Origin of the sequence: Pinirhizobacter soli (assembly GCF_015905305.1) — a bacterium.
GTDB lineage: Bacteria > Pseudomonadota > Gammaproteobacteria > Xanthomonadales > Rhodanobacteraceae > Pinirhizobacter > Pinirhizobacter soli.
Genome location: NZ_JADZLQ010000003.1, coordinates 1 through 57,671, shown reverse-complemented (window position 1 = coordinate 57,671; position 57,671 = coordinate 1). Strand labels below are relative to the sequence as shown.

Genomic DNA, 57,671 nt, shown 5'->3' with positions numbered 1-57,671 from the left:
CCTCGGCACAGGATGCGGCCTGGCAGCAGGCAAGCGCCAAGTTTGCATCGCAGCGCAAGGTCATTCTCGATCGCGTAGCCGAAGGCGCCAGCCAAGGACCTTTCCGAAGCGACTGGACATCACTGCAGCAATACCGTTCGCCGACATGGTACGACGATGCCAAATTCGGCATCTTTATCCATTGGGGCGTTTATTCCGTCCCGGCTTTTGGCAGCGAGTGGTATTCGCGCAACATGTATCAGCAGGGGACAAAAGAGTTCGCCCATCATGTGGCGACCTATGGCCCGCAATCGACATTTGGCTACAAGGACCTGGTGCCCTTGTTCAAGGCCGAACACTTCGACCCATCTGCATGGGCGCAGCTCTTTCACGATGCAGGGGCCCGCTATGTCGTGCCGGTGGCCGAACACCATGACGGTTTCGCCATGTACGACTCCTCGCTTTCGGATTGGACAGCGGTAAAGAAGGGCCCGCATCGCGATGTCATCGGGCAACTGGAAAAGGCGGTACGAGCACAGGGCATGCGTTTTGGCGTGTCGTCCCATCGCGCGGAGCACGACTGGTTCTTCGATGGCGGCCGCCGCTTCGATTCGGACGTGAACGATCCACGCAATGCCGAGCTCTACGGGCCGGCGGTGGCTCACCTGAGCAAGCAGGATGAGAACCTGGCAGCGGATTGGACCTACGTTTCACAGGCATGGCTGGACGATTGGCTTGCGCGGACCGCGGAGCTGATCGACAACTATCATCCGGACATCATCTACTTCGACTGGTGGATCGGCCACCCGACATTCCGCAATACCTTGCCAACCCTGCTTTCGTATTACTACAACGAAGGATCCAGGCGCGATGGCGTGGTGGTCAACTACAAGCTTGGCGACTTTCCGGAAGGCGCGGGTACGCTTGATATCGAGCGTGGTCAGCTGTCGGGTATCCATCCGACCCATTGGCAGACCGATACATCCATCAGCAATGAGTCGTGGGGCTATATCGATCACGACACCTACAAGTCGCCGACGTTCATCGTTCATCTGTTGGTCGATGTAGTCAGCAAGAACGGTAACTTGATGCTCAATGTCGGGCCGCGTGCGGACGGTACGATCCCGCAGGCCGCGCAGGATACGCTCAAGAACATCGGGCGCTGGCTGAAGCTCAACGGCGAGGCCATCTACGGCAGCAAGCCATGGCGGACCTACGGTGAAGGTCCGACCGAAGTCGTGGGCGGATCGTTCCAGGACGTCAAGACCAAGCCCTATACACCGCAGGATTTTCGCTTCACGACGGACAACGGGAAGCTTTATGCGATCGAGTTGGGTTGGCCGGCAACGGCGACCACGACGATCCATTCGATCAAGCCGGCTGATGCTGTGTCGCGTGTCGAGCTGCTAGGTGGCGGCATCGTTCCCTTCACCCAGGACGCGAAAGGCCTGCATCTGCGTCTTCCCGCTCACCCTGTCGGTACGGATGCATACGTTTATCGCATCACGCTGTCCCCACCGACCTCGTCCAAGGCGGCCCCATGAAATTTCGGTCATTGGTTTTGATTGCGTGTTTTGGCATGTTGCCGTTGAGCGTGCTTGCCAAAACGCCAAGTGCGCTGTTCTACATGATGGAAACGCAGAAATCGATCAACTCGTTCGAAGCGCATATCGACAAGATCGACCTGCTCGTTCCGACCTGGTTCGGTGTCGACGAAAACGGCCTGGTTTCCGGCGCACCCAATACCTATGTTCTGGACCTTGCCAAGGCGCATCGGTTGCCGGTAATGCCGATCATCTCGGCGGGCGGCGATCGCAAGAAGTTCCATGACCTGATGGCCAGCGAAAAAGCCAAGAAGGCCATGATCGACGGCATGATCGTACAGGCGAAGCGGTACGGCTTTGTCGGGTTCCAGTTCGACTTCGAGAATATCGCCTGGACTGATCGCGACGCTTTGACGCTGCTGACCAGGCAAACGGCCGAGGCGTTGCACAAGAACGGCCTGAAACTCTCGATGGCGGTGGTGCCCAACGCGCCTGGCTATGCGGGCCGGGGACCATTCGGTAAATGGATGTGGGAATACTGGCGTGGCGCGTACGACCTCAAGGCGCTCGGCCAGGTGCTCGACCTGGTCTGCCTGATGACCTATGACCAGCACACCCGGTGGACCACCCCAGGCCCGGTGGCAGGCATGCCATGGGTCATGGAAAACCTGGAGTACGCGCTCAAGGTGGTGCCCAAGGAAAAACTTTCGCTAGGCATCGGCCTCTACGGCTACCACTGGTTTACCGGCAATCCTGTGCGCGAGGACGGTAAGGAAAGCTCGAATATTTCGGCCGACTACATCGACGCCGACGAATCCTTTCCATTGGCCAAGCAGTTCAACGTCACCATGCAATGGGACCCGGTCGAGCATGAATCGTGGTTCTACTTCTATCGCGACCAGATGCGCGAGTGGGTATTTCTGCCGGATGCACGAGCGTTTCGCGATCGCTACGACGTAGCGAAGCAGTATGACCTGCAAGGGTTCTGCGCCTGGGTGCTAGGTGCGGAAGATCCAAAAGTCTGGGAAACATTGCCCGATGCAGTCAGGTAGACCCGGCAGGTCGTAGCCTCGTAGGGAGACAGGCACGGCGGCTGGTGCGAAAGCAATACAAAAAAGCAGTCACACATTAATGCTTCCCGGGGAGGGTTAATCATGAATAAGGTCTGTTTACGGCGCCGCGTACTCACCAGTTCCTTGGCGCTGGCGCTTTTCACGCCACATGTTTTCGCACAGCAGGCGTCATCGGACGCGCAGTCATCCAGCAAGCCGGACAAGGCGGTGGAACTGAAAGGGGTCACGGTTACCGGTTCGATGATCCCGCGCGTGGAAGTGGAGGGACCGGCTCCCGTGGTCAGCATCACCGGCGAGCAGATCAAGCAGCAAGGCTTCACCACGCTGTGGGAATTCCTCGATTCGTTGCCGCAGGTGGGCCAGCAGATTCAGGACTCGGCGGCCTGGGGTTCCAGCTCGGTCAATGCGCGCTCAGTCAACCTGCGCGGATTGGGGCCTGGCTTCAGCCTGCTGATGATCGACGGCCATCGCGTGGTGGATTACCCGCAGCCGTTGAGCAAGCAGAGCAACTTCCAGAACTACAACAACATCCCCACCGGCATGATCGACCATATCGAGATCCTGGCGTCCGGCGCCTCGTCGATCTACGGTTCGGACGCAGTGGCGGGTGTAGTCAACGTGATCCTGAAGAAGAACTACCAGGGTGACGAACTGCAGGTGACCGGTGGCGGCGCCACGCGCGGTGGCCGCGCGTATGGCGACATCAACTTCTTCGGTGGCAAGTCCGGCGACAACTGGCACATCCTCTACAACCTGGAGAAGTCCAACCGAACGGCGTTGTGGGGCATGGACCGTCCGTACCAGGACTCGGTATCCGATGCAGGCTATGGCGCCTGGGGCCCGGCTGCGCGCATGTTCGGCTACCAGTACGACGCGGCCGGCGCCGTCGCTCTTTCGGCGATGAACGGCAATGGCCAGTACCTTACGCCGCCGGCGGGCACCTGCGGGAAGTTCACCAACTCGCAGCTGAGCCAGTCGCATACCGTCACCACCAATGGCACGCAGATCAGTGGCGTGACCAACAATGGTTACTACTGTTCGCAGCCAGCCTTGTTCCAGAACTGGGTGCTGACACCCGGCAGCCGCAGCAACAATGGTTACCTGGCCGGCGAGTACGACTTCTCCAACGGCTTGCAGCTCTATGGCTCGGCGGCCCTGTACGACACGGTGGGCATCTCCAACACCCAGTTGAACGCCTTCGGCACCGGGGAGTTCTACGACCAGAGCACGGGGCAGGTGATCCACCAGGCCATCCGCCAGTTGACCGCGCAGGAAATGGGCACCTCGGCCAATACCCACGATCGTGAGCAGAACTGGAACCTGCAGGCCGGCGTGCGGGGCACCATATTCGACGGCAAGTTCAACTGGGATTTGAACCTCAATAGCCAGAAGTACATCGTGCGCGAGGATTACACCGCGTATAACGCCCAGGGCATGAACGACTTCTTCCTTGGCAAGCAGCAGGGCACCACTGCCGACGGCTTGCCCATTTACGCCATGAACTGGCAGCAGTGGTGGAACCCGATCACGCCAGCGCAATACAGCCAGTTTGCGGTCAATGGCGAGAACACGTCGTCGTCGTGGCTGGACCAGGCACAGTTCCGCCTCAATGGCGACTTGTTCAAGTTCCCGTGGGTGGACGAGTCGGTGGGCTGGGCGGCCGTGGTGGAAGCTGCGCACAACGGTTTCAAGCTCTCGCCCGACGTGCGCGGGCTCGACCCGAGCACGTTCCAGAACCCATTCGGGGCGTACCTCACCGGTGGCGGCACCCGCCAGCGATATTCGGTGGGCTCCGAATTCCGTGTACCGGTGCTCGATTCGGTGACCTGGACCATTTCCGGCCGCCTGGACAAGTACAACGATGCCAGCAGCGCCGACGTCGCCCGCACCTGGGGCTCGGCCCTGGAATGGCGTCCGCTCGACAGTCTGCTGCTTCGTGGCAGCTACGGCACCAACTTCAAGGCGCCGGACATGCAGGCCATCTACCTGACCGGCTCCACCTCGCCGGTCGGCGATTACATCGATCCCTTGCAGTGCATCAACGCCATCAAGGCTGGCCAGAGCAACAACACCTGGTGCAACCAGGTGCAGAGGCCGACCTCGCAGTATTACACCTTGTACACCAATGGCAGCCGCCTGCTGTTGCCGCAGACGGGCCGCTCATGGACCTATGGTTTCGTCTGGCAGGTTCCGGGCGTGCAGGGCCTGTCCGTGTCCGCCGACTATTGGCACATGGGCGTGGACAACGCCATCCAGTACCTCGACCAGAACACCGTGCTGAACGACGAGGCCGGCTGCCTTACCGGCTTCAAGCCGAACGGCACATCCGGTTTGTCGCCCTATACGGCGCATGTGCAGGGTTCGGCGTATTGCCAGATGGTGACCCAGATGGTTCAGCGCAATGCGGCCGGCCAGGTCGTTACCGTACATTCGGGCCCGATCAACGAGGCCTCGCTGTACGTGAGCGGCGTGGATGCCTCGCTGGACTACAAGATGCACACCGACGGTTACGGTGACTTCCGTGCCGGTATCAACTACACCAATAATCTCTCGTACAAGCAGCGTGTACTGGCTTCCGATGAGTTGCAGAACACCCGCTACCAGAACGTGGCGAGCCGGGTCACCTGGATCGGCGACTGGAACAAGGGTGACTGGAACGTGTCGATCTCCGGCGTGCGCGACGGCAGCATGCGCGCTCCCAACTATGGCGGCTGCACCGTGCTGCCCAATGGCATCCAGCCGGGCATGGTGACGGTGCCCAATGGCGGCCAGGCGGTTAGTACCGGCATATGCCAGGTAACGCTCGATGGCAATCCAGTGACCGTCAGCGACTCCACCACGTACCAGGGCCGGACGCCGGTGTGGATCACCTGGAACACCTCAGTTGGCTGGCAGATGAACCCGGACACCAAGTTGAAGCTTACCGTGTCCAACATCTTCAACAAGGTCGGCTCGATTCCATACTATGCCGGTGGCTTCGAGTTCGTTACGACAGGGCAGACCGCTAGTGAGTACAACGGTCGCGAAATATTCCTGACGTTCGACTACAAGCTTGATTGAAGCTGGCTTGACTGAGTCCTTACCCATCCAGCGGCCTTCTGACGGAGGCCGCTAACCATCCGCCCGGTCTTTTTGTCCTTCTGCTGATGGCTAATGGATCACCGCGATTGCTCGGCGAACTCATGCTCGTTGCGAGCCTGATCGCCTTTGGCGATATGGCGACCGTCCTTCGATACGCTGGGAAGAAGGGCGCCGCCCTGGGTATTCATGGGTTTACGGGACTGGTCATCGTCGCAACGGGTGCATGCCTCATCTTCGGTGCCAAGTAAAAACTGATCTAACTTGGCGAACCGTCCACGGCCAAGCCAACAGTCTGCAGGTAGCGCTCCAGCACTTCGATATCGCCGGAGGCAACGATCGCACCGACGTAGCCGTCGGGACGTATCAGCATCCAATCTCCGGACGCTGGGGCGTAGGCCTCGCGGAAGTGGCCGCCGTGATCGAAAAGATCGCCGTGCGCACCGAACGTGTGGATGTGCAAGCCTGAGCGTGGTGTCACGGCATCACGAAGAACTTCACAGCCCAGCAGCGTCCAGTGCGCACCTTTAAACAGTTCGAACAGTCGCGTCCGCTGGCCGGCAGCGCCCATGATCGGTGCGTCCGGCGCGCGGTCGCCCGCGAGCAGGCCGCTGATGCGTTCGGGCTGTTCCAGCGCGAGCGGCGATTCGGGGTACCCAATGTCGAGTTGGTGGACCTCGCGTCCGCGCCGCGTATCACCACGCTTCGCGGCGTCCAGCAGCTTCGTGGCAAGACCGAGCATGTCCGCCGCCACCGGTCGGCGCTCCTCCTCGTAGCTGTCGAGCAAGGTCTCGGGTGCACCGCCGACCACCGCCGCCAATTTCCAGCCCAGGTTGTAGGCGTCCTGGACACTGGTGTTGAGGCCCTGGCCGCCGGTCGGCGGATGCACATGCGCAGCGTCGCCGATCAGAAACGAGCGACCAACACGATAGCGATCAGCCAACCGCGCGTTCATGCTGAAAGCTGATGCCCACGAGACCGAACGGATGCGAATGTCGTCGCGGCCGGTGCGCTGGGCCACCATGGCGGACAATCCTTCGGCGGAAAGATCGATATCTCCTTCCCGGGGAATTGGCGCCTGCAACTGGAACAGATCGGTTCCGGCGAGCGGGCAAAGGGACATCTGCGCATCCATCGCGCCCTCGTTGAAACGATGCCACACCTCGCGCCCCAATCCGGTCAGGGCGACGTCTGCTACCACGGCGCGCACACCCAATGTCTTGCCCGGAAAGTCGATGCCCAGTGCGTGGCGTACGAAACTGCGGCCGCCATCGGCGCCAACCAGATAGCGCACGCGCACAACCTCTTCGCCCGTTGGGCTGGCCAGCCGCACCGCCACGCCGTGCTCGTCCTGCGCGAAGCCGACCAGCTCGCATCCAAACGTCGGTCGATGCCCCAGTTCGACCAGCCGCTCGCGCATCACGCCCTCGGTCAGGAACTGCGGCACCAGCAGGGGAAGATGATAGGGCTCCGCAGTTGTCGGGGCCTCGTGCTCCATGACGAGCGAGTCGGTGTAGCTGCCATCGGCGCGGTATTCCCGCTGGGGCGGATACAAGCCGCCGGCCGCGACGACCCGGTCGACGATGCCCAGATCCTCGAAGACTTCCTGCGTTCGCGGCTGGATACCCTTGCCGCGCGAGCCACGGAAAGGGCCTTCCATCTTCTCGATAAGGCGGAAGGACACGCCCCGCCGTGCCAGGTCGATCGCGAGCGTGAGGCCGGCGGCGCCGGCCCCGCAGATCAATACGTCGGCGGAAAAATGCTGTGTCATGGCGGGCTCCAATATGTGTAATATGCACCTAACTGGAGCCGATGCTATGCCTTCAAAGAAAAATGTGCAAGATACACATATATCCCTGCAACTGCGGGCCTTGCATGGCGCGCTGATCAGTATTGTCGGCGTCATGAACCGCCCGCAGCGCGACGAGGCAATGGTGCGGGAAGCCGGTATTTCGCTGGATCGTGCCTTGTTTCCGCTGCTGGTAGGCATCGAGCGGCTAGGGCCTATCGGTGTGGTCGATCTTGCCGACCGCGTCGGGCGCGACTACACCACCGTCAGTCGACAGGTCGCAAAACTGGAGAGCCTAGGTTTGGTGCAACGCCAGGAAGGCGTTGAAGACCGCCGCGTGCGGGAGGCCATGGTGACGCCGAAGGGCAAAGTCATGACCGATGCCGTGGACGCCGCGCGGGAACGGATGGGGCGAGCGATATTTGCGAAGTGGAAGGAACGAGATTTCGAGGAGCTGGTAAGGCTTTTGCAGAAATTTGCGAAAGACATCGAGGGTGAAACTCCCGGCGATCGGTAAGCGCCGGCCAGTCGCTTTGAGCGACCAGTCTCAGGGATTAGAGAACGGCCTTTAGATAAGCCCCGGTACGGCTCCCTGCGTGCCTCGCGAGCTTCGCCGGCACCCCCGCGAACACGATCGATCCGCCCTCATCCCCCGCGCCCGGCCCGACGTCGATCACATAGTCGCTCGCGGCCACCACGCGCATGTCGTGCTCCACCGCGATCACCGTATGGCCGGCATCCACCAGCGTGTTGAGCTGCCGCATCAGCCGGTCGACATCGGCCGGGTGCAGGCCTGTGGTGGGTTCGTCGAGCACGTAAAGCGTATGGCTGCGGTTGGCGCGTTGCAGTTCGGTGGCGAGCTTGATGCGCTGGGCCTCGCCGCCGGAGAGTTCGGTCGCCGGCTGGCCGAGCCGCAGGTAGCCAAGCCCCACATCGCGCAGCACGGTGAGCGAACGCAGCACGGGTGCATCGTCGGCAAAAAAGTCGCAGGCATCGGCCACCGTCAACCCGAGCACCTCGGCGATGTTCCTGCCGCGGTAGGCAATTTCGAGGGTCTTGGCGTTATAGCGTGCGCCATGGCAGGTGGGGCAGGGCGAATACACGCTCGGCATGAAGAGCAGTTCGACACATACGAAGCCCTCGCCCGCGCAAGTCTCGCAGCGCCCCTTGGCCACGTTGAACGAGAACCGACCGGCATCGTACTTGCGCGACCGCGCGGCGCGCGTCGCCGCGAACAGCTTGCGTACGTGGTCGAACAGCCCGGTGTACGTCGCCAGGTTCGAACGCGGCGTGCGGCCGATCGGCTTCTGGTCCACGCGCACCAGCCGTCGGACGATATCGCCACCGGCCACGATGCGGCCACCGCTGGCGACAACCTCGGCGCGTTCGAGGATGTCGCCCTCGGCATCCTCGGGTTCCACGTCCTGCCCCAGCTGCGTAGCCACCAGCTCTACCAGGGCCTGCGTCACCAGGCTCGATTTTCCCGAGCCCGAGACACCGGTGACCGAGGTGAAGGCACCGAGCGGGAAGGCAACGTCCACGCCGTCGAGGTTGTTGCGCGTGACGCCTTCGAGCCGGAGCCACGTGTCCAGCGGCCGCGGCACATGCTTGACCGGCGCGGCCGCGCCAAGCACGTAGCGCCGCGTCTGCGACGCCGTGACCTTCGCCAGGCCCTTCGGCGGCCCACTGTAGAGGATCTCGCCGCCCTGCTCGCCCGCCAGCGGGCCCACGTCCACCAGCCAGTCGGCGTGCTCGATCACGTCGATCTCGTGCTCGACGACGAACAGCGAATTTCCCGCCGCTTTCAGCTGGTCCATCGCGCGCAACAGGGCCTGGGTATCGGCCGGATGCAGGCCGGCAGAGGGCTCGTCCAGCACGTAGACCACGCCGAACAGGTTGGAGCGTATCTGCGTACCCAGCCGCAGGCGCTGCAACTCGCCCGGTGACAATGTCGGCGTGCTGCGCTCGAGTGTGAGGTAGCCAAGGCCAAGGTCGACGAGGATCGACACCCGCGCGAGCAGGTCCTCGGCGATGCGTTGGGCCACCACCGCCTGCTCAGGATGCGTCTTGGCGAGCTTGCGCTGCGCTGGCGCGCTGTTGTCCGCCGTGGGACGCATGGCGTCGGCGAGGCGTTTCAACGGCAGCCGTGAAAGCTCCGCGATGTCGAGCCCGGCGAATGTCACCGACAGCGCCGCGCGCTGCAGCCGCTTGCCATCGCACGTGGGGCACTGCGCACTGCCCATGTAGCGCGATACGCGATTCTTCAGCATCTCGCTCTGCGTATTGGCGAACGTGTGCAACACGTAGCGCCGCGCGCCGGTAAACGTGCCGTTGTACGCCGGCTCCTGCTTCTGGCGAATCGCCCGCTTCACCTGCTCGACGGTGAACCCCGGATACACCGGCACCACCGGCTGCTCCTCGGTGAAGAGTATCCATTCGCGCGTCTTCTTCGGCAGCGACTTCCATGGAACGTCGATGTCATGGCCCATGGTGGTGAGGATGTCGCGCTGGTTCTGGCCGTGCCAGGCCGGCGGCCACGAGGCGATCGCGCCATCGCGGATCGTCTTCGTCGGGTCGGGCACCATCAACGCCTCGGTGACCTCGTAAACGCGGCCCAGGCCGTGGCAGGTGGGGCAGGCACCCGCGGGCGTGTTCGGCGAGAAGGCATCGGAATACAGGATGGGCTGCCCGGCAGGATATTGCCCGGCACGCGAATAGAGCATGCGCAGGGAATTGGAAATCGTGGTGACGCTGCCGACCGACGAGCGCGAGGTGGTCGCACCGCGATGCTGTTGCAGGGCCACGGCAGGTGGCAGCCCCTCGATGGAATCCACGGCCGGCACGCCGACCTGATCGAGCAGGCGCCGTGCATAGGGCGACACCGAATCGAAATAGCGGCGTTGCGCCTCGGCATACAAGGTACCGAACGCGAGAGAGGATTTTCCCGAACCGGAGATGCCAGTGAAGACGACCAGCGCATCGCGCGGGATGTCCAGGTCGACGTTCTTGAGGTTGTGCTCGCGCGCGCCGCGGACGTGGACGAAGGTGTCGTGCTGCGCCGGTTTGGGCGGGGTCATGGCGGATCCGTTAGCTCGACTCGGTTGTCGCACAAAGCGCGTCGATACCCCGTGCACTCGTGCAACCCGTCATCACCCTACTTCGGCTTCTTGCCCGCGAGGAGAGGCTTGGTGGCAGCCTGGCTTATCCAAGACATCAACTGCTTCTCGTCAAGATCCTTTCCAGACGTCAATTCAACGCCCCGCGTCGATTTGCCCATGCCGGTCGGCGTTACAGGTGGTTCTGGATGGATCTCGGTGCCGCGGATGAACATCAGCTTCACGTGGCCGACGAAAGCGCCGGAGGAGAAACACCAGCCATCACTAACTCCGTAATACGCCATGCCCCACTTTACGCCGCGCTTCAGGCCGGGCACGGCTCTCTCCGCCAACGCATCGACCCGTTCTGCGATCCCGCGCTGGGGCTGCGGCAGGCTAGCAATATAGGCGAACACGGGGTCGTCGCCGTCCGCGGCTTTTGCAGAACTCGCCTTGCCAGTCATGGCGACAAGAAGCTCTTCCGCTCCGACTTTGCTCGCAGGCTTGTTCACCGACTTTTTCGTCATGGGTACCCCCTCTGTCGCATGGCTTCGCCTACATCGCTGGCATCGACACGGCTGTGCCATCCGACCACGTACTGGTGGCGACCAAATACACGGAGAGGGGCGGCAGTGTTGCGGCTTCAGCCTCGTGGCCTGGTGTCAGGAACCAGTAATTGCCGCCGATGACGGGCGAGCCGGGCAAATTTGCTCCCCAATTCTTGCCGTCCGCGAATGGCACATAGAACATGACGTGAGCCATGTTGTGACTGCCATAGGCCGACAGATAGGAATGCTTCGACATCATGTAGCACATGGCGCCCGCTTCCAGGGCTGGAATTTCCTTGGTGCGAAGGGCGGTCTTGATGCGATCCATGATCTGGGCATCGGTGTGCCCGGTAAGGGTCATCGCCGTTCGCATCGTAAGGAGCGGTGTGAATGAACGCACTGCCGGAGGGTTGTCGCATGCGGCTGCGCGAATTTTCGGGTTCCAGCGCTCGGGCCAGTCAGGCGCGCCGCCGATGCCGCGTCCCACATAGCAGACGAAACCGTTCGTTCCCTTGACCGCCGTTTCGTAGCCCGTGCGGGTCAAGACCAGGACGGTCGCGTCCTTGGCGATGGAATCCGGCGCCGCGCTTTTCGCCAGTGCGATCTCCTGGGTCCGGTCCATGAGATAGGCTTCCACCGGCGCCATGCGGGTAAGTTCATCCGCGTGTGCTGCGGCGCCGCACAACCCAGCCAGCGCCAGTGCGGTAACCGGCAATCTTCGGGCAAGGCACCCGGCTGAAAACTTCGTCACGGCATTCGTGAAAATCGAATCGGACATTGCGCTCCCCACCGTGTCTCATTCGTATGGCCTGTTGTACAGAAACAAGCCGTGTGGCGCCAGCGTGCGGCCACCTAAAAGGTGGTGGTGGCAGAAGCTGGGTGAGGCGCTGATGCTGCCGTTCGAGTCGCAGCTATGAGTCGGTTTCTTAAACGGATCAGGCGAATGAACGCCCCGACATTTACACCCTAGCTGATCTTCCGCCACTGGAATAACGGTCAACCAAGCTGCTCCATGTCGCCGAGTACGTCATTCGCCACCGTGGCTCGTCGCCCCGTCCCGTTTGAAAGAGTAAGGGTGGCGGGCGAGCCAGGGTCGAAAGTCCGCACAAGCACGGTCGGGCATACGCCCGCCTGATCGCCCGCCATAAGGCGGTAGAACCACGTGCCCCGCAGGCTGACTGCGGGACCCGGGGCTTGCAGCGGGCTTTCGACACCCGGTTACCAGGCTCTCCCGGCAACCCGCGCATGATCCCGATTTCCGTATGGGCACTCCATACGAATATTCTCAAAGTTGCTGTGAGCATCCCATCGAACGATCCTCAATCATGCGCGAACGCCATCCACGAGAAGCGAGCATGACTAGCAAGGTTCGGCGGCAAACTATTCACAAACCTTTGCTTTGCGGCACCGGCGGAGATGCGGCCGTGCAGTCGCCGGGCTCGACGACCTGACACGCTTTCCCGGTTATTTCATCGTAAACAACCATGAAAGGCCTGTTTGGTCTCTGCGTAAATCGCATCAACCAGGGGATGTTGTCCGCGCTGTCAGGCCGGGACGTCGCCCCATAGAGCATTACGCGCGGCACTTCCTTCGGTCCCGCGTCGCTCAAACGATAAGCGCTCATTGCGTTCAACCATGGCGGCGGCTCCGCCATCGCGGGTACGGCGAAAGTCATGACTAGCAGGCAAGCCATTCGGCGCTTGTCCAGGAAATACAGCATGCATGACTTGGGCACGAGCCTAGCGCTCCCTTGCTGCGGGCCCTCAAGGCCATGGCGCCGAGCTTATGCCGGGCACGTACTGCCGTCGAGGGTGAGCGCCTGGTCCAAGTTGGCGAAACTTACCGCTTAAGTCAATGACGCGTTGAGGCACCGCAATCACGTCAAGGTTGTCAGCGATTTGTGACAACGGAACCCAAGACTCGGGGCCGGAAGCATCGAGCGCATAAAGCCAGCGCCTTGCCTTGTCCGCCCAAGAGGTCATAGCGGACGCGATCCGAATTGCGTTATCACGAGCTCGGAGTAAGGACGCCTGCTCCCTGAGCCTCGTTTCGTGAGCGCGCTGTCCACTAGCAAGGCGGCCCGCCGCAACGATAGCAAGGACACTGAAAATCGCTTGACCAACCGACGCCATTGCGGAAACCCACGCCGCAGTGAGCTGGCCCTTCGTTATCTCGAGTATCGGATCCAGCAGCAACATGGTGGGCATTTTCCTATGAACCTATCTAGGAAAAAGCCAGAGGCTTTGGCGTTAACCCACCCTCAGTGCCATTTTGAAGTCGCCTAGAGCAAAAGGTAGCGTAAGGACGGCTGCCAACGCTGCGCACATTCTAATAGGCGATACTTCACTTTGCGCCTAATCCTTCCTCTAGATGCTGCTGAATCCTATTGGTTCCTGGGGGCTCATTCTGATAGCCAGGACGGCCACCTCACCGTGTCCCGATACAGCCACAGTGAGGCTGAAATTCTGCTTTGGAACATCCAGAAGTGGGTGGGTACTTACTTGATCTCGACAACGACCTTTCCCTTTGCGCGGCCTGTTTCGACGTAGGCCAAGGCCTGGTTGGTCTGGTCGAATGAGAAGACTTTGTCGATCACGGGACGGATGGCTCCGTTCTCAACGAGCTTGGTCAGTTCACGCAGTTGCTGTCCACTGGCTCGCATAAAAAGGAACGTATATTTCAGATCGCGGCGGATCGCCTCCTTCCTGACCTTGGCACTGAGCAGACGGACGATGAGGCGAACGAACCAAGGTGCTCTGATGCCTTTGGCGAACGTGGGATCCGGCGGGCCGGATATGGAGATGAGCATTCCGCCGGGCCGCAATACGCGCAGGGATTTCTCCAACGCCGCCGCATCCTGGCTATGCAGGACCACGTCGTAGTTTTGCAGCACTTTCTCGAAGTCGTCCTTCCTGTAGTCGATGACGACATCCGCACCGAGACCTTTCACCAAGTCGAGGTTGGCATGGCTCGTGGTGGTGGCTACCGTGGCCCCGAGATGCTTGGCCAACTGGATGGCAATGGTGCCGACGCCGCCGGAGCCAGCCTGGATGAGGACCTTTTGGCCCTTTCGCAAGCCGGCTCGTTCAACCAGAGCCTGCCATGCCGTCAAGCCGACCAGGGGGAGCGATGCCGCTTCTTCCATCGTGAGATTGGAGGGTTTCGGCGCGACGTCGTTTTCGTTCAAGGCGATGAACTGTGCGAACGTGCCGATATGATGGTCGGCCGCCCGCGCATAGACTTCATCACCGACTTTGAACTGCCGGACTTGCGAACCTGCGCGGGTTACGACACCGGCCACGTCGTGGCCCAAGATGACCGGCAAGCGATAGGGCAGGACGAGCTTGAACTCCCCGTTCCGGATTTTGGCGTCCAGAAGGTTCACACCTGCCGCATGGACCTCAACCAACACTTCATCCTCGCGCAGTTCTGGCTCGGGAAGTTCGCCTTCGCGCAGACTACCTTTTTTTCCATAGCGTTCGAGGATGAAGGCTTTCATCAGGCTTTGACTCCGTCCAGTTGCAGATCCTTTCGAAGCACCGTGTCCACCAGCCCCACCGGGGCAAATCGGCGGAGCCATTGCAGGCGCCTTGCAAGTCCGCCCGCGGGGTAACGAAGTTTCGGGCGAGCGGCGATAGCGGCCTTTAGCACCACCTCGGCCACGACCCGGGGGTCGGTGGCTGTTGTCATGACCTCTTGCACCCGCCTGCTCACTGCCTCGCGCACTTCGCGGTACACGTCGAGTTTGGAGTCGGGTTCGAGAAAATTCGCGTCGAATGGCGTCTTCGTGTAAGCCGGTTCGATGACCGAGACCCGGATGCCGTGCGTACGCAACTCGTGGTCAAGCGATTCGGAATATCCCTCGATCGCATGCTTCGTTGCAGCGTACAGCGCCCCGTACGGCATGGGCAGGAACCCGAGGACTGAACCCATGTTGAGGATGCGGCCGCTTCCCTGGCGCCGCATATGAGGCACGACGGCGCGCGTCACCCGGACCACCCCAAAGAAGTTGGTGTCGAAGATCGCTTGCGCCTGCTCGATGGAGCTTTCTTCTGCACCGCCCGGTGCCACCCCGAACCCAGCGTTATTGACGAGCAGGTCGATGCGGCCGACCTGCTGAATGACGTCTTTTACGAGTGCCTCAACCGATTCGTCCCGGTTGACGTCCAGGGACAGCATCTCAAACGGTCGCCTTCCTGCTGGGGCAGCGCGTCTGCTGGTGCCGAAAACCGTATAGCCAGCCTTGGTCAGCCGCTCCGCCGTGGCCTCGCCGATGCCTGAAGATGCCCCCGTGATCAGGGCGATACGGTTCTTGCTCATGGTTTCGAAGCTCCCAATGGGTGGCGCGTTACGGATAGTCACTATCGATTCGAAATCGACTATACTATCGATTCGAGAGTAAGTCACTATCAAAATGATATGAACTATAAAAATAGCTGTAACGAACCCTGTGCGATCGCGCGCAGCTTGGCGGTGGCGGGTGACGCCTGGAGCATCCTGGTCCTGCGGGACGCCCATGCCGGTCTCACGCGCTTTGACCAATTCCGAAAGAGCTTGGGTATCGCCCCGACCATACTTACCCGGCGGCTGGCTAGCCTGACCGAGGAGGGATTGTTGGAGAAAAACCGCTACTCAGAGCACCCGCCGCGTGAGGAATATCTGCTGACGCCTGCCGGCCGCGATTTCCTGCCGGTGCTCTTCATGATCGGCGCATGGGGACGCCAGTACCGTGGTGGCGGTGAGCTGACACGCTTCCTCGACGAGGAAACAGGTACGGAGATCAAACCCGTGGCCATCGATGAGGTCACTGGAGCAAAGATCGGGACGCGGCCGATACGCGTCGTTACACCGGATGAGAGCGCACCTTAGATTTGGGCTTGGGGTATTTCAAGGGAAAATAGTTACTTCCCAATCCCCTTCAAAATCCCTACATTGGTGCAATGCACGCACCACCAGCGACCGAAATTGCCACCCTCATCAGCACCGGCTTGGCGGTCGTCGACCCCAGCCTTACCGTCCGCTGGCTCAACCCCGCCATGGGCGAATGGCTAGGCGTAGGCACCCGTAGCGCCCAGGGCCAGAAATTCGACGCCCTCGTCCGCGAGCCGGCTCTGGCCCCACTGGCCGAACGAGCCCTCGCCGAACGCCAGGTCCTGCAACTGCGCGGCGCCCACGTCGTACTGGCCCGCGGCCGCCCCGTCACCGCCGACATCGCCCTTCAGCCCCTGGCAGACGGCGCCGTCCTGATCGAGGTCCATCCCCTGATCGGCGACATCGCTGAGCCCACGCCTCTATCAGCCACCCTGCGTGGCTTCGCCCATGAGGTAAAGAACCCCCTGGCAGGGTTGCGAGGCGCAGCGCAGCTTTTGCAGCGTCGCGTCGCCGAGGCAGACTTGAAGGACCTCGCTTCCCTGGTGATCGCCGAAGCCGACCGCCTATCAGCTCTGGCCGACCGCCTCCTTCGCCACGGCGGGGCGGCCCGCGTCGCACCGGTAAACATCCATGAACTGCTCGAGCGCCTCGAGGTGCTGGTGGCCTCCGAGCCGTCCGCACCACGCATCCGCCGCGACTACGATCCGAGCCTGCCCGATTCCTCCGGCGATTCGGACCGCCTGCTTCAGGTGTTATTGAACCTGGCGCGCAATGCAGTGGAAGCGGGTGCCACCACGCTTGTATTCCGTACACGCGTGGAGCACGGCGTGCGCCTGGGCGAGCCGCATGCGCGCAGTGCCTTGCGCATCGACGTGATCGACGACGGCCGCGGCGTGCCCGATGCGCTTCGCGACAACCTGTTCCAGCCGCTGGTATCCGGTCGCCCCGAAGGCACGGGCCTGGGCTTGGCGCTGTCGCGCGAGATCGCCCGCGAACACGGCGGCGAGTTGCGCTTTGTCAGTGAGCCAGGCGAAACCGTGTTTTCCCTTTTTCTTCCGATGGAGAAGCCGCATGGCTGATGTATGGATCGCCGATGACGACCGCGGCGTCCGTTTCGTGCTGGCCGAGGCCCTGCGCGATGCCGGCCATGCGGTGCGCGAGTTCGGGGATGCCAGCGCCTTGCGCGACGCACTCGCCGACGGCAAGCCCGCGCTCATCCTTACCGATGTACGCATGCCCGGCGAAGACGGTCTTAGCCTGCTGGCGGATCTTCACGCTCGCGCCGTGGCACCGGTGATCGTAATGAGCGCCTTTACCGATGTCGCCACCACCGCCGCGGCCTACCGCGCAGGTGCAGCCGATTACATCGCCAAGCCGTTCGACCTGGACCAGGCCGTGGAGGCAGTCGAGCGTGCCTTGGCTGCGGCCAGCCCAAGTGAAGCGGTGGCGCCCACGACCGTAGCGGCCCATGCGCTGCTGGGCGAGAGCGTAGCGATGCGCGAGGTGTTCCGCCTGATCGGCCGCATCGCCGCCAGCGACCTCAACGTGTTGATCACCGGCGAAACCGGTACTGGCAAGGAATTGGTGGCGCGTGCGCTGCACGATGAAAGCGCGCGCCGCAACAAGGCGTTCGTTGCGCTGAACACCGCGGCCATTCCTTCGGAGTTGCTTGAAAGCGAACTCTTCGGTCACGAGGCAGGCGCCTTCACCGGCGCGGCGCGGCGCCATAACGGCCGCTTCGAACAGGCCGAAGGCGGCACGCTGTTCCTGGACGAAATCGGCGACATGCCGCTGGCCCTGCAGACGCGCCTGCTGCGCGTGCTGGCGGGCGGCGAGTTCTATCGCGTGGGCGGCCGTGAACTGATCCGTGGCAATGTGCGCATCGTTGCGGCTACGCACCAGGACCTGGATGCTCGCGTAACCTCTGGGCATTTCCGCGCCGACCTCAAGCACCGCCTGGACGTGGTGCGCATCGAACTTCCCGCGCTGCGCCAGCGCCGTGCGGATATTCCCCTGCTGGCGAAGCATTTCCTCGGCACCGCGGCCAACGAGTTCAAGCTGCCGCCCAAGCGGCTGTCCCGCGCGGCGCAGAAGATCATGGAGCAGCGCGATTTCCCGGGTAACGTGCGGGAGCTTGAAAACCTCTGCCGCCGACTGGCCGTGGTGGCGCCGGGAAGCGAGATTCTTCCCGCGGACCTGGGCGCCGCCGGCGATCGCAATGCTTCGCCCAGCGATTGGACCGATGCCTTGCGCCGCTGGGCAGAGGCAGCGCTGCTTCATAACGAAACGGACATCCACGCCCGCGCCCGCGCCGCATTGGACAAGACACTGTTGCAGGCCGCCCTGGTAAGCAACGGCGGCCATCGCCAGCAGGCTGCGGCCTCGCTCGGCGTGGGCCGCAACACCCTCACCCGCAAACTCGGCGCGTCCCGTGCGCGCCGCCCGAAGGACGACGCATCATGAGCATTACCATCCGCCCCGCCACCCCTGCGGACATCGACCATCTGGTGAAGTGGAACGCCGCGATGGCCTGGGAGACCGAGCACAAGCACCTGGACGAAGCCGTGCTTCGTCGCGGCACCGAAGCCGTATTCGCCGACCCGCGTCGCGGCACCTACCTGGTGGCCGAACTCGATGGCGTCCCGGCTGGCAGCCTGCTGATCACTTACGAGTGGAGCGACTGGCGCAACGGCGACTTCTGGTGGGTACAGAGTGTTTATGTGGCGGAAGAGGCGCGGCGCCGCGGCGTATTTCGCGCTCTGTACCAGGCGGTCAAAGAGCGGGCGAAAGAAGCCGGCGCAGTCGGCACGCGCCTTTACGTTGAAACCGAGAACACCCGCGCCCAGTCCACCTACGCGAGCCTCGGCATGGCACGCTGCGACTACGCGATGCTGGAGCAAATCTTCAGCTAGAAATACTCGTCCATGCTGTCGTCGGCGGCGGCGAGTAGTTCGGCGAATTCGGCGGGGGGCATGGGCATGCCGTAGAGGAAGCCCTGCATGATGGGGCAGCCGGCGGCCAGCAGGTATTGGGCCTGGTCGGTGGTTTCCACGCCTTCGGCCACCACGCTCTTGTCCAGGCTGTGGGCCAGGGCGACGATGGCGCCGGTGATGGTGGTGCTCTGGTGGTCGGCGCCGATGTCGCGGATGAAGGCGCGATCGATCTTCAAGGTGTCGATGGGGAAGTGCTTCAGGTACGACAAACTGCAATAGCCGGTGCCGAAGTCGTCCAGTGACAGCTTCACGCCCAGCTTCTTGATCCGCTGCAGGAGGTCCGGCACGTGGCCGTGGCCGGACATCACCATGCGCTCGGTCAGTTCCAGTTCCAGCAGCGCCGGCGGCAGGCCGGTGTCGTCCAGCACGGATGTGAGGGTTTCGAAGAAGCGCGTGTGCTGGAACTGCACGGCCGACACGTTCACCGATATGGGCACGCGCTTGTACACCGCGCGCCATTTCTCCGCCTGCTCGCAGGCCCGGCGCAGCACCCATTCACCGATCATCACGATCAGCCCGGCTTCTTCGGCAATGGGGATGAATTCCTCGGGGGAATACACTTCCTCGCCGTCCACGATCCAGCGCAGCAAGGCCTCGGCGCCCACGATCCAGCCGGTGCGCACGTCCACCTTGGGCTGGTATTGCACCGATAGCTCATTGCGCACCAGCGCCTTGCGCAGCGCCACTTCGATCGCCGCATGCGCCGCGCCGCGGTGGCGCATGTTGGTGCTGAACATGCGATACCCGTTGCGGCCTTGCTGCTTGGCCTCGTACATCGCCGTGTCGGCGTTGTGGATCAGGTTTTCAGCGTCCGTGGCATCGTCCGGGCACAGGCTGATGCCGATGGAGAAGTTCACCGAGAGGTCTGCCGATTCGGTGGATACTGCCTCGTTCACGCGCTCAAGCAACCGCTCGGCCACGCCCACCGCGTGGGCGGCATTGTCCACGTGCGGCAGCATCACCACGAATTCGTCGCCGCCCAGCCGCGACACCATATCGTCGTCGCCGATCTCGCTGCGGATCAGTTGCGCCACGGCCTTGAGCAGGCGATCGCCGGCCTTGTGGCCCAGCACATCGTTGACCTGCTTGAAATGATCGATGTCGATGAACAGCGCCGCCACGCGCCGGTGCCTGGGCAGGGCGGCGGCGATGGCCTGCTCCATCCGTGCATGCAGCACGTTTCGGTTGGGCAGGCCCGTGAGCGTGTCGTGGCTGGCCAGGTGCGCCATCTTCATGGCCAGCGCGCGTGTTTCGCTCACATCGTGGAACACCAGCACGCCGCCGATCACGCGCCCGCTGTTGTCGTGGATGGGCGCGGCGGAATCCTCGATCGGGCTGTCGAAGCCGTTCAAGTGGATCAGCGCGGTGTCGCTGGCCAGCCCCACGATCACGTTGCCCTTGATCGCCGCCCGCAACGGATTGTCGGCAGCCTCGCCCGTGTCGACGTCGCGGATGCGGAATACGTCGTCCATCGGTTTGCCTAGCGCATCGGCATGGGTCCAGCCGGTCATGGCCTCGGCGATGGGGTTGAGCGAGGTGATGCGAAGCTCAAGATCGGTGGTGATCACGGCGTCGCCGATGGATTTGAGCGTTACCTGGGCCAGTTCGCGCTCGTGGAACAGCGCCGCTTCCGCCGCCTTGCGCTCGCTGATGTCCTGGATCTGCGAGACGAAATACATCGGGTCGCCCTCGACATCGCGCACCAGCGACACGCTCAGCATCGTGTGCACCGTGTGCCCATCGCGATGGAAGTAGCGTTTTTCCATCTGGTAGCTTTCGCGCTCGCCCGCAATGAGCTCACCCAGGAGTTGCAGGTCGGCGGCCAGGTCGTCCGGATGGGTGATCTCCTGGAAGGTCTTGGTCACCAGGATGGCGGCGGTGTGGCCGAGCATGCGGCCCAGCACGCCGTTCACCTGCATGAAGCCACCGTCCGGCCGCACCAGCGCCATGCCGATGGAGGCATGTTCGAAGGCCCCCTCGAAGCGCGACTGGCTTTCCTTCAACTGCAGTTCGAGCTCGTGGCGCTCGGTGATGTCCACCACCATCACGATCACCCCGCGCACGCTGCCGTCGGGGGCATGGTCGGGGGTGTAGCTGCCGCTGACGTAGCGCTCGTGGTCGTCGAAGGGGATGTAACGCTCGAAATGGGACTCCGTGCCGGCAAAGGCTTTGTCCATGTCTTCTTCGACCATGGCGTAGCGCTCGGCGCCCAGCACGTCGGCCACGGTGCGGCCGATCATGTCTTCAGGTTCGGCCACCATCCAGCGTTGGTACGACGGATTGGCGTACAGATAGCGGCGTTCGGGATCGAGATAGGCCACCAGGCCTGGCAGCACCGACAGCACCTGGGCCGTCAGGTCACTTGCGGTCCACGCGAGTTGGTCGTTCCCGTCCCGGGGTGGAAGCCGGCCCATGGTCTGTTTTTCACCTGCCCTTGAGGTATTTGCAGCGTAGCTGCTTTGGGCAGGCCCGGCTAATGGACGGACGCTGCCGGAACGGCCAGGCGCCGCCCCGGTGCAAGGAACAACGTGCCCAGGTCCGTGATGGTTTCGTCCGCGTTATAGCGGGCGTGCAGCGCCTGCAACATGGTTTCCATGGCGTCGCCGGCCAGCGGGAAGCCGTGGGCGAGGATCCTGGGTTCGGCCGAACCTTGTGTTTGCGCCACCGTCACTGCCACCACGCCCAGGCCCCGGGCCTGGTGGGCAAACAGCCTGGGTTTGCCGAAGGTGGGATTGGGATCGTTCACCGCTTCCATCGCGTAACCGACGGTGGGCGCCGTGCCCTCGAATCCGAAGGCGATGCCATGGGCATTGAGCACGGCTGAATATTGCCGAAGTTCAAAGAGGATGCCTGCCAGTTGATGGGCGGCATCGTCGTCGCCATGGCCGGCAGTTTCAGCAAACCAGGTGGCCAGGGGCGGCGCGGATACCCGTCCGGCCCCGTAGCGGAGGGGCAGGCCGCGCAGGGTGAGAGTGGATTCTTCTTTATAAGGAGTAAGCAGCGCCGCCTCGAGCAGGGTCCACAGCGGGGCCAGGTTGACGTGCTCGTATTGCACGCACGTCATGGCCATCACGTCGTTGCGGCTCAAGTACCGCGCGTGCTCGAAGCGCACGCCCAGGGTGCGCATGAGGAAATCGGACGTGCGCGCGCCGGCTTCACCGCGGCCCACCAGTTCGGTTTCGATCCGCGCGGCGAGGTCTTCGGCCAAGGCTTCGTCGGCCAGTAGTGTCCAGGGCAGCAGGCGCATCGGGCCGCCGGCATAGGTGGGGTCCGGGACCAGCGGTTGCGCCGGCATCTGGCCCTGGTTGCTGCCGAAGGCGACCACGGCGGCCTCGCCGGTGACACGAGGGATGCGCCGGGCGAGCTCATCGAGCGTGGCGTGCACGGGAAAGCCCGGGCGCAGCAACTCCACCGCATCGAACAACGCGCCGGCCACCGCCAGGCGCGAAGTTTCCACGCCCGGCAGCAGGTTTCGCAGGTCTTCGGCCACCAGGCCTGCCAGTTCCTGGGCTTCTTCACGGGTGAGCATCAGGCGCGACGGCGTCTCGCCCGGAGCCAGCTCCAGGGCCAGCACAGCCGGGCAGGCAACTACATCATTCACCGGAGGAATCCCAACGGAAGTAAACCGCGATTCTACCATTGGGCGTTTTAAGCCTTTCCCGCAGAGCTTGCCCGCGTTAGCCTTGGAATCCCCGTCGAACAGCTGTTCGACCCCAAGGTGGCCGGATCGTCTTGAGCATGGAAAAACCGCAAACGCGCGTGGGTGTCGTCGGTGGCGTCCGCATTCCCTTCTGTCGCAACAACACCGCCTACGCCGATGTCGGCAATTTCGGCATGTCCGTCAAGGTGTTGGGTGCCCTGGTCGAACGCTTCGGCCTGCATGGGGTGGAGCTGGGCGAAGTGGCGATGGGCGCGGTGATCCGCCATCCATCGGAATGGAACCTCGCCCGCGAGGCGCTGCTGTCATCGGGCTTGGCCCCGACCACACCGGGCATCACCACCGCCCGCGCCTGCGGCACCTCGCTCGACAACGCCATCATCGTTGCCAACAAGATCGCCACCGGGCAGATCCAGGCGGGTATCGCCGGCGGCTCGGACACCACCAGCGACGTACCCATCGTCTATGGCACCCGGCTGCGCAAGCGCCTGTTGTCGGTCAACCGCGCCAAGACCTTCAAGGAAAAATTCCGGGCGGCCACGCGTGGCTTCTCGCTGAAGGAACTGAAGCCCTCTTTCCCCGGCGTGGCCGAGCCGCGTACGGGCAAATCCATGGGCGACCATTGCGAGCTGATGGCCCGTGAATGGCACATCGAGCGCCAGGCGCAGGATCGTCTGGCCATGCAGAGCCATCAAAAGCTCGCCGCCGCCTACGATGCCGGCTTCTTCAACGACCTGCTGGTGCCCTTCCGCGGCTTGAAGCGCGATGGCTTCCTGCGGCCGGATACCTCGCTGGAGAAACTCGCCACGCTCAAGCCCGCCTTCGACAAGACCACGGGCCAGGGCACGCTTACCGCGGGCAACTCCACCGGGCTTTCCGACGGCGCCGCCGCGGTGCTGCTGGCCAGCGATGCGTGGGCGGCCGAGCGTGGCCTGAAAATCCAGGCCTACATCACCCATAGCGAAGTGGCGGCGGTTGATTTCGTCCATGGCGAAGGCCTGCTGATGGCGCCCACCGTGGCCGTGCCGCGCATGCTCGACCGCGCCGGCCTTACCCTGCAGGATTTCGACTTCTACGAAATCCACGAGGCCTTCGCCGCCCAGGTGCTGTGCACCTTGCGCGCGTGGGAATCGGAAGACTACTGCCAGCGCCGCCTGGGCCGCCCGGCCTTGGGTTCGATCGACCCAGCGAAGATGAACGTGAATGGCTCGAGCCTTGCCGCCGGCCATCCGTTCGCCGCCACCGGCGCGCGCATCGTGGCAACCCTGGCAAAGCTTCTGGAACAGAAGGGTTCGGGCCGTGGCCTGATCTCGATCTGCACGGCCGGCGGCATGGGCGTGACCGCCATCCTCGAACGTCCGTAAGCGGTGACTTCAACGGTACCGCGCTTGCGTTTTACCCTCGGCTTCAGCCTGCTGGTGCTGATGCTGGGGGTTACGGCTACCGCCTGGCTCACCGAGCTCACCTACGGACCACCCCAGGTGGAGCGGCGCCGCATGTCGTTGCGTTCACCCGTGGCGAGCCGCGCGGCCGTGCCGAAGCGCCTCTACCCCGTGCGGCGCACCATCGATCGCTAAAGAATGCCGGCGGATGGCGAGCCGAACGCAGTGAGCAGCCGCGTGTAGATCATCTTCAGCGACAGGTTCACTTCCGGGAAGTCGCCCACCGCGTGGTAGCACTGGAAGAACTGTGCATCGTTCGGCCGCTTGGGCATGCAGCCGGGGTTGAGGTCGTAGTTGGTGGTGTAGCGGAACGGCCAGAGGTCGAACAGGGGCAGTTTCTCCGATATATCCCCCAGCGCCTCGCTGATCTGCCCCAGCACCGGGATGGTGGGCTTGCGCGGCGCGACCACCCAGGCGTTCTCAGGCCGGGTGTCGCTCATGATCGATGCGCGCAGTGCATGGGCAAACGAGGGGTCGTACACCACCACGCCCGATTCGGTGTTGTAGTGGTCCGAGCGGGGATCGAAATTGTGCGTGCCGACCATGGCGAAGCTGTCGTCCACCACGATGGATTTGGCATGCAGGCCGATGCGCATGCCGGCGGTGCGTAGCGGCGCGGGACGGTTGCGGCGGCCGCGACCGTTGCGGCTGCCGAAGAAGCCCGGCTCCTCGCTGGGCGAGGCTCGCGGGCGATCCCCCGAGGCTGTGCGGAACACGTCGTAGCGGGGAGGTTGCGTTTGAGCGGGGTCAGAATATTCATCCTGACCCCCAACCGGTACCGCCGAACGCCCCTCTCCCTGCCCACCACTGGCCTGGCTCCCCGAGAACTGCCCTCCCAGCGGATGGCCGTCGTCGCCATCTTCCTGGCCGCCCACCTGCGGCTTCATCTCGTAGATCTCGAAGCCATACTTGGTGAAGTACGTCTTCCGGTGTTTGTACGAGATGGCATACACCGCGAACGCATCGGTGGAGGCCAGCGAATTGGTTGACACCACGACCCGGGGTGCGTCCTCGCGCTTGTGCAGTGCGCGGAAGAGCTTCTTGGCGCGGTCGCTCAACACAAGGTAAGGGGTTTGCAGCACCACCTCGCGGCGCGCGTTGCTGAGCATGCCCATGATGCGCCGGGTGAGTTCACGGTCGTCGCGCTCGGCCGGCTTCTCGGTTTTGCCGGGCAGGTCCGAGAGGTAGTCCACGCGGCCGACGGCGAGGGAATTGGCCACCAGGTGTTCCTGCATCCACCGCGGATCGCCGGCTTCGGCCAGGGCGTCGTTCACGCGGTCGGGCCGCGAGTACGCCGGTTCCACCCAGCGCGGCGCCTCGGGCCCGTCGCTGCGGATCTGCCGGTTCACGTCGCGTAGGTGGGTCAGCGGCACGCTGCGCTTGTGGTTCCAGAAGGTGTCGAAGCTTGCCGCCATGGTCCGCGCCACCGGTCCACCCACGATAACGTCGCGATCGCGGTAGTCGAATTCGTCGTTCCAGTCGAAGTAACGGTCTTCGTAGTTGCGTCCGCCGGTAATGCCGATGGCGTCATCCACCACCAGCAACTTGTTGTGCATGCGCTGGTTGAAGCGCAGGAAACAGCACACGATGCTGGCGGCGAACTCCAGCGGCGGCGTATGCGCCTTACGGAAGGTGGGGTTGTACAGGCGTATCTCGAAATTAGCGCGGGTGCGCGCCAGGGTGGCCAGCAGTTTTGCGTCGCCGAAGGCGAACAGCTGGTCGGCCAGGATGCGTACCTTCACGCCGCGCGCGGCGGCTTCCACCAGCTGGTCAAGGATCAGCTTGCCGGCGTCGTCCTGCTGCCAGATATAGGTCTGCACGTCGATGCTGTGGCGGGCGCCGCGAATCAGGTTCAGCCGGGCCACCATGGCCGATTCACCATCCTCGAGCAGGCCGATGGCGTGGTGGGGAGCGTCAGCGGTGGAGGACGCAAGCTCGGCGTTGGCCTGGTCCAGCAGGGCGGAGGGTGCCGCGCAGTTGTCCGGCTGGCTGCAGGTGGGCACCGGGTCCTGCGCCTGCATCACGATCGCATCGGCCTTGCGGATATTGGCGTGCGACAGCGTGCACCCCTGCACAAACGCAGCGGTGGCCAGCAGAAGGGCGAGAGCGATGCGGCGCATGGGCGCCATCATAGCCGGGCCGTATGCGCTTGCCGTGTCTACGGGCCGATGGTGATCGACAGGCCCAGTTCGACCTTGTCGGCCAGGGCGCCGCGGCGCCCGCGCATGTCGAAATCGGTGCGGTCGATCGTACCCAGGGCCTGCAGGGTGCAACCGTTCAGGTGGTTGGCCGTGCAGTCCGACCGCAGGATGGTGAAGTGCACCGGCTGGGTCACCCCGCGCATGGTCAGCCGGCCGTCGAGTTCATCGCCGTCGCCCAGGGCATCAAGGGGAATGCGGGCGGAGACGAAACCGATCGAGGGGTAGCGCGCGGCGTCGAAGAACTCAGGCGCCAGCACCCAGTTGCGAAAGCGGGCGGAGTCCATTTTCAGGCTCTGGGCATCGATGGTCGCCTGTACCACCGCACGGCCGTCGTCGGGGTCGATGTCGATGGTGCCGCGGATGCGCTCGAACACGCCGGTCACCTTCGATACCCACAGTAGCCGCACGCCGAACTCCGCGCGCGAGTGCGCGTCGTCGATGTGGAGCGGGCCTTCGATGGGAGCCGCGGACGCGACGCCGGAAAGCAGCAGGGCCGCGAGCGGCCCCGCGAGGTATTTCATGGCGACCAGAAGGCCTCCAGGGTGGCCGACCCCGGTTCCAGTGGGCCGGGGGCCACGCGCAGGCGGGCCAGGGCGCCGGGCGGCATGCCGCGGTAGTCTTCCGAACGGCCTTCCACCAGCAGCGCAACGAGTTGCTCGATGCCCGGGTTGTGGCCCACGACAACCAGGGTGGTGGCGTCCTGGTGCTGGTCGATCAGGGTGAACAGGGTGCCTGGGGTGGCGTCGTAGATCTCCGAGGCATCGGTGATAGCAAGGCCGGGCAGAGCCAGTTCGGCCGTCTGCTTGGTACGTCTGGCCGGGGAGCAAAGCACGCGGTCGATGCTGAGTTTGTGGTCGGCCAGCCATCGGCCCGTGGCGATGGCCTCGGCCTGGCCTCGTTCGGTGAGTCGTCGGTCGCGGTCGCTTTCGCCAGCGCAGAGCTCTTCGGCTTCCGCGTGGCGCAGGAGGATCAGTTCACGCATGGTGTTTTCCTTCTGGTTCGTCTTGCGTGGGAGCGTAGTGCCTTAACTGCTGCGCTTGATCCATCGCAACAGCTTGCTCCAGTCGTCCTGGTGGCCACGGACATTCTCGGAGTGGTAATCGAAGATGCCTTTGCCCAGCGCCGTAAGCAGCACGTAGGCCTGACTATCGCGCAGTTGCGCGACCACCGGGAAGGGGGATGCCTCGGCCAGCTGCACCATGGCGTCCTGGCTGGCGTTGGTCCATGGCTTCAGGCGGTTGCCCACCAGGGCCACCGGCAGCTTGCCACGACGTACGCGCGGTATACCGTGCAGCAGTTTGAGGAAATCGGTGGTGGCGTCCAGGTCGAAGCTCGACGGCAACACCGGCACCACCAGCACGTTGGCCTGCTCCAGGTAAGGCTCGAGTTCTTTCTCGGTGACACCGGCGGGCGTGTCGACGATGGCAACGTCTGTGTCTTCGGGGAGCTTGTCCAGCGCCCTGCGGCCGCCGTCCACCGCCAGCACGCCGGGGACGTTCTCCGGCCTTCGGGCGGCCCAGCGGTAACTGGATTGCTGCCGGTCGGCGTCGACGATGGCCACGCGCTTGTTGGCCTGCGCGTAGTGGGACGCCGCCTGGGTAACAACCGTGGTCTTGCCGCAACCGCCTTTACTGCTTGCTACCAGCATCGTCAGCATCGTCAGAGACCTTGCCTGGGAGGGTACCTCCAAGCCTACCGGGTTCGACGCGGCGCTAGAAGAATTTCCCCCTCGCACGGGGCATCGCCACGATGATCAGGGTGGCGATGGGGCCGAGGATCAGCGACAGCAGGAACCAGAGCACACCGCTGCGGTTCTTGCCCTGGGCCAGCCCTGCATTGATGAGGGCGAGGGTGCCCAAACCGACAAACCAGGGCGCTGGCGTCGACGTGAAGGCGGTAAAGGGTTCCATGGAACGCTCCTGTTCTGGGGCAGGATTCGTGGGGCAGGCGGCGGGCACGGATGGATGGAGGCGGCCCACATCGCCTGGAGCGAAACCCGATAGTAGCAAGGGTTTTCTTCACATATGCGATACCCCGCTGGGCCCACCGTTCAGAAATGACCCGTATCCTTGCGGTTTTGCCCCTGGAGTTGAGCCATGCGCGGACTGCGCCCCCTTGCCCTGGCCCTTGCCTTTGCCACCGCGGCGCTGCCCCTGGCCGCCACCGCGGCGAAGCCGCCTGCGCCGAAGGATCGCCAGGCCGCACTGCTTAAATTCCAGGAAGACCTGGCCAGCGTGCTGGCCCTGCGCACCGAGGCCCAGCCGCTGCTGGGCGCTGCCCTGCTGGCCCGGCCGCTGGTCCGGCCGCCTGAAACCCTGACCTATCACACCTTGCTGGAGCGGGCCGCCCGCGGTGATGGCGCAGGCCCCTCGGTGACCTGGGCCCAGCTGGCCGATTGCGATGGCAAGGCGGGCACCTGCCCGAATGCCGATGCCATGGCCAGCCTGAAGCAGCAGGCGCCGGACAACGCCGCGGTGTGGATGCTGGCGCTGGGCCGCGATCTTGCCGCCGCCAAGGATGCCGACGTTCGGGACGACCTCACCCGCGCTGCGCAGGCAAAAACCTACGACGACTACCTCGGCAGCAGCCTGCAGGCGCTGGCCCGTACGGTAAGCCAGCTGCCGCCGCCGCCGGAAACCTACGACCCGCTGTCCGCGGCCGGCAGTGCCGGCGTGCAGCTGACCATCGTCTATGGTCTGGGCGCCACCCAGCCGTTGCCGGCTTTCCCGGCCACGGCGCGATATTGCGAATCGCACAAGGACGACGAAGGCATCCGCAACGACTGCCTGGCCTTAAGCAAGGTACTGGAGTGGGGTTCGAGCCCGCTGGGGCGGTCGCTGGGCCTGCATCTGCGCGAGGTACTGTCGCCCGATGACGCCCAGCAGGTCGATGCCCGCCGGGCCAGGGTGAACCTGGTGTGGCAGATGCAGAACTTCGCCCAGCTCAATGTGCGGGCGCAGGGTGAGAAGCCGGTGGCGCAGAAGCTATTGATGCTGGCGCGCAATGGCGGCACCGAGATGAGCGTGATACTGGCCGCCCTCAACGCCTATGGCATTCCGGCCGAGGCGCCGGCGGGTTACCAGCCGGCGCGTCCGAAAAGCTGAAGGGTTAGTCCCCCAGCGCTTCGCGCATGAATTCCGGCTGGGCCAGCGCGCCCTTGTGGGTTTCGGCGTTGTAGTACTTCGTGGCGAAGTTCTTCGAGATCGCGCCGCGCTCGCGGAAACCGCCCAGGTCCGCGCCCTTGCGGGCCATGGTGCAGCTCCACCAGCCGGTGGGGTAGCACGGCTGCGGGAAGGGCAGGGTACGCACGGCGCCGAAGCCCGAGGTGCGCATGGCCGAGCGCATGGCCTTGATCAGCTCGATATGCGCCAACGGCGATTCGGACTGCTGGACCAGGATGCCGCCGTGGCGCAGCGCCTTGTAGCAGGTCGTATAGAAGGACGCGTTGAACAGGCCCTCGGCCGGGCCGACAGGGTCGGTGGAGTCAACGATGATCAGGTCGAGCGATTCAGGCTCGGCCTCGGCCATGTACTTGATGCCGTCGATGAACAGGAGCTGCGCGCGCGGGTCGTTGTTGCTGTCGCACAACTCCGGGAAATATTCCTCGGCCAGGCGGGTGACGCGCTCGTCGATCTCTACCTGTACCGCCGATTCCACTTCCTCGTGCTTGAGCACTTCACGCAGGGTGCCGCAGTCGCCACCACCGATGATCACCACGCGCTTGGCGCGGGCGTGGGTGAATAGCGCCGGGTGGGTCATCATTTCGTGGTACAGGAAGTTGTCGCGGCTGGTGAGCATCACGCAGCCATCGATCACCATCAGGTTGCCCCAGTCGGTGGTCTGGTAGATCTCGATCGTCTGGAAGGGCGTCTTTTCTGCATGAAGCAGGCGCTCGACACGAAAACCGATGGAGGAACCGGAGGCCTGGTGGGCTTCGGTGAACCAGCTGAGCTGCGACATGACGCGATCCCGGGGCAGGAGGGGGAAAACGCCCATTGTAGCGGCTAATGAAGCCCCTGCTGCCTGTCGAAATCGGCTTAACCAGGCCAGTAGTCCCATTCCGTTGTCATCCTGCGTCGTTACAATAGGCGGCCCGGGCCTGCAGCCTGGGTGCATCCTGGACGGCCCCGCGGCGTGCGAGGCTCCCGGTCGCCAGGCATGTTTCGTCTAGGCTCGCCGCTGCGACGCTATAAATTTCCGGCCCAAGGCACGCCGGGAATCCGATAACGACGAGGAGAGAGGGCCGATGGCTACTTCCTGGGACATCGACCGCGCGCGGCAGACCTACGCCGTGCCGTACTGGAGCGACGGCTACGTCGACGTAGACCGTGCCGGGCACCTGGTCATGCAGCCGCATGGTCCCGGCGGCCCGAAGCTGGACCTGCCGGCCATCGTGGACGCCGCGCGCGCCCAAGGCCTGCGCCTGCCGCTGTTGATCCGCTTCCCGGACATCCTGGCCGATCGCCTGGCCCGCCTGCAGGCGGCTTTCGGCAAGGCCATCGCCAGCACGAACTATCCAGCCGCCTATACGGCCGTCTACCCGATCAAGGTGAACCAGCAGCGCGGCGTGGTGAGCGAGCTGGTGGCCGCGGGCGAACACGGCTTCGGCCTGGAGGCCGGTTCCAAGCCTGAGCTGATGGCGGTGCTTGCGATGGCACGCCCGGGGAGCCTGGTGGTCTGCAACGGCTACAAGGACCGCGAATACATCCGCCTGGCCCTGATCGGCCGCAAACTTGGGCTTTCCATCCATATCGTGATCGAGAAGCTTTCCGAGCTCGAGCACGTGCTGGCGGAGTCGAAGTCCCTGGGCGTGGAGCCCCTCCTGGGCGTGCGCGTGCGCCTGGCCTCGATCGGGGCCGGCAAATGGCAGAACACCGGTGGCGACAAGGGCAAGTTCGGGCTTTCGCCCGGCCAGGTGCTGGAGCTGATCGAACGCCTGGACGCCGAAGGCCTCACCCATACCCTGCGGCTGCAGCATTTCCACATGGGCTCGCAGATCTCCAACGTGCGTGACATCTCCGCCGGCATGCGCGAGGCAGTGCGTTACTTCGTGGAGCTGCGCGCGGCCGGCGCGCCGATCGACATCGTCGACGTGGGTGGCGGCCTGGGCGTGGACTACGACGGCACGCGTTCGCGCAGCTACAACTCGATGAACTACAACATCGAGCAATACGCCGACAGCATCGTCACCCCGCTGGCCGAAGCCGTGGAGCGCCTGGGGCTGCCCGCGCCGCGCATCGTTACCGAAAGTGGCCGCGCCATGACGGCGCATCACGCGGTGATGGTGGTGAACGTCACTGAAGTTGAAGCCGTGCCGACGGGCATGGTGGCCGACCCTCGCGAGGGTGAGCCGGCGGTGCTGCGCCACCTGCGTGAAACCTGGGCCGAGCTCGGCCAGCGCCCGCCGCTGGAATTGTTCCACGAAGCCCAGCATCACCACGCCGAAGGCCTTTCGCTGTATGCCGAAGGCCACCTGGGCCTACGCGACCGCGCGCAGCTGGACGACATGTATTACGCCATCGCCAGCGCCGTGCGTCCGCGCCTGCTGCCCACCGAGCGTGCGCACCGCCAGGCGCTGGACGAACTGGACGAAAAACTCGTCGACAAGTACTTCGTGAATTTCTCGGTGTTTGAATCCATTCCCGACGTCTGGGCGATCGACCAGATATTCCCCATCGTGCCGCTGGCGCGCCTGGATGAAGAACCCACGCGCCGCGGCGTGATCGCCGACCTCACCTGCGATTCGGACGGCCGCATCGACAACTACGTCGATGCCGAGGGCGTGGATGTGAGCCTTCCGCTGCACAGCCTGCGCGATGGCGAATCGTATTGCCTGGGCATCTTCATGGTGGGCGCGTACCAGGAAACCTTAGGGGACATCCACAACCTGTTCGGCGATACCGATGCCGTGAACGTGCGCGCCGGCGCCGACGGCTTCGAATTCGCCCACGTGCGCCATGGCGACACCACCGACCTGATGCTCGACTACGTCGGCTACGACCTGTCGGCATTGCGCCAGGCCTATCGCGACCGCCTGGCCGCCGCCGGGGTCACCGATCCTGGCCTTTTCGACGAACTCAACGCCGGCCTTACCGGTTACACCTATCTTGCCGAGGACATCCGCTCATGACCCTGCGTGCTTCTTTCATCGGCCTGGGCGCCATGGGCGCGTCGATGGCGCGTCACCTGCACGGCAAGGGCCTGCTGGTGGCAGTGGGAAACCGTACGCAGCAAAAGGCCTACGACCTCGCCGGCGAACTTGGCGTGGACGCGCCGTCGATCGAGGCCATCGCCTCCATGAGCGACGTGGTAGCGCTGTGCGTCACGGCCGACCAGGACGTGCTGGACAACGTCGCGGCGCTGCTGCCGCACCTGCGCGAAGGATCGGTGGTGGTCGACCACTCCACCGTCGCGCCCGCCACCGCGCAGCGCGCGGCACAGATGCTGGCGGAAAAAGGCATTGCCTTCCTGGATGCGCCGGTATCCGGCGGCGTGGAAGGCGCGCGCAACGGCAAGTTGTCCGTGATGGTCGGCGGCGACGCGGCGGCACTGGAAAAAGCACGGCCGGTGCTCGAAGCGTATGCGGCGAAGGTGACCCACATGGGCGGCGTCGGTGCCGGTCAGTCGACCAAGGCGGTGAACCAGGTGATCGTGGCCGGCATCGCGCAGGCCGTGACCGAAGGGCTGGCGCTGGGCGAAGCACTGGGACTGGACGCGGAAGCTTTATTGCCCACGCTCGGTGCCGGCGCGGCCGGCAACTGGTTCCTCGAGAAGCGCGGCGCCACCATGCTGCGCAACGAGTTCTCCGTCGGCTTCAAGCTGGCCCTGTTGCACAAGGATCTTGGCATCGTGCGCGGCGTGGCGGTAGACGCGGGCACCGATCGTTCCATCATCGAGAAGTCGCTTGCCGACTTCGCCCAGTTGATGAGCGAAGGTTACGGCGACGACGATATTTCCGGGCTGATCCGGATCAAGCGGGGCGAACGCAAGGCCTGAAGCCTTAGCTGCCTTCCTTCAGGGCGATGGCATTGATGCCCGCCTGCTGCAGACGCTGCTTGGTCGATTCCAGTTCCGTGGCGGACTTGAACGGCCCCAGGCGCACGCGGTTGTAGTTCTGCCCGCCCACCTTCACCGTCTGCACGTTGGCGACGAAACCCTGCAGGGCGAGCTTGGCTTTGAGCGATTCCGCATCGCTTGCGCTGGGGAACGCACCCACCTGCAGCAGGTAACCGCCGCTGGAAGATGTCGGCGGCGGAGCCGGGGCAGCCGGCACGGCGGCGACGGTTTCCGTCTTCACGGCAGGCAGGTTGGCAGGCGGCGGCGGGGCGGTGCCCGCCTGTTGCTGGGCCGCGGCCGCCTTCTGCTGGGCCTGCTGCTGCGCGGCCGCCTGCTGGCGGGCCTTGGCTTCGGCCTGGGCCTGCGCGCTGATCTCCGCATCGGGAATACGTACTTCTTTTTCCGATAGCACGGAATAGAAGTCGTAGGTGGGCTTCTTCGGCTTGTCCGCTTCCGGTGCGGATTCGGCCACGCCAGGATCGGAGGCCCTCTGCGCCGTAGCCTGCGGGTTGGGCGCGGGGCCGTTGGGCCGCTGCAGTGGCAGGAAAGAGCCCTTCAGCACCACGGCCATCAGCACGGCACCGGCCAGGATGCCGATGATCGCCCAGCCCCAGCCGGGCATGCCGCCGCTGCTGTTGCGTACGGCCTGCTTGCCGCGGCCCTTGGTCTTGCGTGCTGCCATTACATTTTCTCCGGTGCGCTGATGCCCAGCAGGTCAAGCCCGTTGCGAAGGACCTGCCGCGTGGCCAGCGCCAGCGTAACGCGGGCGTTGCGAAGGCCCGTGTCGTCAACGATCCACTTGTGCTCGTGATAATAGCTGTGCAGCGCGCCGGCGAGCTCGCGCAAATATTGCGCAACTAGGTGCGGTTCAAGATTCGTGGCTGCGGTTTCCACCACCTCGGGGTAGCGGGCCAGTTCCACCATCACGGCGGTTTCGTGTTCGCTTTGGAGCTCGCCGAACGCCGCCATGCCGGCTTCGCGGTCATAGGTGAAGCCGCGTTCGCCCAGTTCTTCCAGGACGCGGCACACCCGGGCGTGCGCGTACTGGATGTAATACACCGGGTTGTCGTTGCTCTGCGAACGCGCAAGGTCGATGTCGAACACCAGCTGGGAGTCCGATTTCCGCGCGATCAGGAAATAACGCGTGGCGTCGCGCCCCGCCTCGTCGATCAGGTCGCGCAAGGTAAGGTAGGAACCGGCGCGCTTGGAGATCTTCACCTCCTCGCCGCCGCGCATCACCGTGATCATCTGGTACAGCACGTAGTGCGGGTAATCCTTGGGGATGCCCTGGTCCAGCGCCTGCAGGCCGGCCTTCACGCGCATCAGGGTGCCGTGGTGGTCCGAGCCGAGCACGGTCACCGCGTCCTGGTAGCCGCGCTGCCACTTGCTCAGGTGGTACGCCACGTCCGGCACGAAATAGGTATAGGTGCCGTCGGACTTGCGCATCACGCGGTCCTTGTCGTCACCGTAGTCGGTGCTGCGCAGCCAAAGGGCGCCGCCTTCTTCGTAGGTATGGCCGTGCTTGACCAGCTCGCGGACGGTTTCTTCCACCTTGCCGCCGGAGTAGAGCGACGATTCCAGGAAGTACACGTCCATTTCGACGCCGAAGGCTGCAAGATCCAGATCTTGCTCGTGGCGCAGGGCGGCCACCGCGAACTCGCGGATAGCATCGAGGTTCTCCACGTCCTTCGCGCCGGTGACGGTGCGGCCGTCGGCCTGAACCGATTCGCCGGACAGGTAGGCCCGGGCGACGTCGGCGATGTAGTCACCGCGGTAGCCGGCTTCCGGCCAGCCGTCGGCGCCCGGCTCGATGCCCCGGGCTCGCGCCTGTACGGAAATGGCCAGGTTTTGGATCTGCACGCCGGCATCGTTGTAGTAGAACTCGCGGCGCACGTCGTGGCCGGTGGCGCCGAGCAGGCGCGCCAGGCAGTCGCCCAGCACGGCGTTGCGGCCGTGGCCTACATGCAAAGGGCCGGTGGGATTGGCCGAGACGTACTCCACGCCCACCATCCGGCCCTGGCCTGTGGTGTTGCGGCCAAAATCATTGCCCTGGGTAAAAACCTCCGAAAGGAGGTTCTTGTAGGCATCCCGGCCCAGGAAAAAGTTGATGAAGCCGGGCCCGGCGATCTCCACGCGGTCGATCAACCCGCCTTTGGGCAGGGCGGCAACCAGCGTCTCGGCCACCTCGCGCGGCTTCCGGCCTGCTGCTTTTGTAAGCAACATGGCCACATTGGTCGCAAAATCACCATGCTCCCGGCTTCGGGTGCGCTCGACCACGAAGGCTGGCACGGTGGCGTCGGCGGGCAGGAAGCCTGCCGAAGTCAGGCTGTCGATGGCCTTGAGCACGAGGTTCCGAAGCTGGTCTTTCACGGCGGGCGCTGGTAGCTGGGGGAACCGGCAATCCTAGCAGACCGTGTCGCCAAAGCCCGGCCACGAAAGCCTTTTTCGAAACGGCTCCTGCCTGTGGATAACTCTGTGGGCAAGAAACGCGCCGGATGTCATGTCTTGCCGCAGCGCCGCAAGGAAATGCGAACGTCACACAACCGGTCGTGAAAAATCAATAAGTTGCAAGCTTATGATGTGGCCTGGCTCGAAATAAGTCCGCCAACCTCGGGAAATCGACTTTGTGCATAACTTGCAAAAGGGCATTCGCCACGGGGTAGAAAGCCCGCCGTCATGGCGATGTCATCGGTTGCCCGCACAATTGCTTTGTCCGACGCACCTCCCCTGCCAAGGACACCGCCGACTCATCGGATTCTCCCCTCACGATGACGGCACCCACGGCGCGGTGCGGCAACCGCGCCGTTTTTTTGGACCGGGCCTAGACCAGGCCGCGCTGGGCCATCGACACCGGCTCGCCGTCACCGATTACCAGGTGATCGAGGACCCTAACCTCCACCAGTTCCAGGGCCCGGCTCAATGCCCGGGTGATGGCCACGTCCGCCTGGCTGGGGTCGGCCACGCCCGACGGGTGGTTATGGGCAAGAATCACCGCCGAGGCGTTATGCGCCAGGCACGCCCGGACCACTTCGCGGGGGTAGACCGAGGCGGCATCCACGGTGCCACGGAACAGTTCCTCGAAGGCCAGCACGCGGTGGCGACTGTCCAGGAACAGGCAGGCAAACACTTCGTAGGGCAGGTGGACCAGCCGCGACTTCAGGAAGATGGCGCTGGCTTTCGGGTCCCGCAGCGGCGTTCGGTCCATCACGCCTCCATCAATTACCCGCCGGGCGATCAAAAAACGGCTAGTCGATGGGGTGGCCCTACACAACCCAATGTGATCTGATGATGATCGTTGGTTTTTTGCAGCGCGCGGAGTGAAGCCCCTGCGATAGCCGCGATGGAAAGACGGCGACGCATCCGTCGACTTCCCGCGTAGGTAGTCATAGATTTTCAGATACAACAAAAGCTGGGGGGCTTGCGTGCATCTTCATTCGTACCGCGTGCGGAATTTTCGGCGCCTAAAAGACGCGCATATCGAGCTAGCAGACGACATCTCGATATTCGTGGGATCGAATAACAGCGGGAAGACTTCGGCGACTCAGGCTGTCCACTCGTTCATCTCCGGTGGGAAAGACCGCTTTAGCCTATATGACTTTAGCGCCTCATCTTGGAAGGTCTTCGATGACGCGGGCGACACCGATTTGGCCGCGCCGATACAAGACGATTTTGCACTGCCAAGCATTGATCTTGACCTCTGGTTCGAGGTGGCCGCGCCCGACCTCTACCTCGTCATTCCCCTGCTACCGAGCACTGCGTGGGAAGGCACAAAGGTTGGCATACGAGTTTCTCTAACGGCTCGGAGCGCCTTGGATGTTGTCCGGAATTACCAGACTGCCAAGACAAGGGGCGCAGAACAGGCCGCCGAACTGCCGCCTGGGTCTCAATATGTGCCTTGGCCACGATCTCTTACGGATTACCTTCAGCGGGAGTTGAAGAACGAATACGACCTTCGCTACTTTATCCTAGACCGTGCGCGTTTCGACGACAGTTTCCGGGAGATTGGTGACTACGTTCCCGACCAGTTGGAGGGAGAGCCGGGCGGCGGGACAATACTGAAGTCTCTCATTCAGATCGATAACCTTGGCGCACAGAGGCACCTATCCGACCCCAGCGCTGAAGCAGGAGGCGGTAGGTCTGAGGATTTGTCCAAGCGACTGAGCCGCTTCTATAAGCGAAACCTCAAGCAGAGGCAGGACGACCACGTAGCCCTGAAGGCGCTCTTCGATTCCGAGCAAGCGTTGAACGTTCACTTGGACGGCGTTTTCAAGCCGATGCTCAATCGGCTCGCCGAGCTCGGTTACCCCGGCGTCAACAACCCTCAGCTGAAGATCATGTCAGCGCTGGATCCGGCTCATGTCATGAGCCAGGACGCCCGAGTTCATTACCAAATCGGGGGTGACGACGGTGCTGCCACTTTGCCCGACACCTACAATGGTCTTGGGTTCAAAAACCTCATCTACATGGTCGTGGAAATACTGGATGCCCAGGCCAGATGGGCGACGATGGATAATCGCCCACCGCTGCATCTAATCTTCGTTGAAGAGCCAGAGGCCCACTTACACGCCCAGCTCCAACAGGTTTTTATCCGCAATGTTCTGGACCTCCTGAAAATTGAAGGGGATGACGGCAGCATTTTTGCCAGCCAGATGGTCATCACAACCCATTCGCCACACATTCTCTACGAGCGCGGCTTCAAACCGATCCGGTTTTTCCGGCGCAAGAAGGACGGTTCGGAACAGCTGACGACAGTCCTAAATCTCTCGGCCTTCTATCAAGCTCAACCTGACGATCGAGATTTTCTCGAGAGATACCTGAAGCTCACCCATTGTGATCTGTTCTTCTCGGACGCTGCCATCCTTGTCGAAGGCAACGTCGAGCGCCTTCTCCTGCCGGTAATGATCCAGCAGGTAGCAAGAACCCTCCGCTCGGCCTGTCTCTGCATTCTTGAGGTTGGTGGTGCCTTTGGACACCGATTCCGGTCGCTTATCGAGTTCCTCGGCTTGACGACCTTGATAATCACCGATATCGACAGTGTTGCCCTCGTGGCTGCTCCGGCTGGGGCTGATGCAGAGGAAGGCGACGAAGTCGAGGAATTCGACGTTCCGGCCGAGGGTGCTGAGGGCGAGGGCGCGGCTCAAGAGGAGCGGGGTGGCGAGGCGCTGGGCGTAGTCGCAGATGGACAACACCCAACGCCCGTCAGAAAGAAATACGGGAAGGCCTGTTTGCCAAGCGAACCTGGAGCCGCAACGTCAAACCAGACGCTAATTAAGTGGCTCCCAGGAAAGCTGACGATTGGGGAGCTCCGCGAGGCTTCCCAGGCCGACAAAACCCACGACCTCGATGACGGTGCAAAGGTCCGCGTGGCTTACCAAACTGAGCGCGCCGTCACGTGGAACGGAGCCACCGAGATTCTATGCGGCCGAACGTTAGAGGAAGACTTCGGCCTCGAAAACCCTGAATGGTCGCAAGCTCCAGAACGGAAGCAACTGGGGCTAGTCGTAAAAGGCGCCGTTGCCGATCCAGCGGCTCTGGCCAAGGGGCTTCATGAGAAGGTGTCGCGTAAGAGTTTCGATAAGACCAAATTCGCTCTTGCTGTCCTAACGGAGGAAACGGGTTCGTGGCACGTGCCTGCGTACATTCGCGACGGGCTCATTTGGTTGAAGGAAGAGGTTAGGATCGAGCTGGAGCCCTCCCTCCCTCAAGCTGCCCTTGACGCGGAAGACATTGCTGTGGAGGCAAGGGCGTGAGCAGCCGGGCAAATAAGCCGGACACTCAGGCTGACATCGATCTGCGGACCTGTGTCAGTGAAACCCCTCCTCGTAGCTTTATCATGAAAGCCGGGGCCGGTTCTGGTAAGACGACGTCTCTCATTAAGGGGCTTTCGTCGGTCATACAGCTCCACGGAGAACGATTGAGAAAATCGCGGCAACGGGTCGCTTGCATCACGTACACAGAGGTTGCCGCCGGGGAGATTTGGAGAGATGTCGGAAACGACCCGCTTGTCCATGTCTCCACGATTCACAGCTTTATGTGGATGCTCGCCAAGCCTTTTCAAAATGACATTCGCGCTTGGGTTTCGACGCGGATCGCTGAAAAAACAGCGGCGCTCGAAGAGAAGCGCGCGAACTATGGTCCCCGCGTCCAGCAGCGGACGAAGGACAAAGATGCTCGTGATCTGGATCGCTTTACCCGCCATTTAGGGCTGATATCTGGGGTCAAAGGATTTCGCTACGGCACGGGCAGCGACTACCCGAAAGGTGTTTTGGGTCACGATGACATCCTAAAACTCGTACCCTTCCTTATCGCTGAGCGGCCCCTCTTTCGAACCCTTCTGGCCCGGCAGTTCCCTTTCGTTTTCGTGGATGAAAGCCAAGACACGACGGCCGAAGTCATTGAAGCTCTAAAGACCGTTGAACAGGAACCAAGCGCAACGCTTTGCCTCGGTTTCTTCGGTGACCCCATGCAGCGCATCTACGCGACGGGTTCGGGACTAGTCGAGCCCGAGCCCGCCTGGGCGGACATTCCGAAGCCGGAGAATTTTCGCTGCTCGACCAAAGTTCTGAACCTGGCAAATGCCATTCGTCGCGATGGGGACGACCTTGTCCAGGTCGCTGGCACACGGCTGGGCCCGGACGGTGTCATCCCAACGCCCGAAGGTACTGCGCATCTTTTCATTCTTCCAGCTAACAATACGCGAGACGCCAACCTAATCCGAGTTCGCGACTGGATGGCCGCACAGACGGATGACGAGGCCTGGCGGCACGGTGTGGATGACCAAGACCGGGTAAAGCTACTCGTTATTGTCCACCAGATGGCTGCGAAGAGATTGGGTTTCGGAGACCTCTATGCGGCGCTAAACACCAAAGCGCCTGAAGTATTCAAGAACGGCTTCTTGGACGGAACCGCGTGGCCAATTTCACCGTGTGTTGGATTTCTGATTCCAGTCGCGGTGGCAGCCGCTTCGGGCCGCGAGTTCGAAGTGATGCAACTCCTCCGGAGATATTCGCCCTTGCTAGAGAAGGACTCGCTGGTCGGCGTCGACGTTTCCACACGGCTGCGAAAGATGGGGGAGTCTGTCGCTCAAGTCTCGGCCGCAATCGCGGGTAACTCCGGCGCGACCATCGGCGAGATTCTGAAGTTGGCCCACTCGTCTGGGCTGCTGATCTTCGATCCTAGGCTCGTGTCCTATCTCGAGCCTGAGGCAGCCGCGCTCGTTGATCAGCCCGTCGCCGGTGAAGACTCGGCAGATGATGACGAGGAGGAAGACGATGAGGCGGACAAGGAGCTGGCTTCAATGGACGCCTTCCTGGCTTGTCCCGCAAGTCAACTTCTAGCGTACCAAACCTATATCTCGGAACGATCACCCTTTTGGACTCAGCAGGGGATCAAAGGCGCCGAATTTGCAAGAGTGCTAGTCGTTCTCGATGACGCCGAAAGCACCCATTTTCAGTTTTCCTACGATAAGTATTTAGGGCTTAGGGAGCTCTCGGATAATGATCGCAGACACATCGATGCGGGTGAAGAGACTACCGTGGATCGGACGCGTCGCCTTTTCTATGTTAGCTGCACAAGGGCGTTGAAGGATTTGGCTGTCGTGCTTTTCACAGCCGATCCTGTCGCTGCCCAGGCGCATGTTCGCCAACTAAATCTCTTCGAGGGCCAAGCCATCCATACTCAGGATGTTTTCGACGCAGCATAGCGCTGACATGCGTCCCTGAACTAGCGACTAAGTATTGACTCATGGAGAGCACCCGGTCCGCGACCCAACCCCCGGTGCTGTTCGTCAGGGGTGACGGGGATCCATCCACGCCGATGGAATTACTCTGGCCATGCCGCCACCCGACGCTGCCGCGCCCGTCTGCTAGTGATCAAGCCGCGTCATCCATCACTCTATAAGCCGATGGCTCCGTAGGTTCATCGACTTCACAAGCTCCCGGAAAGCGCCTACGAAATGACGCGCCGGCGCTGATGTAACGATCGGAGTGGTAGATGGGACGCTAGCTGTCGCGACGGGCCGTATAAAACAAAGCTTCTGTCGGCTCTCAATCGCAGCGTCTTGATTCATTACCCGACAAAGGGCGAGCTGTAGGATCAAGCTATCACTGGAATTGATGATGAAGGAGCGCATGGATGCTAACGGTAGAAGATGTGATCGCGGCGCTAAGGAATCCTCGAGGTCTTGAAGATGCCCTCATCCTCGCTCACGTAGTCGCCCATAAGGTAGAAAACAAGGCGATGGAATCTTGGGTCGACGCGGAACTCACCGGGTACGGGGACGCGTCACCACCCTCCTACAGGAGGATCGCACTATCCGTGTACGGTGATGTAGTCGAGCACGGTCGGCGGTATCCAAACGAGCAGCTTTGCCTATCTGGGCTTAGCGAAGAAACGAGAATTGCGATAACCACACGTGTGGCGACCGAAAGCATAAGCGTTGTCGAGGACTGGATAGTGAAGGAGCGCAACGGGCCTGGGTTGCGAACAGTATTGAGACCGGAACAGTGCCAGGAGATTGCCACAACGTCCTATCGCGGAGAATGCCAGATTGAGCGGGCATGGGGGATCCCCGTCGCTGGAGCCATCCTCCAGGTGAGAGCTGACATACGGTCGAAGCTACTAAGATTCATCATTGGGATTCTAGACGACGTAAAACTAGCCAGAACTCCCGAAGATGCCGAGAGAACTTCGAATCGCCTAGTAAAGGATCTTTGCAAGGGAATAGTTGTAGGTGATAACGCCACCATTCTCATTGGTGATCGAAAAACGCAACATTCAATCTCGTGCTCTGTGTCGTGCCGTAACTTTGTCACGCTAAAGAGAGCGCTGGAGGATTGCGGAATAGCCAAGAGTGACGTAGACGATTTGCGGCGCGCGGTCGAACTCGACGACGATCGATCAGACCGCGGAAAGACAGAGTTTGGCCCCCTTGTACGGGAGTGGATACGAATCATGGTTGGGAAAGCCGGAACGGAGGCTTGGCGAGCGGCCACTACGAGCGGACTAACCACGCTCTATACCGCACTGAAGGCCTACTACGGGACCTAATTGGACGTATTAACGGATCGGGCGAACAAACAGCGCGGTTCATTTCGTCAACGAAAACTGTGTTTTGCACGCCACAGTCGGGCACATAACTTTCACCCTGAACTACGCACATTTGTCCGCCCTAGCAGGACCTGAGGGCCTTGCGCCAACCATCACTGCTGACGCAAAGATGATCATAGCTCTGCCACAAGTCGAAGAGTTGCGCCACCCGATGTCGATGCACCATCGCCTGAGAAAACAGACTAAGCCGCCAACGACATTCTGAAATCCTCTCCTAGAATGTGAATCCGGTTGCCAATTGCTCGGCAACCAAGAAATTCTCCAAGAATTTAATGGCCAGGTCTATCGTATTCGTCGTAGATTTGATTCATCGTGCTGAGACTCATCGCGTTCAAAGGTGCTTGTCACTTAAGGGTCCAGTGTGTTCGTCACTGCAAGGATAGGAAGAAATGTGAGTGTGCTCGCCTCCGAGCGGGTGTAGGCTCAGAAGCCCCTTTCCGCATGACGCTGGCCCTATGCGCGGTTGGCAACCAGAAGTATCGGACCAACACCCCCGTGAAAGGCGTGCGGCGGTGTATATGCGCGTGTCAACGGATCATCAGCGCTACAGTCTCGGCAATCAGATTCAGGCGCTAGCTGCGTACGCCGTCAAGAACCAGCTTATGGTCGTCGAAGCCTATGCCGACGAAGGCAAGAGCGGACTGGATTTGAGGGGAAGGCCGGCACTTCAGTCAGTCTTGGAGGCGGTGAAAAACGGAACCCAGGCCTTTGGTGTTTTGCTCGTCCTCGACGTCAGCCGATGGGGTCGGTTTCAGAACACGGACGAGCCCGCCCATTACGAGTTTCTTTGCTTACTCGCCGGCGTGCGGGTCGTCTATACCGCCGAGCCGTTTGAGAACGACGGAAGCCCTATGTCAGCCATGCTCAAAAACATGAAGCGTGTCATGGCAGGTGAGTTTAGCCGGGAGCTTTCAAGGCGTGTCTTGTCAACGTTGAGTCGGATGGCCGCACAGGGTTACCACGTAGGGGGACCTCCGGTGTATGGCATGCGACGGGTCGCAGTCGATGACCAGGGCAACGTGCGTAGTGTTTTGGCGAACGGGGAGCACAAGAGTTTCGGGTCCGATCACGTCGAACTGGCTCCTGGGCCAGCCTTCGAACTGAAAGTGGTTCGGCGCATTTTCCGAGAGTTTGTCAGGGACAATGGGCGAGAGGGACACCTTTGTGCTCGCCTCAACGCAGCCGGCATTGCCGGCGCGAATGGGCGGCGTTGGACCACTCACGCGATTCGTCACATGCTCGACAATCCGGTCTACATCGGTAAGGCCGTTTACAACCGGGTGACCGTGGGTTTTCGCACGCCCATGCGGAGAAATCCTAAGCAGGTGTGGATAGAACGATCCAGCAGATTTCCGCCGGTCGTGCGAAAGAAGCTCTACGACGCAGCGCAAGCTATCCTCAAGGCTCGGGTAACCCGGGCGGACGACGAGAGCTTTCTTCAACCGCTTCGCGAGCTGTTTGCCCGGACCGGAAGGCTCTCGGCCCGACTCATCAACAGAACCCCCGGCGTTCCCAGCTCCTGGGTGATTCAAACCCGGTTTGGCACTCTGCTTCGAGCGTATGAACTCGCAGGATTGCCGCCATGCCGGGACTTTTACTATCAGGATATTAATCGCCAGTTGGGTAGTGCGCGGGGAAGGTATATCGACGATGTGCGCGGGGCGTTGGAGCAGGCGGGCCACACCGTCGAGATGGTCGACGATGATTTAACGCTCCGGGTGGACAATACGTGGGGCCTGTCAGTCAAACTCAGCCGAGCGATATCGAAGGCGCCTTACGGGCGACGGTGGCGATTGGCGTTTCATCCGCCACCGACCGCTGACCTTTGCTTGGTTTTCCGGATGACCTTGAACGGCCAGAAGATAGTCGACTACTACTTGTTGCCGACGACGGCGATGACCGAGCGCATGGTGGTTCTAGGCGACCGAAACAATGTGGCTACCGACCTCTTCCGTTCCGACGATCTCAGCCAGGCGATTGGGTTAATTGAGCGGGTGCGAAGTGGCGACATTCCCTTGCCGGCGTTTCGCCTCGGACGAACTCCCTTCACGCGAGCTAATGCGCGACGACGGGTCAAGCTTGAAGGAGGGTGAAATCGTGGATCACAAGGTTCTTCTCCTCGACACCGTTGCCTTGGTGGAAGCCGTCAGGGTCAGGGATTTCGACGAGGCACGGTTTCGCTGTCAGCTAGTCGGCGACGGCGCCTGGTCGGAAGCCGAATCGAAGGTCGGGAATGCGGCTATTGGTCTTGAGGTCGCCCTTCGTAGTGCAGAGCGTGCAACCCCAGCGGTCTGGGAACTGGCTCTTGAAGCACTGACCCGGGAGGTCGATGCCTTCTTACAGCCCCGCCGAGGCGGGTTGTTGTCGGCCGTGCATCAGCCGGGTGGCGGTTAACTCACAGATGGCACTCGACCCTTTGACCAGAGCCAAGGCCGACATTTCATGGCTCATCAGTACGGTAGGGTTCTCTGCCCTAGTATTTATCGGTGCGCATGCGCACAGCCCTTTGTGGGCCATCATCGGGCAAGCCCCCCCAGCCTGGGCGTGCGTGCTGGTCTGCCTTGCGGCATCAGCATTCTTTCGGATCTATTTCCTGCGTCGGCGCTGGCGTTAAAACGGACAACAGCCGGATCAAGCATTCAGTTAGATTCAGTCAATTGTGGAGCGAAATCGAAGGAGTTCTGGCGCCTACTCAGCCACGCTTCGCATGTTTGGTCGGTAATCTGAGTCCCCCATACGCTTGGGCTAAGCTATGCCCCTCACCGTCACCGGCCTAAGCGTCATGTCCCATCCCCCGCGCCGCGTCCTCGTCGGAGTCACCGGCGGCATCGCCGCTTACAAGACCTGCGAACTCATTCGTCGCCTGCGCGATCACGACATCGAAGTCCGCGTGGTGATGACCGAAAACGCCACGCGTTTCGTCACGCCCACCACCTTCCAGGCGCTCTCCGGCCAGCCGGTGCGGGTAAGCCTGTGGGATGAAGCGGGCGAGGCCGCCATGGGGCATATCGAGCTGGCCCGCTGGGCGCAGCGGGTGATCGTGGCGCCGGCGTCGGCGGATTTCATCGCCCGCCTGGCGCAGGGCATGGCCAACGACCTGCTCACCACCACCATCCTTGCCACCGCGGCGCCCGTGTACGTGGCGCCGGCGATGAACCAGCAGATGTGGGCCAATGCCGCCGTGCAGGAAAATGTGAAGACCATCACATCCCGCGGCGTGCGCATGTTGGGCCCGGATGCCGGCGACCAGGCCTGCGGCGACATCGGCTCCGGCCGCATGCTCGAGCCCCATGAACTTCGCGACGCGCTGCTGGCGTCCTTCAGTGAAGGCGACCTCACCGGCAAGCACGTGGTGGTGAGTGCCGGACCCACGTACGAAGACATCGATCCAGTCCGCTTCATCGGTAACCGCAGTTCCGGCCGCATGGGCTTTGCCGTTGCCGCGGCGGCTCGTGAGGCCGGCGCACGTGTAACCCTGGTTGCCGGGCCCGTTGGATTGGGTACCCCGTGGGGTGTGGATCGGGTGGACGTGCGCAGCGCGCGCCAGATGCACGAGGCGGTGCTGGCCGCCGCCAAGGGCGCCGACATCTATATAGGAGCCGCCGCCGTGGGCGACTACCGCCCGGTGGAAGCGGCCACGCAGAAGATCAAGAAACAGGAAGGCAAGCCGCTGGCGCTGAACCTTACCGAGAACGCCGATATCATCGCCGACCTCGCCAGCCGTCCCGATCGTCCCTTCCTGGTAGCCTTCGCCGCCGAAACCCAGGAACTTGCCGGATACGCGCAGGCCAAGCTCGCCCGCAAGGGCGTGGACATGGTGGCTGCCAACGAGGTGGGCGGCGGCCGCGGCTTCGAGGCGGCGGACAATGCCCTGAACGTCTATTGGCCCGGCGGCAGCCAGGCCTTGCCGCGGGCGCCGAAGACGGAGTTGGCCCGTGACCTGATGGCCCTGGTGGCCGAGCACTATAAGAAGAAGGGATCCGCCGCTTGATCGACATTGAACTGAAGGTGCTGGACCCGCGCGTGGGTGATGTCATTCCGCTGCCCACGCCCGCTACCGATGGCAGCGCCGGCATGGATCTTCGGGCCGCCGTGGACGGTCCGCTGGAGTTGGCTCCCGGCGCTTCGGCCCTGGTGCCCAGCGGCTTTGCCATCCACATCGGCGATCCCAACTGGTGCGCCCTGATCGTCCCGCGCTCGGGCCTGGGCCACAAACACGGGCTGGTCATGGGCAACCTGGTAGGTGTGATCGATGCCGACTACCAGGGCCCGCTGATGATCTCCTGCTGGAATAGATCGGCGATTGCGTACACCATCCACCCCGGAGACCGCATTGCCCAGCTGCTGCTGGTACCAGTGGGCCGCGCATCATTGCGTGTCGTGGACTCCTTTGCGCCATCGCTGCGGGGCGAGGGCGGTTTTGGATCCACGGGCGTCGGGTAACGGCGGGATTGGGTTTGCGCGAGGGGAGGGGTGATGGCCAAGGCGAAGGGGAATAATGCGGGTGGCGGTGGCGTGCTGCGCCTGCTGGTGGTGGCGGCGGCAACACTGCTGTTCCTCGGTGCCGGCTTTTCTGCCTGGCAGGGCTGGCTGATCGCCAGTGAAGGCAGCGCCGCCGAAACCGTGCTTTCGGCCCAGGCGTCGGCGGCCGAGGCGGTGACCCGCGCCGTGGCCACCCAGCGCGAACAGGTGATGCAGGTGTTGCGCGACCCGCAACTGATCGCGGTCATCGACGACCATGCGACCGCGGCGGCATCGATCCAGGCCCGCCTGTCCGGCGCCAGCCATGTGGGCGTGTTCGCCGGCAACCAGGACGATGTCCTGCACGCGAACTACCGGGAATTCGGCTACGGCAAGGCTGCGCAGCTGATGGCGGCCTTGTCGGCAGGCGATATCGCGCCAGTGCAGACGGCGAACCCCGATGGCACCCATCGCCAGGTGACCATGGTGGCCGCCGTGCGCGATGCCGACCGCGTGCGCGCCTGGGTGTGGCTTGAGCTGCCGTTCGACGGCATCACGCAGGCTTTCGAATCGGTTGAACCGGGTTCCGGGCGCATCGAGCTTCGCCAGGGTCCGGATGGTCCCGACCTGATGCTGCTGGCCGCAGGTTCCACCGGCTCGGCGTCTGCCGGTCCTCCCGTGCGCATTCGTGGCAGCGCGTTCTGGATTGCCGCGAACATGCCGCGTGCCTACATCGTGCTGCCTCACCTGTGGCCGTTCGCCATGGTGCTGGCCTTGTTGTGCCTGGGCGCGGGCGTAGCCTTGCTGTGGGTCCGCCCTCGCCGCGGCAGCGCCCCGACCAAGGCGGAGCTTGCCGAGCCCACCCTGGCCGAGGCCATGCGCGACCTTCCGCCTGAAGATGCCCCGAAGACGCCGCCGCGTCGTGCCATTGCAGCTGCCGCTGCCGCACCGTCGGCATCGGCCGATGTCGCCATCGATCGCGATGTATTCCGCGCGTACGACATCCGTGGCGTGGTCGGCAAAGGCTTGTCGGCGGATTTCGCCCGCCTGCTCGGCCGTGCCATTGGCAGCAGCATGCGCGAGCAGGGGCTGCATGAAATCGTCATCGGCCGCGATGGCCGTTTGTCGGGCCCGGAATTGGCCGGTGCGCTGGCCGAAGGCCTGCGCGCGGCCGGCGTGGACGTGATCGACGTCGGTGCCGTGCCGACGCCGGTGATCTATTACGCCGCCTTCCGCTTCAATACCGGTTGCTGTGTTTCGGTCACCGGCAGCCACAACCCGCCCGACTACAACGGTTTCAAGATCGTCGTCGGCGGTGAAACACTGGCCGAAGAGGCCATCGTGGCCTTGCACGACCGCATGGTGGCCAAGCAATTCTCCGATGCCGGTGGCGGCAACCTGCGCCAGATGGATATCTCCGACGACTACGTCGACCGCATCACCTCCGACGTGCAGGCCGAGCGTCGCCTGAAGGTGGTGGTGGACTGCGGCAACGGCATTGCCGGCAACCTCGCCCCGCGCGTGCTGGAAGGCATCGGTTGCGACGTGGTGCCGCTGTACTGCGAAGTGGACGGCACCTTCCCCAGCCACCATCCCGATCCGTCGGAGCCGAAGAACCTGGAGGATCTCAAGCTGGTCGTCGAGAAATACCAGGCTGATCTGGGCGTGGCCTTCGATGGCGATGGCGACCGCCTTGGCGTGGTCACGGCCCAGGGCGAGATCATCTATCCCGACCGCCTATTGATGCTGTTCGCCCAGGACGTGCTGCAGCGACATCCGGGCGCCACCATCGTCTATGACGTCAAATGCACCGGTCACCTGCGCAAGGTGATCCAGGAAGCCGCCGGCGTGCCGTTGATGTGGCGTACCGGCCACTCACTGATGAAGGCCAAGATGCGCGAGACCGAAGCCCAGCTGGGCGGCGAGATGAGCGGTCATTTCTTCTTCGCCGAACGCTGGTACGGCTTCGACGACGGCATCTACGCCGCGGCACGCCTGCTGGAGATCCTGGCCAGCGACCTGGAGGGCCGCACGGCAAGCCAGGTGTTCGCCACCTTGCCCAACAGCGTGTCGACGCCGGAGTTGAAGCTGCCGATGGCCGAAGGCGCCCATCACCGCTTCGTCGAGGCCTTCCGCGAGAAAGCCGACTTCGGCGCCGATGCGCGACTGACCACCATCGATGGCGTGCGCGTCGACTGGAGCGACGGCTGGGGCCTGGTGCGGGCGTCCAACACCACGCCGGCGCTGGTGCTGCGTTTCGACGCTGACAACGCCGTGGCGCTTGAGCGCATCCAGGCGGTGTTCCGTACGGAGCTCAAGAAGGTTGATTCGAAGCTGGTGCTGCCGTTCTAGGCACCGATACCCCAGCCTATTGCCCGGCGGAGTTTTGATCCTGCTGGGCCTTGCGCAGTTCGCGGTAGTGGCGCACCTGGCCTTCCATCTTCAGCTGCGCGTTGGCGCGGTTGGCCTGCTGGCGCTCAAGCGTGCTGCGGATGGCTGACACCGTGGTGCGCTGTCCGGCGATGCTGTCGCTCAGGAACTTCGGCACCGGCTGGTTGGCGCGTTCCAGGTCGCCGGCGCGCTGCAGGAGGTCGGTCAGGGCCTTTTCCTGGCTGGCAAGGTTGCCCTGCGTGGTGTGGATGGTCTGGTCGAGCGAATCCATTTCCGCCTGCTTGGCCTGGGTGAACGAGGCTTCGTCGGGATAGGCGGCGAGCATCTGCACATCCGCCTGCCGCTGGGCCTGGGCATTGGCATCTTGCACTAACTTGGCATCAGCCGCGCGCTTGGCGGCGGCAAGTTCCTCAGGCGTGAGCTGGCGGTCGACATGCTGCACTACCATGCCGGCGTCGTTCACCACGTCGTAGCCGTATTTCATGGCATCGGTGGTGAGCACGTCGCTGTAGTGGGCCTGGCCGGCGCCGTCTTTCCACTTGAAGCGGAACGAGGGGCCCTTCTGGGCAAATGCCATCGTGGCCGCCGCGCAAAGCGCGAGCGACAGGGCAAAACGAAACGATCGGCGCATGAATTCCCTCCTGCGGGCGAGTATAGCCGCCAGGAAGCGTCACACCACCCCGTATTGCCGGCGGTATTCCTCCAGCCCGGAACGGTGGGCGGCGAGCTCCGGCCGCTCGCCGGCCAGGGCCATGACGTCGGCGAGGCTGGCGATGGCGATCACCGGGATGCCGTGGTCGGCGGCTACTTCCTGTGCGGCGGAGCGTTCGCCCTTGCCGCGTTCCTGGCGATCCATGGCGATCAACACGCCAGCCGGGATGGCGCCCTGGTCGCGGATCAGGTCCAGCGATTCACGCACGGCGGTGCCGGCGGTCATCACGTCGTCCACGATCAACACCCGCCCTTGAAGCTTTGCCCCCACCAGCAGGCCACCTTCACCGTGGTCCTTGGCTTCCTTGCGGTTATAAGCCCAGGGCAGGTCGCGGCCGTGGTCGTTGGCAAGCGCCATGGCGGTGGCCGCGGCCAGGGCGATGCCCTTATAGGCCGGCCCGAACAACATGTCGAAGCCGACCCCGGCGCGCAACGCCGCCGCCGCATAGGCCGACCCCAGGCGGGCGAGGGCAGCGCCTGAATCGATGCGCCCCATGTTGAAGAAATACGGACTGATGCGCCCGGACTTCAGTTGGAAGCTCCCGAAGCGCAGCACCTCGCGCTCGAGGGTGAGGTCGAGGAAATCGCGCTGGTAGGCTTCCATCTCGGTTCTCGCATGCGGCAAAGAACCCCATGCTATCGCGGGGCCTGAGGTCCCGGCCAGCCGGTTGCTATGATGGGCGCAGGTCATACCGGATCAATCCATTGCGCATCATTTCCCTGAACGCCAACGGCATCCGCTCGGCCGCCACCAAGGGCGTGTTCGACTGGTTGCGTTCGCAAAATGCGGATGTCGTCTGCCTGCAGGAGACCAAGGCCCAGGAAGCCCAGCTCTCCGACCCGATGTTCCGTCCCGACGGGCATCATTGCTTCTACCACGACGCTCGCAGCAAGAAGGGCTACAGCGGCGTGGCCATCTATTCCAAGCGCGAGCCCGACGCCGTGCTTACCAGCCTGGGCCGGGAAGACTTCGATTGCGAAGGGCGCTATATAGAGGCGCGCTACGGCAACCTGAGCGTGGTGTCGTTCTATATCCCGTCCGGTTCCTCCGGCGACTTGCGCCAGGGCTACAAGTTCGGCGTGATGGACTGGCTGCTGCCGATCCTCGACGAATGGCTGGCCTCCGGCCGCGACTACGTGCTGTGCGGTGACTGGAACATCGTGCACACCAAGAACGACATCAAGAACTGGAGTTCGAACCAGAAGAACTCCGGCTGCCTGCCCGCAGAACGCGCATGGCTGGATACCCTGTTCCATGACCGAGGCTGGGTCGACAGCTTCCGTGCGCTCAAGCCCGATGCCGTGGAATACACCTGGTGGTCCAACCGCGGCGCGGCCCGGGCCAACAATGTGGGGTGGCGCATCGACTACCAGGTGGTGACGCCCTCGCTGCGCGCCGCCTTGCGCGATTGCTCGATCTACCGCGAGCAGCGATTCTCCGACCACGCGCCCTATATCGTGGACTACAACGTAAAGTGACCAGCCGCGGTTACAAAGGCCTTGCCGGCATTCGCGAGGCCTTCGCCCAGCCGGGCGCGATCACCATGCTGTTCTTCGGCTTTGCCTCGGGCATTCCGTTTTTGCTGGTGGGCAACAGCCTGTCGGCGTGGCTGAAGGAATCGCGCATCGATTACGGCGCGATCGGCCTGGCGAGCTTCGTCACCTTTACCTATAACTTCAAATTCCTCTGGGCGCCGCTGGTGGACCGCTTGCGCCTGCCGCTGTTCTGCCGGTTGGGCCAGCGGCGAGGATGGCTGTTGTTCGCGCTGGTGCTGCTGGCGGGCGGTTTCATCGGCATGGCCTGCATGCCGCCGGACATGTCGCTGCCGCGCTTCATGGCGGTCACCCTGCTGGCGGCCTTCGCCGGCGCCACCATCGATACCGTGGTCGATGCCTACCGCGTGGAGATCGCCCCGCGCGAGGCGCAAGGCGCGCTGGCCGCCACCTACACGCTGGGTTATCGCGGCGGCCTGATCGCCGGTGGCGCGGGCATCCTGTTGCTGGCCGACAACATCGGCTGGCAGAAGGGCTATGCCGTGATTGCGCTGGTGTTGCTGGTGCCGTTGGTCACCGTGCTGGTGGTGCCCGAACCCGAACACCGCGTGCGCGAACGGCAGGACATCGTCACCGCGGTGCGCGAGGGTTTCATCGGGCCCTTCCGGGATTTTTTCCGGCGCTACGGCCTGGGCCTGGCCTTCTGCCTGCTGGTGTTCGTCGGCCTGTTCCGGTTGCCGGACCAGATGCTGGGCGTCATGGCGTACCCGTTCTACCTCGATGCCGGTTTCACCAAGACGCAGATCGCCGAGGTGTCGAAGGTCTATGGCGTGATCGTGGGCATCGTCGGTGCGCTCCTGGGCGGCTATGCGGTGACGCGCATGGATATCCGCAAGCTGCTGGTGATCGCGGCGATCGGCGTGTCGGTGTCGAACCTGCTTTACCTGCTGATGGCGTCGTACCCGGGCCAGACCTGGAGTTTCGTGGCTACGCTGTCGGGCGATAATTTTGCGCAAGGTTTTGCCGGGCCGGTGCTCGTGGCTTTCATGTCCGGGCTGGTCAACCGCAGCTTCACCGCTACGCAGTACGCCTTGCTCAGTTCGCTTGCCAACCTTCCCGGGAAAGTGATCGGCGGCTTTTCCGGTTTCCTGGTGCGCGATTCCGGTTACCCGGCCCTGTTCGTGCTTAGCACGGTGTCGATCGTGCCGACCTTGCTGGTGCTGGCATGGCTCTGGAAAAAGTTGCCCGGGCTTGCCGTCGTCGACGATCCGGCGGCCGACCAGGGGCAGGCAAGCTCCTCTTCCTGACCGGAAATAGCCCGGACACCCCAGACTTTCCGGCGGGTTGGACACAGGCCGGTTCTTGACGCAGAATCGGCATCACAGGGGGCATGGGCCGGAGAAACCGCACGTGCCGGATATCGTAGTAAGACATATCGACGACGCCACCGCCGAGCGGATCAAATCGCTTGCGCGCGAACGCCGCTGGTCGATCAACGAAGTGATCCTGCATGCCCTCCGTTATGGCCTGGGCATGAGTCCGGGTGACACCTTCAACGACATGCTGGTCGTCCCCGGTGACATCGCCCGGTTGGCCGGCACCTGGGATGCCAGCGAGCAAGCCGCCTTCGACGAAGCCCTGTGTGCCCTGGCCGCAGCTTCCCGCGAAGAACTCTGCCGTGCAGCCATGCTCGAAGAAAGGAAAGTCGCCGTCGGCGGCGGTTGATCAGTTGCGCGGTGCCCGGTGCAGCGCGCCCAGTACCCGCGGGCCGCGGGCCCCTGTCACTGCGGGCAGGTTCCCCGGCAACCGAAGTTCATAACGACGCGCGAGCCAGGCGAAAGCCATGGCTTCGACGAAATCCGGATCGATGCCCGCCTCGCCGCTGCTGGCGACCTTCCGCGTGGGCATCAGCTGCGCCAGGCGCTGCATCAGCACCGCGTTGTGGACGCCGCCGCCACAGGCGGTCACCTGCGTTGCCGCTGGCGCATCGCGGTCGATGGCTAGGGCGATGCTGCGCGCGGTGAGTTCGAGCAGGGTGGCTTGCACGTCCGCTGCGGCCTGGGCGCCAAGCTGCGGATCGAGCCATGTCAGGTGGAAATATTCGCGCCCGGTACTTTTTGGCGCGGGAAGGTCGAAGTAGGGGTCGCTCAGCAGCCGGCCCAGCAGGGCCTCATCCACCTTGCCACTGGCGGCAAAGGCACCGCCGGCATCGTAGGCGCCGCCATGGTGGCGCCGGAACCAGGCGTCCATCAGCGCGCTGGCAGGGCCGGTGTCGAAGCCTACGACGCTTCCATCGGGGCCCAGCACGGTGATGTTGGCGATGCCGCCCAGGTTAAGTACCACGTGGGTTTCGCCAGGCTTGCCCAGCACCACCGCATGCAGCGCCGGCACCAGTGGCGCGCCCTGGCCGCCGGCGGCGACGTCGGCGCGGCGGAAATCGGCCACGGTGTCGATACCGGTGTGGGCGGCGATCACCGTGGGGTCGCCCAGTTGCAGGGTGAACGGGTAGTCCCCGCCGGGGCGGTGGCGCAATGTCTGGCCGTGCGAACCGATGGCTTTTACCTGCGACGCCTGAGTGCCCGAGGCTGCCAGCACGGCGTTCGCGGCGTCCGCGAAGCAACGGCCGATGGCCACGTCCAGCCGGCCGAAGGCATCCAGGTCAAGGTGTTTCTCGCCTTGCGAGAGTGCCAGCACGCTGGCGCGTACATCGTCGGGCCACGGATGGGTGATGCCATGCACCAGTGACGGCGCGTCGCCGTCGAAGGCGACCAGCGCGGCATCGATGCCATCGGCGCTGGTGCCGGAAATCAGGCCAAGGTAAAGCTCGCCGGCACCGCCCACGGTTAGTCCCTTATTCGACGTTGCCGCGTGCGCCGGTGTGCTCGGCGCTGGCCATCTTCACGTTGCTGGTGATCGCGTTGATGCGGGCCAGTTGCGGCGCCACTACTTCGCTGCGGAACTTCGCCAGCTGGGCGCCCGGCAGCGGCTCGGGCTTGGGCAGGGTGACCGTCTGCGGGTCGCGCTGCACGTTGTTGACGCGGAATTCGTAATGAAGGTGCGGGCCGGTGGCAAGGCCGGTCATGCCGACGAAGCCGATCGTGCTGCCCTGCTGCACGCGCTGGCCCACCTTGATGTTGCCGATGCGCGACATGTGGCCGTAGGCGGTGCTGATGGTGCCGTTGTGCTGGATCACCACGAAGTTGCCGTAGCCATTCATCCACCCCTTGAACTTCACCACGCCGTCGCCCGCGGCGTGGATCGGCGTGCCGGTCGGGGCTGCGTAGTCCACGCCCTTGTGCGCGCGCATGGTGCCCAGGATCGGATGCAGGCGGCCGGCGCTGAACTGCGAGGAGATGCGGGTGAAGTCCACCGGGATGCGCAGGAACGAGCCCTGCAGCGGACGGCCTTCCTGGCTGTAATAACCGAACTTGCCGTCGCTGTTGCGGAAGCGGTACGCGGTGTAGTGCTTGCCCTGGTTGACGAACTCCGCGGCGACGATGTCGCCTTCGCGCAGGTACGCGCCATCGCGGTACACGTCGTCGTAGATCACCGTGAAGCTGTCGCCCACGCGCAGGTCCTGCACGAAGTCGATGTCGTATTTGAAGACCTCGGCGAGCTTGAGGATCATCGCGTTGCTCATGCCGGCCTTGGCGCCGGCACCGAACAGCGAACCGTCGATATCGCCGTGGGCGATGTGCTCGCGTGTTTCCACCGCGCGCGAATCGGCGGTAAGCAGCGGCTTGTCGCCATCAAGGCGCAAGGTGGCGCGGCTGTTTTCATCCTGGTCGAAGCGGATGCCGGCGAGCTTGTTGTGATCGTCGATCAGGAACTGGAATTCCTGCCCCACGCTGATGTGGTGCAGTGCGCGGGAATTATCCGACGCATCCATTACGTGTTGAAGGTCGGTGAGGGTAAGTCCCTGCGACTGGAAAATATCCGAGAGGGTCTGGCCCGGTTGCACTTGTACGCTTTGCCATTCTTCACTCAGGGCTTTTGGCGGTGCCGGCGTGTCGATGACGGTCGGCAGCCTGAGCGGAAGCAGTGCATGTACCGGCGGTACGGGATTGGTGCGCATGGCACCGGCCCAGGCCGGAATGACCAATCCTGAAAGCACCACCACCAGCAGGGCCAGGCCGCCGAGGATCCAGCGTTCGCGATGCCATTTCAGCGGCTCGTGCGAGGCGTTGCGATTGAACGTCCAATGCGCGCAACGATCATAAAAGTGGGAATGCCGACGCTGCGCCTTACGGCGGATCGCTTGGCGGCGCACTGCGTGCGCGATCCGTTTCGTTTCGGCCATGCCCCGAAATTCCGTTGCAACAAGATTGTCGCGTACCATAACGGCCTTGTGAGAAGCGCGTCAACGCCTTTTCGATCAAGCATTTGCACCACTTTTTTGGTTAACATCCACTTAACCGGACGTTCACTTGGGTGACGGCCGCCGTTCGAAAATTTGAGGAAGAAGATGAACGAGATCGACCAGGCGCTGGCCATCATCGGCCGCGGTGCCGCCGACATCATCAAGCGCGAGGAGCTCGAAGCGAGGCTGAAGACCGGTCGGCCGCTGCGCGTGAAGGCCGGGTTCGATCCCACGGCGCCCGATTTGCACCTGGGTCATACCGTGCTGCTGAACAAGATGCGGCAGTTCCAGGACCTGGGGCACCAGGTGATCTTCCTGATCGGTGACTTCACCGGGATGATCGGCGACCCCACGGGAAAGAACGTCACCCGCAAGCCGCTTACCCGCGAAGACGTGTTGGCCAATGCCAATACCTACGCCGAGCAGGTGTACAAGGTGCTCGATCGCGAGCGCACCGAGCTTCGCTTCAATTCCGAGTGGTTCGGCAAGATGGACGCGGCCGACCTCATCCGGTTGTCCTCGCAACTCACCGTGGCGCGCATGCTCGAGCGCGACGACTTCGCCAAGCGCTATGCCGCGCAACAGCCCATCGCCATCCATGAATTCCTGTACCCACTGGTGCAGGGATACGACTCCGTCGCCCTGAAGGCCGATGTGGAGCTTGGCGGTACCGACCAGACCTTCAACCTGTTGATGGGCCGTGGTCTGCAGGAACACTATGGGCAGCCGCCGCAGATCGTGCTGACGATGCCGCTGCTTGAAGGCATCGATGGCGTGCAGAAGATGTCCAAATCACTGGGCAACTACATCGGCATCAATGAGCCTGCCATCGACATCGTCACCAAGACGCTGAAGATCGACGATGACCTCCTGTGGCGCTGGTTTGAGTTGCTGAGCTTCGAAACCAGCCTGAACGATATCGCGGTGATGAAAGCGGACATCGTGAGCGGCGCACTGAACCCGCGCGACGCCAAGCTCAGGCTGGCTCGCGAACTCGCCACCCGTTTCCATGACGCCGCTGCCGCCGACCTCGCCATCGCCGGCTGGCACGCCGTGGTGCGTGGGGAGGGCGATACCTCGTTGCTGCCCTTGTCGGACCTCATGGTGCCTGCCGAGGGTCTTCGCCTGGGCGCCTTGCTCACCGCGGCCGGCCTTACTGCCAGCAACTCCGAAGCGGGCCGCAAATTGAAGGAACGCGCCGTGCGTATCGATGCCGAAGTGGTCGAAGACGCGCAGCGTGTCTTCGCGCCCGGCTTCGAGGGGGTCCTGCAGGTGGGCAAACGCAACTTTGCCCGGGTCCGGCTGGTCGCTCACTGAAAATAAATTTCGTTGTGCATCAGTGGATTGGCGCACAACGTGAAATTTCTTCGCAACAACCGCTTGCCAAAAACTTCACGTTTCGTATTATTCGCGGCCCGCAGTCGCCCAACGTCGAAAGACGGACCGCCGGGACCCCACAGAAAGTGAAACCGGGGTGTTGACGGACTCTGAAAGCGATGTAGAATGGGCGGCTCACCTCGGACGAAACGTCCTGAGGGAATCCGGTAAAACCGGGTTCGGCGAAACGATCTTTGACAGTGTGCGCAGGTGAATTGTGTGGGCGTCTTGCCTGGATACGTAGCGTGTCCAAATGAAATGCAAGCGTCCCACTCAAGCAATACATAGCAATATGTCTAGCGAGAGTTGGATAAACGCTTCGGAAAGATAGATTGGTCTTCGGACCGGTCGAAAACTTAAGTGAAGAGTTTGATCCTGGCTCAGATTGAACGCTGGCGGCATGCCTAACACATGCAAGTCGAACGGCAGCACAGCAGTAGC

The 57,671-nt window shown here is 63.0% G+C and carries 46 protein-coding genes, 1 rRNA gene and 1 pseudogene (1 of these 48 running past the window's edge); 27 read left to right on the top strand and 21 right to left on the bottom strand.

What is annotated here, in order from left to right; translation table 11 throughout:
* The 4 genes from NDK18_RS13720 to NDK18_RS13705 form a co-directional block, all read left to right on the top strand.
* Window positions 1–1,523 carry the 3' portion of an alpha-L-fucosidase gene (locus tag NDK18_RS13720; RefSeq protein WP_425600646.1) on the top strand. 184 nt of this gene lie to the left of the window's left edge, so 1,523 of the gene's 1,707 nt are visible here — the last part of the coding sequence; the start codon falls outside the window, past its left edge; its stop codon occupies window positions 1,521–1,523.
* Entirely contained in the window at window positions 1,520–2,575 is a 1,056-nt protein-coding gene (locus tag NDK18_RS13715) for a glycosyl hydrolase family 18 protein (RefSeq protein WP_250628067.1), read from the top strand. Before NDK18_RS13720 ends, NDK18_RS13715 begins: the two co-directional genes overlap by 4 nt.
* Before the next feature lie 102 nt (window positions 2,576–2,677).
* Window positions 2,678–5,656 (top strand): TonB-dependent receptor plug domain-containing protein, encoded by a 2,979-nt coding sequence (locus NDK18_RS13710; RefSeq protein ID WP_250628066.1) that lies wholly within the window; start codon window positions 2,678–2,680, stop codon window positions 5,654–5,656.
* 11 nt (window positions 5,657–5,667) lie between these two features.
* On the top strand, window positions 5,668–5,925 hold the full coding sequence (locus NDK18_RS13705; protein WP_345777086.1) for a DUF4267 domain-containing protein: 258 nt from the start codon (window positions 5,668–5,670) through the stop codon (window positions 5,923–5,925).
* Window positions 5,926–5,933: 8 nt separating this feature from the next.
* Here NDK18_RS13705 and NDK18_RS13700 read toward each other — a convergent pair whose 3' ends face one another.
* Window positions 5,934–7,445, bottom strand: a complete 1,512-nt coding sequence (locus NDK18_RS13700) for an FAD-dependent oxidoreductase (RefSeq protein ID WP_250628064.1) — start codon at window positions 7,443–7,445, stop codon at window positions 5,934–5,936.
* Between the two features lie 46 nt (window positions 7,446–7,491).
* On the opposite strand from NDK18_RS13700, the gene NDK18_RS13695 reads away from it, so the two are divergent.
* Window positions 7,492–7,980: a MarR family winged helix-turn-helix transcriptional regulator gene (locus NDK18_RS13695; RefSeq protein ID WP_250628063.1), complete on the top strand. Its 489-nt coding sequence runs from the start codon at window positions 7,492–7,494 to the stop codon at window positions 7,978–7,980.
* Window positions 7,981–8,017: 37 nt separating this feature from the next.
* Here NDK18_RS13695 and NDK18_RS13690 read toward each other — a convergent pair whose 3' ends face one another.
* The 5 genes from NDK18_RS13690 to NDK18_RS13670 all read right to left on the bottom strand — a co-directional run bounded on the left by NDK18_RS13690 (window position 8,018) and on the right by NDK18_RS13670 (window position 15,426).
* Window positions 8,018–10,540: an excinuclease ABC subunit UvrA gene (locus tag NDK18_RS13690; protein WP_250628062.1), complete on the bottom strand. Its 2,523-nt coding sequence runs from the start codon at window positions 10,538–10,540 to the stop codon at window positions 8,018–8,020.
* Between the two features lie 77 nt (window positions 10,541–10,617).
* Window positions 10,618–11,085, bottom strand: a complete 468-nt coding sequence (locus tag NDK18_RS13685; RefSeq protein WP_250625960.1) for a DUF1801 domain-containing protein — start codon at window positions 11,083–11,085, stop codon at window positions 10,618–10,620.
* Window positions 11,086–11,113: 28 nt separating this feature from the next.
* Window positions 11,114–11,884 (bottom strand): hypothetical protein, encoded by a 771-nt coding sequence (locus tag NDK18_RS13680; RefSeq protein WP_250625959.1) that lies wholly within the window; start codon window positions 11,882–11,884, stop codon window positions 11,114–11,116.
* A gap of 1,719 nt (window positions 11,885–13,603) precedes the next feature.
* Window positions 13,604–14,605, bottom strand: coding sequence for an NADP-dependent oxidoreductase (locus NDK18_RS13675; protein ID WP_250625958.1), 1,002 nt, complete (start codon window positions 14,603–14,605; stop codon window positions 13,604–13,606).
* The gene (locus NDK18_RS13670; protein WP_250625957.1) at window positions 14,605–15,426 is read right to left on the bottom strand and encodes an oxidoreductase; all 822 of its coding nucleotides are present in this window, start codon (window positions 15,424–15,426) and stop codon (window positions 14,605–14,607) included. The genes NDK18_RS13675 and NDK18_RS13670 overlap by 1 nt, the downstream gene beginning before the upstream one ends.
* A 99-nt stretch (window positions 15,427–15,525) precedes the next feature.
* Between NDK18_RS13670 and NDK18_RS13665 the strand changes: the two genes are divergently transcribed.
* From NDK18_RS13665 to NDK18_RS13650, 4 genes are all read left to right on the top strand, one after another.
* Complete coding sequence (locus NDK18_RS13665) at window positions 15,526–15,975, top strand: winged helix-turn-helix transcriptional regulator (protein WP_250625956.1); 450 nt, start codon at window positions 15,526–15,528, stop codon at window positions 15,973–15,975.
* 71 nt (window positions 15,976–16,046) lie between these two features.
* Window positions 16,047–17,057 (top strand): two-component system sensor histidine kinase NtrB, encoded by a 1,011-nt coding sequence (locus tag NDK18_RS13660; RefSeq protein ID WP_250628061.1) that lies wholly within the window; start codon window positions 16,047–16,049, stop codon window positions 17,055–17,057.
* Entirely contained in the window at window positions 17,050–18,441 is a 1,392-nt protein-coding gene (gene ntrC, locus NDK18_RS13655; protein ID WP_250628060.1) for a nitrogen regulation protein NR(I), read from the top strand. The genes NDK18_RS13660 and ntrC overlap by 8 nt, the downstream gene beginning before the upstream one ends.
* Window positions 18,438–18,890, top strand: a complete 453-nt coding sequence (locus tag NDK18_RS13650; protein WP_250628059.1) for a GNAT family N-acetyltransferase — start codon at window positions 18,438–18,440, stop codon at window positions 18,888–18,890. Before ntrC ends, NDK18_RS13650 begins: the two co-directional genes overlap by 4 nt.
* Here NDK18_RS13650 and NDK18_RS13645 read toward each other — a convergent pair.
* Together NDK18_RS13645 and NDK18_RS13640 are read right to left on the bottom strand one after the other, a co-directional pair.
* The gene (locus tag NDK18_RS13645) at window positions 18,887–21,385 is read right to left on the bottom strand and encodes a sensor domain-containing protein (RefSeq protein ID WP_250628058.1); all 2,499 of its coding nucleotides are present in this window, start codon (window positions 21,383–21,385) and stop codon (window positions 18,887–18,889) included. The two genes, NDK18_RS13650 and NDK18_RS13645, sit on opposite strands and share 4 nt — an antisense overlap.
* A 59-nt stretch (window positions 21,386–21,444) precedes the next feature.
* Window positions 21,445–22,572 (bottom strand): hypothetical protein, encoded by a 1,128-nt coding sequence (locus NDK18_RS13640; protein WP_250628057.1) that lies wholly within the window; start codon window positions 22,570–22,572, stop codon window positions 21,445–21,447.
* 137 nt (window positions 22,573–22,709) lie between these two features.
* Here NDK18_RS13640 and NDK18_RS13635 point away from each other — a divergent pair, with 137 nt between their 5' ends.
* Window positions 22,710–23,993: an acetyl-CoA C-acetyltransferase gene (locus NDK18_RS13635; protein ID WP_250625950.1), complete on the top strand. Its 1,284-nt coding sequence runs from the start codon at window positions 22,710–22,712 to the stop codon at window positions 23,991–23,993.
* Window positions 23,994–24,017: 24 nt separating this feature from the next.
* Window positions 24,018–24,206 carry a hypothetical protein gene (locus NDK18_RS13630; RefSeq protein ID WP_250625949.1) on the top strand — a complete coding sequence of 63 codons (189 nt, stop codon included), beginning with the start codon at window positions 24,018–24,020 and terminating at the stop codon, window positions 24,204–24,206.
* Here the strand turns inward: NDK18_RS13630 and NDK18_RS13625 are convergent.
* From NDK18_RS13625 to NDK18_RS13605, 5 genes are read right to left on the bottom strand one after another with little or no spacing between them, the layout of a single operon-like run.
* Window positions 24,203–26,191, bottom strand: coding sequence for a phospholipase D family protein (locus tag NDK18_RS13625; RefSeq protein ID WP_425502756.1), 1,989 nt, complete (start codon window positions 26,189–26,191; stop codon window positions 24,203–24,205). The two genes, NDK18_RS13630 and NDK18_RS13625, sit on opposite strands and share 4 nt — an antisense overlap.
* Window positions 26,192–26,229: 38 nt before the next feature.
* Window positions 26,230–26,793: a YceI family protein gene (locus NDK18_RS13620; protein ID WP_250625948.1), complete on the bottom strand. Its 564-nt coding sequence runs from the start codon at window positions 26,791–26,793 to the stop codon at window positions 26,230–26,232.
* Window positions 26,790–27,254, bottom strand: a complete 465-nt coding sequence (locus NDK18_RS13615; protein WP_250625947.1) for a SixA phosphatase family protein — start codon at window positions 27,252–27,254, stop codon at window positions 26,790–26,792. The genes NDK18_RS13620 and NDK18_RS13615 overlap by 4 nt, the downstream gene beginning before the upstream one ends.
* A 42-nt stretch (window positions 27,255–27,296) precedes the next feature.
* Window positions 27,297–27,929 carry a ParA family protein gene (locus tag NDK18_RS13610; protein WP_250625946.1) on the bottom strand — a complete coding sequence of 211 codons (633 nt, stop codon included), beginning with the start codon at window positions 27,927–27,929 and terminating at the stop codon, window positions 27,297–27,299.
* 55 nt (window positions 27,930–27,984) lie between these two features.
* Window positions 27,985–28,182, bottom strand: coding sequence for an antitermination protein NusB (locus NDK18_RS13605; RefSeq protein WP_250625945.1), 198 nt, complete (start codon window positions 28,180–28,182; stop codon window positions 27,985–27,987).
* 186 nt (window positions 28,183–28,368) lie between these two features.
* On the opposite strand from NDK18_RS13605, the gene NDK18_RS13600 reads away from it, so the two are divergent.
* Window positions 28,369–29,376 carry a hypothetical protein gene (locus tag NDK18_RS13600; RefSeq protein WP_250625944.1) on the top strand — a complete coding sequence of 336 codons (1,008 nt, stop codon included), beginning with the start codon at window positions 28,369–28,371 and terminating at the stop codon, window positions 29,374–29,376.
* Between the two features lie 4 nt (window positions 29,377–29,380).
* Here NDK18_RS13600 and speE read toward each other — a convergent pair whose 3' ends face one another.
* Window positions 29,381–30,232: a polyamine aminopropyltransferase gene (speE, locus tag NDK18_RS13595; RefSeq protein WP_250625943.1), complete on the bottom strand. Its 852-nt coding sequence runs from the start codon at window positions 30,230–30,232 to the stop codon at window positions 29,381–29,383.
* A 286-nt stretch (window positions 30,233–30,518) separates the two neighbouring features.
* Between speE and speA the strand changes: the two genes are divergently transcribed.
* Complete coding sequence (gene speA / locus NDK18_RS13590; RefSeq protein ID WP_250628056.1) at window positions 30,519–32,402, top strand: biosynthetic arginine decarboxylase; 1,884 nt, start codon at window positions 30,519–30,521, stop codon at window positions 32,400–32,402.
* The gene (locus NDK18_RS13585) at window positions 32,399–33,268 is read left to right on the top strand and encodes an NAD(P)-dependent oxidoreductase (RefSeq protein ID WP_250628055.1); all 870 of its coding nucleotides are present in this window, start codon (window positions 32,399–32,401) and stop codon (window positions 33,266–33,268) included. The genes speA and NDK18_RS13585 overlap by 4 nt, the downstream gene beginning before the upstream one ends.
* 4 nt (window positions 33,269–33,272) lie before the next feature.
* On the opposite strand, the gene NDK18_RS13580 is transcribed toward NDK18_RS13585, so the two are convergent.
* The 3 genes and pseudogenes from NDK18_RS13580 to radC all read right to left on the bottom strand — a co-directional run.
* Window positions 33,273–34,010, bottom strand: coding sequence for an SPOR domain-containing protein (locus NDK18_RS13580; protein WP_250625940.1), 738 nt, complete (start codon window positions 34,008–34,010; stop codon window positions 33,273–33,275).
* Window positions 34,010–35,698 carry an arginine--tRNA ligase gene (argS, locus tag NDK18_RS13575; protein WP_250628054.1) on the bottom strand — a complete coding sequence of 563 codons (1,689 nt, stop codon included), beginning with the start codon at window positions 35,696–35,698 and terminating at the stop codon, window positions 34,010–34,012. The genes NDK18_RS13580 and argS overlap by 1 nt, the downstream gene beginning before the upstream one ends.
* A gap of 451 nt (window positions 35,699–36,149) precedes the next feature.
* Window positions 36,150–36,563: pseudogene (gene radC / locus NDK18_RS13570) on the bottom strand (RadC family protein); the annotation flags it as partial.
* A 187-nt stretch (window positions 36,564–36,750) separates the two neighbouring features.
* Here radC and NDK18_RS13565 point away from each other — a divergent pair.
* From NDK18_RS13565 to NDK18_RS19360, 8 genes are all read left to right on the top strand, one after another.
* Window positions 36,751–39,078: an ATP-dependent nuclease gene (locus tag NDK18_RS13565; protein ID WP_250628053.1), complete on the top strand. Its 2,328-nt coding sequence runs from the start codon at window positions 36,751–36,753 to the stop codon at window positions 39,076–39,078.
* The gene (locus NDK18_RS13560) at window positions 39,075–41,030 is read left to right on the top strand and encodes a UvrD-helicase domain-containing protein (RefSeq protein ID WP_250628052.1); all 1,956 of its coding nucleotides are present in this window, start codon (window positions 39,075–39,077) and stop codon (window positions 41,028–41,030) included. The genes NDK18_RS13565 and NDK18_RS13560 overlap by 4 nt, the downstream gene beginning before the upstream one ends.
* Before the next feature lie 431 nt (window positions 41,031–41,461).
* Window positions 41,462–42,376, top strand: coding sequence for an AbiTii domain-containing protein (locus NDK18_RS13555; protein ID WP_250628051.1), 915 nt, complete (start codon window positions 41,462–41,464; stop codon window positions 42,374–42,376).
* A gap of 578 nt (window positions 42,377–42,954) precedes the next feature.
* On the top strand, window positions 42,955–44,529 hold the full coding sequence (locus NDK18_RS13550; RefSeq protein WP_250628050.1) for a recombinase family protein: 1,575 nt from the start codon (window positions 42,955–42,957) through the stop codon (window positions 44,527–44,529).
* A gap of 4 nt (window positions 44,530–44,533) precedes the next feature.
* The gene (locus NDK18_RS13545) at window positions 44,534–44,830 is read left to right on the top strand and encodes a hypothetical protein (RefSeq protein WP_250628049.1); all 297 of its coding nucleotides are present in this window, start codon (window positions 44,534–44,536) and stop codon (window positions 44,828–44,830) included.
* 388 nt (window positions 44,831–45,218) lie between these two features.
* On the top strand, window positions 45,219–46,427 hold the full coding sequence (gene coaBC, locus NDK18_RS13540; RefSeq protein WP_250628048.1) for a bifunctional phosphopantothenoylcysteine decarboxylase/phosphopantothenate--cysteine ligase CoaBC: 1,209 nt from the start codon (window positions 45,219–45,221) through the stop codon (window positions 46,425–46,427).
* Window positions 46,424–46,879, top strand: a complete 456-nt coding sequence (gene dut, locus NDK18_RS13535; protein ID WP_250625932.1) for a dUTP diphosphatase — start codon at window positions 46,424–46,426, stop codon at window positions 46,877–46,879. Before coaBC ends, dut begins: the two co-directional genes overlap by 4 nt.
* Before the next feature lie 33 nt (window positions 46,880–46,912).
* Window positions 46,913–49,249 carry a phosphomannomutase/phosphoglucomutase gene (locus NDK18_RS19360; protein WP_284692149.1) on the top strand — a complete coding sequence of 779 codons (2,337 nt, stop codon included), beginning with the start codon at window positions 46,913–46,915 and terminating at the stop codon, window positions 49,247–49,249.
* 16 nt (window positions 49,250–49,265) lie between these two features.
* Here the strand turns inward: NDK18_RS19360 and NDK18_RS13525 are convergent, their stop codons facing one another.
* The gene (locus tag NDK18_RS13525; RefSeq protein WP_250628047.1) at window positions 49,266–49,919 is read right to left on the bottom strand and encodes a DUF4124 domain-containing protein; all 654 of its coding nucleotides are present in this window, start codon (window positions 49,917–49,919) and stop codon (window positions 49,266–49,268) included.
* Between the two features lie 39 nt (window positions 49,920–49,958).
* Entirely contained in the window at window positions 49,959–50,603 is a 645-nt protein-coding gene (gene pyrE / locus NDK18_RS13520) for an orotate phosphoribosyltransferase (RefSeq protein WP_250628046.1), read from the bottom strand.
* Window positions 50,604–50,704: 101 nt separating this feature from the next.
* Between pyrE and NDK18_RS13515 the strand changes: the two genes are divergently transcribed.
* The 3 genes from NDK18_RS13515 to NDK18_RS13505 all read left to right on the top strand — a co-directional run bounded on the left by NDK18_RS13515 (window position 50,705) and on the right by NDK18_RS13505 (window position 53,218).
* Window positions 50,705–51,478, top strand: coding sequence for an exodeoxyribonuclease III (locus NDK18_RS13515; RefSeq protein WP_250628045.1), 774 nt, complete (start codon window positions 50,705–50,707; stop codon window positions 51,476–51,478).
* On the top strand, window positions 51,475–52,800 hold the full coding sequence (locus NDK18_RS13510; RefSeq protein WP_425600645.1) for an AmpG family muropeptide MFS transporter: 1,326 nt from the start codon (window positions 51,475–51,477) through the stop codon (window positions 52,798–52,800). Before NDK18_RS13515 ends, NDK18_RS13510 begins: the two co-directional genes overlap by 4 nt.
* A 103-nt stretch (window positions 52,801–52,903) precedes the next feature.
* Window positions 52,904–53,218: a hypothetical protein gene (locus NDK18_RS13505; RefSeq protein WP_250625927.1), complete on the top strand. Its 315-nt coding sequence runs from the start codon at window positions 52,904–52,906 to the stop codon at window positions 53,216–53,218.
* Here the strand turns inward: NDK18_RS13505 and NDK18_RS13500 are convergent, their stop codons facing one another.
* On the bottom strand, window positions 53,219–54,334 hold the full coding sequence (locus NDK18_RS13500) for an anhydro-N-acetylmuramic acid kinase (RefSeq protein ID WP_250628044.1): 1,116 nt from the start codon (window positions 54,332–54,334) through the stop codon (window positions 53,219–53,221).
* A 10-nt stretch (window positions 54,335–54,344) separates the two neighbouring features.
* Window positions 54,345–55,793: an OapA family protein gene (locus NDK18_RS13495; RefSeq protein WP_250625925.1), complete on the bottom strand. Its 1,449-nt coding sequence runs from the start codon at window positions 55,791–55,793 to the stop codon at window positions 54,345–54,347.
* Between the two features lie 165 nt (window positions 55,794–55,958).
* Here NDK18_RS13495 and tyrS point away from each other — a divergent pair, with 165 nt between their 5' ends.
* Together tyrS and NDK18_RS13485 are read left to right on the top strand one after the other, a co-directional pair.
* Window positions 55,959–57,170 carry a tyrosine--tRNA ligase gene (tyrS, locus tag NDK18_RS13490; RefSeq protein WP_250625924.1) on the top strand — a complete coding sequence of 404 codons (1,212 nt, stop codon included), beginning with the start codon at window positions 55,959–55,961 and terminating at the stop codon, window positions 57,168–57,170.
* Between the two features lie 417 nt (window positions 57,171–57,587).
* Window positions 57,588–57,671, top strand: a 16S ribosomal RNA gene (locus NDK18_RS13485); the annotation flags it as partial.

Excerpts from the sequence above, each read along its gene's own strand:
- NDK18_RS13695 (WP_250628063.1), top strand. The coding sequence starts at position 7,492 with ATGCCTTCAAAGAAAAATGTGCAAGATACACATATATCCCTGCAACTG.
- NDK18_RS13670 (WP_250625957.1), bottom strand. The coding sequence starts at position 15,426 with ATGAGCAAGAACCGTATCGCCCTGATCACGGGGGCATCTTCAGGCATC.
- NDK18_RS13680 (WP_250625959.1), bottom strand. The coding sequence starts at position 11,884 with ATGTCCGATTCGATTTTCACGAATGCCGTGACGAAGTTTTCAGCCGGG.
- NDK18_RS13610 (WP_250625946.1), bottom strand. The coding sequence starts at position 27,929 with ATGCTGACGATGCTGGTAGCAAGCAGTAAAGGCGGTTGCGGCAAGACC.
- NDK18_RS13665 (WP_250625956.1), top strand. The coding sequence starts at position 15,526 with ATGAACTATAAAAATAGCTGTAACGAACCCTGTGCGATCGCGCGCAGC.
- NDK18_RS13635 (WP_250625950.1), top strand. The coding sequence starts at position 22,710 with ATGGAAAAACCGCAAACGCGCGTGGGTGTCGTCGGTGGCGTCCGCATT.
- NDK18_RS13650 (WP_250628059.1), top strand. The coding sequence starts at position 18,438 with ATGAGCATTACCATCCGCCCCGCCACCCCTGCGGACATCGACCATCTG.
- NDK18_RS19360 (WP_284692149.1), top strand. The coding sequence starts at position 46,913 with ATGGCCAAGGCGAAGGGGAATAATGCGGGTGGCGGTGGCGTGCTGCGC.
- tyrS (WP_250625924.1), top strand. The coding sequence starts at position 55,959 with ATGAACGAGATCGACCAGGCGCTGGCCATCATCGGCCGCGGTGCCGCC.
- NDK18_RS13700 (WP_250628064.1), bottom strand. The coding sequence starts at position 7,445 with ATGACACAGCATTTTTCCGCCGACGTATTGATCTGCGGGGCCGGCGCC.
- NDK18_RS13615 (WP_250625947.1), bottom strand. The coding sequence starts at position 27,254 with ATGCGTGAACTGATCCTCCTGCGCCACGCGGAAGCCGAAGAGCTCTGC.
- NDK18_RS13585 (WP_250628055.1), top strand. The coding sequence starts at position 32,399 with ATGACCCTGCGTGCTTCTTTCATCGGCCTGGGCGCCATGGGCGCGTCG.
- NDK18_RS13620 (WP_250625948.1), bottom strand. The coding sequence starts at position 26,793 with ATGAAATACCTCGCGGGGCCGCTCGCGGCCCTGCTGCTTTCCGGCGTC.
- NDK18_RS13715 (WP_250628067.1), top strand. The coding sequence starts at position 1,520 with ATGAAATTTCGGTCATTGGTTTTGATTGCGTGTTTTGGCATGTTGCCG.
- NDK18_RS13685 (WP_250625960.1), bottom strand. The coding sequence starts at position 11,085 with ATGACGAAAAAGTCGGTGAACAAGCCTGCGAGCAAAGTCGGAGCGGAA.
- speE (WP_250625943.1), bottom strand. The coding sequence starts at position 30,232 with ATGTCGCAGCTCAGCTGGTTCACCGAAGCCCACCAGGCCTCCGGTTCC.
- NDK18_RS13690 (WP_250628062.1), bottom strand. The coding sequence starts at position 10,540 with ATGACCCCGCCCAAACCGGCGCAGCACGACACCTTCGTCCACGTCCGC.
- NDK18_RS13625 (WP_425502756.1), bottom strand. The coding sequence starts at position 26,191 with ATGCGCCGCATCGCTCTCGCCCTTCTGCTGGCCACCGCTGCGTTTGTG.
- NDK18_RS13710 (WP_250628066.1), top strand. The coding sequence starts at position 2,678 with ATGAATAAGGTCTGTTTACGGCGCCGCGTACTCACCAGTTCCTTGGCG.
- NDK18_RS13525 (WP_250628047.1), bottom strand. The coding sequence starts at position 49,919 with ATGCGCCGATCGTTTCGTTTTGCCCTGTCGCTCGCGCTTTGCGCGGCG.
- NDK18_RS13495 (WP_250625925.1), bottom strand. The coding sequence starts at position 55,793 with ATGGCCGAAACGAAACGGATCGCGCACGCAGTGCGCCGCCAAGCGATC.
- NDK18_RS13550 (WP_250628050.1), top strand. The coding sequence starts at position 42,955 with ATGCGCGTGTCAACGGATCATCAGCGCTACAGTCTCGGCAATCAGATT.
- NDK18_RS13660 (WP_250628061.1), top strand. The coding sequence starts at position 16,047 with ATGCACGCACCACCAGCGACCGAAATTGCCACCCTCATCAGCACCGGC.
- speA (WP_250628056.1), top strand. The coding sequence starts at position 30,519 with ATGGCTACTTCCTGGGACATCGACCGCGCGCGGCAGACCTACGCCGTG.
- NDK18_RS13605 (WP_250625945.1), bottom strand. The coding sequence starts at position 28,182 with ATGGAACCCTTTACCGCCTTCACGTCGACGCCAGCGCCCTGGTTTGTC.
- pyrE (WP_250628046.1), bottom strand. The coding sequence starts at position 50,603 with ATGGAAGCCTACCAGCGCGATTTCCTCGACCTCACCCTCGAGCGCGAG.
- NDK18_RS13555 (WP_250628051.1), top strand. The coding sequence starts at position 41,462 with ATGCTAACGGTAGAAGATGTGATCGCGGCGCTAAGGAATCCTCGAGGT.
- coaBC (WP_250628048.1), top strand. The coding sequence starts at position 45,219 with ATGTCCCATCCCCCGCGCCGCGTCCTCGTCGGAGTCACCGGCGGCATC.
- NDK18_RS13580 (WP_250625940.1), bottom strand. The coding sequence starts at position 34,010 with ATGGCAGCACGCAAGACCAAGGGCCGCGGCAAGCAGGCCGTACGCAAC.
- NDK18_RS13600 (WP_250625944.1), top strand. The coding sequence starts at position 28,369 with ATGCGCGGACTGCGCCCCCTTGCCCTGGCCCTTGCCTTTGCCACCGCG.
- ntrC (WP_250628060.1), top strand. The coding sequence starts at position 17,050 with ATGGCTGATGTATGGATCGCCGATGACGACCGCGGCGTCCGTTTCGTG.
- NDK18_RS13645 (WP_250628058.1), bottom strand. The coding sequence starts at position 21,385 with ATGGGCCGGCTTCCACCCCGGGACGGGAACGACCAACTCGCGTGGACC.
- NDK18_RS13675 (WP_250625958.1), bottom strand. The coding sequence starts at position 14,605 with ATGAAAGCCTTCATCCTCGAACGCTATGGAAAAAAAGGTAGTCTGCGC.